Origin of the sequence: Ideonella sp. (assembly GCF_036277275.1) — a bacterium.
Lineage (GTDB): Bacteria > Pseudomonadota > Gammaproteobacteria > Burkholderiales > Burkholderiaceae_C > Ideonella.
Window position 1 is genome coordinate 1 of the sequence record NZ_DASUNH010000028.1, and the last position, 57,671, is coordinate 57,671.

The following is a 57,671-nucleotide window of genomic DNA, read 5'->3' on the forward strand; positions in this document are numbered from 1 at the left end:
TTATGCGTCACTACGAGATCATTCTGCTGATCCATCCGGATCAAAGCGAACAGGTTCCGGCCATGCTGGAACGCTACAAGGCCCTGGTCACCAATGGTGGTGGCAAGGTGCACCGCGTGGAAGACTGGGGCCGCCGTCAGCTGGCCTACATGATCCAGAAGCTCGCCAAGGCGCACTACCTGTGCATCAACATCGAGTGCTCGAAGGAAGTGCTGGCCGAGCTCGAAACCGGCTTCCGCTTCAACGACGCCGTGCTGCGCCACTTGACCGTCGCCACCGCCAAGGCCGAAACGGCCCCGTCGGTGATGATGAAGTCGGTCGAGAAGGAAGAGGCCCGCAAGGCCGCCCAGGAGTCCACCACCTGAAGCCCGTTGGCTCGCCACGGCTTGCCGAGGCTGCGCGATGAACCGATTGGTTCTCGCCGCTGAGGTGGTCGAGCGAGGCGCGATGCGTTACACCCCCGCCGGTTTGCCGGCCCTGGACTTGCAGCTCAAGCACCAGTCCACGGTCAGCGAAGACGGCCAACCCCGCCAGGTTGTCATGCAACTGAAAGCGGTGGCGATCGGGGCGATCACGCGGCCCGCCACAGCCCTGGCGCTCGGAACCCCGGCCCAATTTGCCGGTTTCCTGGCAGCCTCGCGCAACGGCAAAGGCCTCGTGTTCCACGTGACCGAGATCAGCGCCTGACGAGCCCACGTACCTGTTTGAACACCGGATAGACATTTTCAGAGGTCATCATGCCCCCACCAAAGAGCCGCTTTTCCAAGGACCGCCGTCCCAAGCGCAACCAGCAATCGCTGCTGTTCCGCCGCAAGAAGTTCTGCCGCTTCACCGTCACTGGCGTCGAGTCGATCGACTACAAGGACGTCGACCTGCTGCGTGATTTCATCGGCGAAAACGGCAAGATCACGCCGGCCCGCCTGACCGGCACGCGCGCTTTCTTCCAACGTCAGCTGACCACCGCCATCAAGCGCTCGCGCTTCCTGGCCATGCTGCCGTACAGCGACCAACACCGCGTCTAAGGAGCCACCACCATGCAAATCATCCTGCTGGACAAAGTGGCCAACCTGGGCAACCTGGGCGACATCGTCAAGGTCAAGGACGGCTTCGCTCGCAACTTCCTGATCCCGACCAAGCGCGCCCGCCGTGCCACCGAGGCCGCGATCAAGGAATTCGAAGCCCGCCGTGCCGAGCTGGAAAAGGTCGCCGCCGACAAGCTGGCGGCCGCCACCGCCGTGGGCGAGAAGCTGGCTGGCCAGACCGTCACGATCAGCCAGAAGGCTGGCGTCGATGGCCGCCTGTTCGGCTCGGTCACCAACGGTGACATCGCCGAAGCGCTGGTCAAGGCCGGCTTCCAGGTCGTCAAGTCGCAGGTCCGCCTGCCGAACGGCCCGCTGAAGGCCGTGGGCGAGTTCCCGGTCAGCGTGGCTGCGCACACCGATGTGGTGGTCGAAATCACCGTGAAGGTGGTTGGCGAAACCGACTGATCCAGGCTTCGCCTCGCGATCCAAAAGGGCCGGTTTTCGAACCGGCCCTTTGCTTTTGGGCTGCACTTGTTTTGCACTGCGTGTCCCCGCAATTTCCACAGCCTTGTACACAGGGACGGCGGCTGCTCGACCCTATGATCGACCGATGACCACGATCTTCGAATCGCACGACCCCCGCTCCGCGCCGCGAGATGAAGAGGTCGCCAAACTGCGGGTGCCGCCGCACTCGATCGAAGCCGAACAAAGCGTGCTGGGTGGCTTGCTGCTGGACAACGGCGCCTGGGACCGGGCGGCCGACGTGCTCAACGAGACTGACTTCTACCGCTACGAGCATCGGCTGATCTTCGGCGCCATCGGGGGCCTGATCAACGCCACCAAGCCGGCTGACGTGATCACCGTGTTCGAGCAGTTGCAGTCGCTTGGCAAGGCGGAAGAGTGCGGTGGTCTGGCCTACCTGAACGCGCTGGCGCAGAGCGTGCCCAGCGCCGCCAACCTGCGCCGCTACGCCGAGATCGTCCGCGAGCGCGCGATCCTGCGCAAGCTGATTGCCGCGAGCGACGAGATCGCGACCCAGGCCTTCAACCCACAAGGCCGGCAGGTTTCGCAGATCCTCGATGAAGCCGAGGGCAAGATCTTCAAGATCGGCGAAGAAGGCCAGCGTACGAAGCAGGGCTTTCAGAGCATGGACCAACTGGTCGTGCAGCTGATCGACCGTGTCACGGAACTGGCCGAGAACGGCGCCGAGGAAGTGACCGGCGTGCGTACCGGCTTCTACGACATGGACCGCATGACCGCCGGCCTGCAGGGCGGTGACTTGATCATCCTGGCAGCGCGGCCGTCGATGGGCAAGACCGCCTTTGCACTGAACATCGCCGAGAACGTGGCGGTGAACGAGGGCCTGCCAGTCGTCGTGTTCTCGATGGAAATGGGTGCGTCCCAGCTGGCCCTGCGGATGGTCGGCTCGTTGGGCCGCATCGACCAGTCGGGCCTGCGCACCGGGCGGTTGCGCGATGACGATTGGGGGCGCTTGACCGAAGCGGTCGACAAGCTTTCCAAGGCCTCGATCTTCATCGACGAGACGCCTGCGCTGAACCCGGCCGAACTGCGCGCCCGCGCGCGTCGCCAGGCGCGCCAATGCGGCAAGCTGGGCCTGATCGTCATCGATTACCTGCAGCTGATGAGCGGCACCAACAGCTCCAGCGGCGAGAACCGGGCGACAGAGATCAGCGAGATCTCCCGTGGCCTCAAGGCGCTCGCCAAGGAGTTGCACTGCCCGGTGATCGCGCTGTCGCAGCTCAACCGTTCGGTCGAAACCCGTACCGACAAGCGCCCGATGATGAGCGACTTGCGCGAATCAGGTGCCATCGAGCAGGACGCGGACGTGATCATGTTCATCTACCGCGACGATTACTACAACAAGGAATCCAAGGAGCCGGGCGTCGCCGAGATCATCATCGGCAAGCAGCGTAACGGCCCGGTGGGCACGCTGAAACTGGCATTCCTGAAGCAGAACACCAAGTTCGACAACCTCGCGCCGGACGCCTACAGCCAGAGCCAGGAGTACTGAGCGCCCCAGGGCTCGGCAAAGTCGGGGCCTACCGTTCCAAGGAACCCGGGAACTCCCCCACTGTTTTCTTGAGAGCCGGCGGTGCCGGACCGACCGGCTTGGCGCACGCTGAAATACTGTATATATTTACAGTATGCCAAGCACTTCACCGCCACGACCACCGGCACCGCCGCGGCCGGCCAGCCCTGCCGCCGGCACACCGATCCTGTTCGTTCCTGCCAGGAAGGCGCTTGGCGAACCGGTGGCCATCAAAGGGCGGGGCACGGCCTGGGCGATCGAACACCGTTTCACCCGCGACCACCATGAAAGCTTCGATGATGGTTGGGGTACGCTCGACCAGGATGCTGCCGAAGAGAAGCTGCCGATCGGCACCGAAGTCATCGAGCAACGCGTCAAGAGCATCCTGACCGGCAACGACTCGCCGGACATCAACTTCGACCTGTCGATCAACCCCTACCGCGGTTGTGAGCACGGCTGCATCTATTGCTTCGCGCGCCCGACGCACAGCTACTTCAACCTGTCGCCAGGGCTGGATTTCGAGACCAAGATCTTTGCCAAGGTGAACGCTGCCGAACGGCTGCGCGCCACGCTGCAAAGCCCCAGCTACGAGCCGATGCTGCTGAATATCGGCTCGGCCACCGACGCCTACCAGCCCGCCGAACGCAAGCTGGGCATCACGCGCTCGGTGATCGAGGTGCTGAGCGAGTTCAAGCACCCGTTCTCGGTCATCACCAAGTCGTCGGGCATCGAGCGCGACATCGACCTGATCGCGCCGATGGCGGCTGGGCGCATGGCCGCGGCCTATGTCTCACTGACCACGCTGGATGGCAACCTGGCGCGGATTCTGGAGCCACGCGCCGCCCAGCCCGAGCGACGCCTGAGGACCATCGAGCGGTTGTCCAAGGCCGGCATCCCGGTCGGTGTCAGCGCATCGCCGATGATCCCTTTCATCAACGAACCGGAGCTGGAACGCATTCTCGAAGCGGCAGCACAGGCGGGCGCGACGCGGGCCTTCAGCATCGTGATCCGCTTGCCATGGGAGGTGAACCCGTTGTTCCAGCAATGGTTGGAGGCGCATTTCCCCGATCGGGCCAAACGCGTGATGGCGCGCATCCGCGACATGCGTGGCGGCAAGGATTACGACGCGAAGTTCGGCAGCCGCATGACGGGCCAGGGCCTGTGGGCCGAGTTGATTCGTCAACGCTTCAACAAAGCGGCGGCGCGGCTGGGCCTGCTCAACGACCGGACGGAGCTGGACATGACGCGCTTCGTGCGCCAGCCCAAGGCCAAAGCGAAATCGACAGCGCAGCCGGCCGAACCGCCGGTGCAGCAGAGCCTGTTCTAGCTAGCCCGTGACGCTGGGCCCGGCGGCCAGAGCAGCGGCCTCCTCCTGCTCTTGCGGGGCCGCGGGATTGGCGGGTGTTTCCACCGCGTTGGTTGTGTTCGTGGCAGCAACAACGGGTGCTGGCGCCGCTGTGGCGCGCAGCGCCAGCCCACCGGACTGGCGGTGGGCACCGGCGTTGAAGCCCGGCGTCGTGGCCGAGGCCAGCTTGGCATACAGCGCGTCGGCCGCCGATTGCAGATCGGTCGCGTCGCCGATCTTCTCGGCGTGGCGTTGCAGCACCATGCGCGCCATGTCGATCAGCTTGGTATTCAATGTCTTGCTGCCATGCATGAGCAGGGCCTGGGCCGCGGCGCGGGGCTCTCCGTTCAGGCTGTGGTTCATCGCCGCCTCGGCCAAGGCGGTCACCTTGGCGTGCGCGGCACGCACCTGCTCGGCATAGGGCGGGTGGGTGCCGCAAGCCTTGGCGAGCAGCTCGGACAGGCTCTTCGACACGCAAAAGCGCATCGCGATCGTTTCGATCCACTCGTTGGCGGCGTCGAGCTGCAGCTCGGCCGCTGCCAACTCCGACAGCAGCGACACCATGTTCAGCGCCGCCTCGATGTCGAAGTTCGGCTGCCTGATGTCGCTCGCCATTTGCCGCAGCTCTTCGAGCACGCGCGCCAACTGGCGGCTCTGCATCAGGCACAGGGTGTCGATCAGCGTGGCAAAGCGGCGCAGGCGGGCGCTCTTCGAGTTCTTCTCTAGCACGTGGTGGACGTTGTCGGCGCAACGCTGCAGGCCCTTGCCGTCCTTGTCGCGAAAGCGCGCAAACGCCAGCAGCACCATCGACTGCAGGTCGAACATCTTGGAGGTGATGCCGATGGCGGCAGCACGCTCGAGCGCGCGCCGCGCTTCGGCGTGTTCGCCGCAGTAGAAGGCGAGCATGCCCTGGCGCTGCAGCCGCTCGATCGAGCCGGGCGTCAGCTGGGTCGCCATGCGGTAGGTTTCCAGCGCTTCGGTCAGCGAGCCTTGTTCGACATGCACCCGGCCCATTACGTCGTAGGCGTCGGCGTGGCTCGGGTCGTCGGCGATCAGTACCTCCAGCGTACGCCGGGCCTGTTGGACCTTGCCGCCTTCGAGCTGCGAGCGGGCGATGCCCAGCCGCGCCCAGGGCAGGGCCTGCGCGTCGATGACGGCCTGGAACAGTTTTTGGGCTGCGTCATGCTGGCCGATCCGCAGCAGCAGCTCGGCGCCGATGCGCGCCGCGTACAGCCAGTACGGCGCCTTTGCTTGAAAGCGGACCAGGCACAGGCGCGCGGCGTGGTCGTAGTCGCCCGATTCGATGGCGAGGAAGATGCTGCGCAGCACGCGCTTGCGTTTGCGCGCCTGCAGCAGCCGGTCGGCCAGCGACGAGGCGGCAAAGGGTTTGAGCAGGTAGCTGTCGAGCGCCGATTCGGCCGCTTCGGCGACGGCCGTGTAGCTGGCTTCGCCGGTCACCATCACGAAGACGGTGGAAAACGGCAGCAGCTGCGCGCGGCGCAGGTCGTCCAGCAGCGATTGACCGGAAGAGTTGCCGTCCTGGAAGTGCTGCTCGCACAGCACCAGGTCGAATTCGCGCGCCTCGAGCTGCTTGCGGGCATCGGCAATGCGGTTGCATTGGATGACCGTGCCCACGCCCAGGTCTCGCAGCTGCGAAGCCATGATGCTGCGCGAGGTCGGGTGACCATCGATGATCAGCGCCTTGCAGCTGCTGAAATCGTGGTCGGCGCGGGTCACCGCAGGTCTCCAGGGCGTGCGGCGGAAGCCTCAACGGTGATGCGGAACAGGCAGGTGGACATGCGGCCGACGCCAGGCAAGGGCAGCCGCGGGAGGATGCCTGCGGCCTTGTCTGTGCATATCGGCCTCAGCCGGCACTACTTGAACAGGTCCTTGACCCGATCCGTCCAGCTCTTGGCATTCGGCGAATGGCGCTCGCCGCCTTTTTTCAGCGACTCGTCCAGTTCCTTCAGCAGTTTGCGCTGATGCTCGGTCAGCTTGACCGGCGTTTCCACCGTCACATGGCAGTACAGATCGCCAGGGTAGCTGGAGCGGATGCCCTTGATGCCTTTGCCGCGCAGGCGGAAGGTCTTGCCGTGCTGGGTGCCCTCGGGCAGCTCGATCTCGACCTTGCTGGACAGCGTCGGCACCTCGACCGAGCCGCCCAGCGCTGCCGTCACCATGCCCACCGGCACCGTGCAGTGCAGGTCGTCGCCGTCGCGCTCGAAGATGTCGTGCTGCTTGATCCGGATCTCGATGTACAGGTCGCCGGGTGGGCCGCCGTTGGTACCTGGCTCGCCGTTGCCGGCCGAGCGGATGCGCATGCCTTCGTTGATGCCGGCGGGGATCTTCACCTCCAGCGTCTTCTGCTTCTTGATCTTGCCGGCGCCGTCGCACACCGTGCAGGGCTCCGGGATGATCTTGCCGGTGCCGTGACAGTGCGGGCAGGTCTGCTGGATCGAGAAGAAGCCCTGGCGCATGTGCACCGTGCCGGCGCCGTTGCAGGTGGAGCAGGTCTTGGCCTTGGTGCCGGGCTTGGCACCGCTGCCGTTGCAGGTCTCGCAGTGTTCCCAGCTGGGGATGCGGATCTGGCTGTCCTTGCCCAGCGCTGCTTCTTCGAGCGTGATCTCCATCGCGTACGACAGATCGTTGCCGCGGTAGACCTTCTGGCCCCCGCCGCCGCCACGTCGACCGCCGCCGCCGCCCTGGCCGCCGAAGATGTCGCCGAAGATGTCGCCAAAGGCCTCGGCAAAGCCGCCGAAACCCTCCGGCCCCGCGCCGCCGCGGAAGCCGCCCGCGTTCGGGTCGACGCCGGCATGGCCGTACTGGTCGTAGGCGGCGCGCTTCTGGCCGTCGCTCAGCATCTCGTAGGCCTCTTTGGCCTCCTTGAACTTTTCCTCGGCCGCCTTGGCATCGTCACCCTGGTTGCGGTCAGGGTGGTGCTTCATGGCCAGCTTGCGGTAGGCCTTCTTGATGTCGTCGTCCGAGGCGTTCTTTGCCACGCCCAGGATTTCGTAATAGTCACGCTTCGCCATGAAAGGTCTCAGGTCGTTCCAAACGCAAACCGCCGCGTTGAGCGGCAGGCTTGCAGCCTGCCGTTCGAACGCGGCGAGATAGGACGTCAGGCCTCGCGGCCTGACGGCTTATCACTTCTTGACTTCCTTGAACTCCGCGTCGACCACGTTCTCGTCGTCGGACGGCTTGGCCTGGGCTTGCGCGTGCTCGGCATGCTCGCCGCTCCCGCTCCCGCCGCCGGCTGCACCGGCCGCGGCCTGGGCCGCTTGCTGGTCGGTGTACATCTTCTCGCCCAGCTTCTGGCTGGCGGTCATCAGGGCTTCGGTCTTCGCGTCGATGGTGGCCTTGTCGTCGCTCTTCAGCGCTTCCTCGGCCTCCTTCAGTGCAGCCTCGATCTTTTCCTTCTCGCCAGCGTCGAGCTTGTCGCCATGCTCGCCCAGGCTCTTCTTGACCGAGTGGATCATCGCGTCGGCCTGGTTGCGGGCCTGCACCAGCTCCAGCTTCTTCGCGTCTTCGGCCGCGTTCAGCTCGGCGTCCTTCACCATCTTCTGGATCTCTTCTTCCGACAGACCCGAGTTCGCCTTGATGGTGATCTTGTTTTCCTTGCCGGTGCCTTTGTCCTTGGCGTTCACGTGCAGGATGCCGTTGGCGTCGATGTCGAACGTGACCTCGATTTGCGGCAGGCCGCGCGGAGCCGGCGGGATGCCTTCGAGGTTGAACTCGCCCAGGCTCTTGTTGCCCGAGGCCATCTCGCGCTCGCCCTGGTAGACCTTGATCGTCACCGCCGGCTGGTTGTCGTCGGCGGTCGAGAAGGTCTGCGCGAACTTGGTCGGGATGGTCGTGTTCTTCTTGATCATCTTGGTCATCACGCCGCCCAGGGTCTCGATGCCCAGGCTCAGCGGGGTGACGTCCAGCAGCAGCACGTCCTTGCGCTCGCCGCCCAGCACCTGGCCCTGGATGGCCGCGCCCACGGCGACGGCTTCATCGGGGTTGACGTCCTTGCGCGGCTCCTTGCCGAAGAACTCCTTGACCTTCTCCTGCACCTTGGGCATGCGGGTCATGCCGCCGACCAGGATCACGTCGTCGATTTCGCTGATCTTGACGCCTGCGTCCTTGATGGCAACGCGGCAGGGATCGATCGTGCGCTCGATGAGCTCGTCGACCAGGCTTTCCAGCTTGGCGCGGGTCAGCTTGATGTTCAGGTGCTTCGGGCCCGATGCATCGGCCGTGACGTACGGCAGGTTGATGTCGGTCTGCGTGCTGTTGGACAGCTCGATCTTGGCCTTCTCGGCCGCTTCCTTCAGGCGCTGCAGGGCCAGCACGTCCTTCGTCAGATCGACGCCTTGTTCCTTTTTGAACTCGGTGACGATGTAGTCGATGATGCGCTGGTCGAAGTCTTCGCCGCCCAGGAAGGTGTCGCCGTTGGTCGACAGCACTTCGAACTGCTTCTCGCCGTCGACATCGGCGATCTCGATGATCGAGATGTCGAAGGTGCCGCCACCGAGGTCGAACACGGCGATCTTGCGGTCGCCCTTGCCGTGCTTGTCCAGGCCGAAGGCCAGGGCCGCAGCAGTGGGCTCGTTGATGATGCGCTTGACGTCCAGGCCGGCGATGCGGCCGGCGTCCTTGGTGGCCTGGCGCTGGCTGTCGTTGAAGTAGGCCGGCACGGTGATGACCGCTTCGGTGACCTCTTCGCCGAGATAGTCCTCGGCCGTCTTCTTCATCTTGCGCAGCACTTCGGCGCTGACTTGCGGGGGCGCCAGCTTCTTGCCGCGCTCTTCCACCCAGGCGTCGCCGTTGTCTGCAGCCACGATGCTGTAGGGCATCAGGTTGATGTCCTTCTGCACTTCCTTCTCGGTGAACTTGCGGCCGATCAGGCGCTTGATCGCGTAGAAGGTGTGACGCGGGTTGGTCACCGCCTGGCGCTTGGCCGCAGCGCCGACCAGCACTTCACCGTCTTCCTGGTAGGCGACGATCGACGGCGTCGTGCGCGCGCCTTCCGAGTTCTCGATCACCCGTGTGGTGTTGCCTTCCATGACGGCGACACACGAGTTGGTCGTGCCGAGGTCAATGCCAATGATCTTTCCCATGATTTCGTGCTCCTGATGCGTTAGGGCGTTTGTTCTGAATTTGTGGATAACTGCGGCGTCTTCAAGGACCGGGGCCGGTGAAAAAGCTCAGTGGAAGGCTTACTTCGGAGCCGCCACCGTGACCAGCGCGGGGCGCAGCACGCGGTCGGCGATCAGGTAGCCCTTTTGCAGCACCGCGACGACGGTGTTGGCGTCCTGCTCGGCGGGCACCATGCTGATGGCCTGGTGCTGGTGCGGGTCGAACTTGGTGCCCGCAGGCGGGTTGATCTGCAGCACCTTGTTGCGCTCGAGCGCCTGCTGCAGTTGGCGCAAGGTGGCGTGTACGCCTTCAAGCACTTTTTCCAGCGGAGCATCGGGCATCGCGATCGCTGCTTCGAGGCTGTCCTTCACCGGCAGCAGGCTGTCGGCGAACGATTCGACCGCGTACTTGCGCGCCTTGCTGATCTCTTCGTCTGCGCGGCGCCGCACGTTCTCGGCCTCGGCCTTGGCACGCAGGTGGCCATCCTGGGCTTCGGCCAGTTGGGCCTGGGCCTGGGCCAGTTGCGTGGCCAGGTCGGCGCCGGCAGCAGAGGCCGAAGTGTCCGGAGCGTCGGACGCAGGGGTGGGGGTCTCGAGGTTCGGTTCTTGGCTGTTCATGTCGAATCGTCAGAGGTCCGTTTTTCAGGTTCTGCAGCCATTTGGGGCCGCTTTTCCGAGGTTCAAGAGGGTTTTTGGGGGCCGCGGGCACAAAATCCGGCGGCATATGCTGTGCCCAGGACGGGGCGTGTTCAGTCGTCCGCCGAGGCGCTCCAGCGGTCCCAGTCGGCCAGCTGCCGCCGGTCGCGTTTGGTGGGCCTGCCGTGCTCGATGGTCTGGGCGGGTTCCACGCCCTGGCGCCGGGCTTCGCGGGCGGCCTCACGCGCGGCCAGGCTGTCCGCCGTTTCGACATACAGTTGCTGGGCAATCGGGGCAGGGCCGCGCAGCTCGCTGACGCCCAGCACCTCGACCGTGCGGGGCGGCATGCCGGCTTCGCGCACTGTCAGTTGGTCGCCCACGCGCACGTCGCGCGAGGGCTTGGCGGGCTGGCCATTGACGTCGACGCGGTTCTTGCCGATCGCTTCGACGGCCAGCGCGCGGGTCTTGTAGAAGCGCGCCGCCCAGAGCCATTTGTCCAGGCGGACCGGCGCTGCACTGAGCTTGGGTTCCTTCACGGGGCCAATTTTGGCTCAACGCGCGGCTGCCGCGAGCGGCAAACGCACAGTGGCATCCAGGCCTTCGACGGTGCCGTGGTTGACGCGGTTCTCCAACTCGATCTGCCCACCCAGGGTGGTAACGATCTCATGGCAGATCGCCAGGCCCAGGCCCGAGCCGCTGCGCGAGCTGCCGGCGGCGAACGGCTGGAACAGGCGTTGGCGCTGCTCGGCGGCGATGCCGGCGCCGCTGTCGGACACGGTCAGGGCCGCATGGTGCCGATCGGCCAGCAGGTGGATCGCAAGCCGCCCGCCGACCGGGCCGTGCTTGATCGCGTTGTGAATCAGGTTGCGCGACAGCTCGCGCAGCGCCCATTCGTGCGCATGCACCGGCGCTGCTTGAGTCTCGATGTCGAAGTCGAGTTGGTGCTCGACGATCAGCGCCGACATGTCGAGCGCGACCGCGCGCACGATCTCGGCCCAGTCCAGCGCCTTGGCGTCGGCCTGCTGGCGGATCTGCTCGACCTTGGCCAGCGCCAGCATCTGGTTGGCCAGCAGCGTGGCACGGTCGACCGTGTCGCCGATCTCGCTCAGGGCCTGCTGTGGGGACACATCACCACGCTGGGCCGACTGCACCTGCGTTTTCAGCACTGCCAGAGGCGTGCGCAGTTGGTGCGAGGCGTCACGCACGAAGCGCTTCTGGTGGTCCAGCAAGTGGCTCAATCGCCCCATCAGGTGGTTGGTGGCCGCAACCAGCGGCTGCAGCTCGCGCGGCACGCCGTCGTCTTCCAGCGGGGCCAGGTCGCCCTCGGCGCGCGAGCGCAGGCGCAGGCTCAGCTCGCGCACCGGGCGCGTGGCGCGCTGGACGACGAACACCACCACCGCGGCGATCAGCATCAGCATCACGGCTTGGCGCCACAGCGTGTCCATCAGCAGGCTGCGGGCCAGCGTCTCGCGCAGCTCCAGCGTTTCGGCCACCTGGATCGTCGCCATGCCTTGGCCGTCCGCCCACGTCACCGGCTGCAGCAGCACCGCCACGCGCACCGGCGTGCCCTGGTAGCGATCGTCGTAGAAGTCGACCAGCGCGGCATACGGCCCTTTCTGCGGCAGCTTGCCGTGCCAGGGCGGCAGGGCTTCGAAGCCAGAGACCGTCTCGCCGTCGAAGCCCGTCACGCGGTAGTACAGGCGGCTGCGGTTGTCGGCCTCGAACGGCTCCAGCGCCGAGTACAGCAGCGTCGATTTCAGGTGCACCTTCTCGCCATCGATGTTGACCTCGAGCAGGTCGCCGATGGACTTGGCGGTGGCCAGCAGCGTACGGTCGTAGGCGGTGTCGGCCGCGCGCAGCGCCTGGCGGTAGAGCACCACGGTGTTGATGACGATGAAGCCCAGCACCGGGAGCAGGATGCCGAGCATCAGCCGGTCGCGCAGCGAGCGCCGGGCCCACCACCGCTTCACCGGTGCACCCTTGGGCCTGCGGCCCGTCCGGCCCACCGAGGAGCCAGGCGCTCGCCGGGCGGCCGTGCGGTGCTCATGCAGCCGGCGCCTTCAACAGGTAGCCCAGCCCACGCAGTGTCACCAACTGCACGCCCGTTGGTGCGAGCCGTTTGCGCAGGCGGTACGCCACCACCTCGATCGCTTCGAGCTGCACTTCGGCGTGGCCGGGAAAGACGGCTTCGAACAGGCGCTCCTTGGCCTGTGCATGTCCGGGGCGTTGCAGCAGTGCGCGCAGCAGCGTGGCCTCGCGCGGGGCCAGCTCCAGCGCCTCGCCGCGGAAGTAGATCGCGCCGCTGTCCGAATCGCAGCGCAGGCCGGCGAACTCGGGCGCTGCCAAGGCCATCGAGCTGTTGCCCGCTTGTGCCTGGCGGCGGGTGAGCGCGCGGATGCGTGCCTCCAACTCGTCCAGGTCGAAGGGCTTGGGCAGGTAGTCGTCGGCGCCGGTGTTCAAGCCGATGATCCGGTCGCCGATGGTGCCGCGCGCGGTCAGCACGATGACCGGTGTCGTCAGCCCTTCGGCGCGTGCGCGTTCGAGCACTTTCAGGCCATCCAGGCCGGGCAGGCTCAGGTCCAGCAGCACCACGTCGGGCACGGCGGCTTGCCAGCGTTCCAGCGCGCGGGCGCCGTCGCCACAGGTGGCCACGCGCATGCCGCGGCGCTCCAGCGTGCGCTGCAAGGTGGCTTGCAGCGTGGGGTCGTCTTCGATCAGCAGGACTTTCACCGCAGCGACCTTAGCACCCCGTTTGCCCCTGCACCTGCGCTTGGCTTGGTGGTCGTGGATCCGGGGTTTCCCCTAGCTGGATCGACAGCCGGATGACAGCCCCAATGGCGAGCATGCCAGTGTCCCGAAACGAACCTCCAAGGAGACCGCAATGCGCCGAGACACCTTCCTGAAGTCACTCGCTGCCCTGGCTGCCAGCTCGGGCCTGCCGCTGCACGCGTTGGCCGCGGCTGCCAACGTGAAGATGATGATCCCGGCCAACCCGGGTGGCGGCTGGGACACCACCGGCCGCGCACTGGGCAAGGCGCTGCAGGAGTCCGGCGCCGCCGCGACGGTGAGCTACGAGAACAAGGGTGGCGCTGCCGGTGCACTCGGCCTGGCGCAGTTCGTCAACGCCGGCAAGGGTGATCCCAACGCGATGATGGTGATGGGTGCCGTGATGCTCGGCGGCATCATCACCGGCAAGCCGCCGGTCAGCCTGTCGCAGGCCACGCCGATCGCGCGCCTGACCAGCGAATACAACGTCTTCGTGCTGCCGGCCGATTCGCCCTTCAAGACCATGAAGGACGTGGTCGAGCAGATGAAGAAAGACCCTGGCAGCGTCAAGTGGGGCGGCGGCTCGCGCGGCTCCACCGAGCATGTGGCTGCCGCGATGATCGCCCGCGAGGTCGGCGTCGACGCGGCCAAGATCAACTACGTGCCGTTCCGGGGCGGCGGCGAGGCGGTGGCGGCCATCCTCGGCGGCAATGTCTCGATCGGTGGCAGCGGCTACAGCGAGTTCCAGAGCTACATCGAGTCGGGCAAGATGCGCGCAATCGGTGTCACCTCGGACGCACGCCTGAAGGGCATCAACGTGCCGACGCTGAAGGAGCAGGGCATCAATGTCGTGATCGGCAACTGGCGCGGCGTGTACGGCGCGGGCGGCATCACGCCCGACCAGCGCAAGGCCTTGACCGAGATGGTGGTCAAGGCGACCAAGAGCAAGGCGTGGGCCGAGTCGCTCGAGAAGAATGGCTGGACTTCGGCGCTGATGGTCGGGCCGGAGTTCGAGAAGTTCGTCGACGACGAATTCGCGAGCCTGCGTGCGGTGATGGTCAAGGCCGGGATGATCTGACGATGGCCACGTCGCCGAGTCGCCCTGCGCAGGGCGGATCCCCTCGCGGGGCGAGTCGTGCGGGCTGCCCCTGGGGGCCTGCATGAAGGCGCCCCAGACGGCGCTGGGCGTCGGCACCCTGGGTGCGGGCATCGTGTTCGTGTGGGGGGCGCTCCAGCTCTCGTCCGACGCCGGTTACGCCGGTGTCGGGCCGAACTTCCTGCCGCTGGTGGTGGGGGCGATGTTGAGCGTCTGCGGTGCATGGCTGGTCTGGGAGGCCCTCGCCGGCGGCTTTCGCAACATGGAGGAGCCCTCCGGCGCCGAGCGCGGTGACTGGCGCGGCTTCGCCTGGGTCAGTGCCGGCATCCTCGCCAATGCCGCGCTGATCACGACGATCGGCTTCATCCTCAGCTGCACCTTGTGCTTCGTGCTCGCGGTGCGCGGCTTCAAGGCAGCCGAAGGTCAGCGCGGCTTCAGCCTGCCGGCGGTGGCGCTGGATGTCGTGGTCGGCCTGGCGATCTCGGCGCCGGTGTTCTGGATGTTCACTCAACTGCTGTCCATCGGCCTTCCCGGCCTCACCTCGACCGGATGGTTATGAAACCCCCACGTTCTCTACATTCGCGGCCTTGCGGGCCGTGCCGTGTCGCTCGCCAGGCCGGGCGGTACTGATATGGAAATTCTCAACCAACTGCTGCAGGGTTTTGCGACCGCCGGCACGCCGATCAACCTGCTGTGGGCCTTGCTCGGCTGCATCGTCGGCACGGCCGTCGGTGTGCTGCCGGGCATCGGCCCGGCCACGGCGGTGGCGATGCTGCTGCCGATCACGCTGAAGGTCGAGCCGACGGCGTCGATGATCTTCTTTGCCGGTATCTACTACGGTGCGATGTACGGCGGCTCGACGACCTCCATCTTGCTGAACACGCCGGGCGAATCGGGCTCGATGGTCACGGCGATGGAAGGCAACAAGATGGCCAAGAGCGGCCGCGCCGGCGCTGCGCTGGCCACCGCCGCCATCGGCTCGTTCGTCGCCGGCACGATCGCCACGGTGTTCGTGACCTTCTTTTCACCGATCGTTGCGAACTACGCGGTCAAGCTCGGCCCGCCCGAGTACTTCATGCTGATGCTGCTGGCCTTCACCACTGTCTCGGCGGTGCTGGGCAAGAGCACGCTGCGTGGCCTGACGGCGTTGGCCATCGGCCTGGGGCTGGGCCTGGTCGGGCTGGACCAGATCTCCGGCGTCGCCCGTTTCACCGGCGGTGTGCCGGAATTGATGGACGGGTTCGAGGTGGTGCTGGTCGCGGTCGGGCTGTTCGCCGTGGCCGAAGCACTCTACAACGTGTTGTACGAAGGCCGCGTCGTCGAGACCCAGAACAAGATGAGCCGTGTGCACATGAGCCGCGGCGAGTGGCGGCGCTCGTGGCCGGCCTGGATCCGCGCGACCTTCATCGGCATGCCGTTCGGCACCATCCCGGCCGGCGGCAGCGAGATCCCGACCTTCCTGAGCTATGCGACCGAAAAGAAGCTCTCGAAGCACAAGGAAGAGTTCGGCACCACCGGCGCCATCGAAGGCGTGGCCGGGCCGGAAGCGGCCAACAACGCCGCGATCACCGCCACGCTGATGCCACTGCTGACGCTGGGCATCCCGACCTCGAACACCACCGCGATCCTGCTCGGCGCGTTCCAGAACTACGGCATCCAGCCCGGGCCGCAGTTGTTCGACACGAATGCGTCGCTGGTCTGGGCACTGATCGCATCGCTGTACATCGGCAACGTGATGCTGCTCGTGCTGAACCTGCCGCTGGTGGGGCTGTGGGTCAAGCTGCTGAAGATCCCGAAGGCCCCGCTGTATGCCGGCATCCTGATCTTCGCGACGGTGGGCGTCTATGGCATGCGCCAGTCGGCGTTCGACCTGGTGCTGCTGTATGCCATCGGCCTGCTGGGCGTGGCGATGCGGCGCTTCGACTTTCCGACAGCGCCGGTCGTCGTCGGGATGATCCTCGGGCCGCTGGCCGAAGCACAGATGCGCAATGCGCTGTCGATCGGTGAGGGGCACTGGACGATCTTCCTGCAGCGGCCGATGTCGCTGGCATTGCTGGTCGTCGTGGTCAGCGTGTTGGTCTTGCCGCGGGCCGTGCGCTGGCTGAAGCCGCAGCAAGAGCCGGACACGGTCGTGCGCGTGTGAGTGCCGAAGGGCCGCCTCTGCGCGGCCCTTTTCGATTCAGCGGGATCAGTCGCTGGCGCCGAGTGCCAGGGCACGCTGGCGCGAGGCTTCGCGCACGTCGGGGCCGGCCGGCGGTCCGTCGAACCAGCCAGCAAGATGGCGCCGGGCCAAGTCGGCCAGGGCCGCCATGCCGGCGGGCGAATCGTTCAGGCAGGGGATGTAGTGAAAGGCCCGGCCGCCAGCGTGCAAGAAGGTTTCGCGGCCTTCTTGCGCGATCTCTTCCAGCGTCTCCAGGCAGTCGGCGGCGAAGCCGGGGCAGATGACGTCGACGCGCTGGGTGCCGCCGGCGGCCAGCTGCTTGAGCGTCGCGTCCGTGGCCGGGCCCAGCCATTTGGCACGACCAAAGCGGCTCTGGAAGCCGATGCGCCACTCGGTGGGCGCCAGGCGCAGCTCCTCGGCCAGCAGGCGCGCCGTCTTCTGGCTCTGGCAGTGGTAAGGATCACCCAGCTTCAGCGTGCGTTCGGGCATGCCGTGGAAGCTCATCAGCAGCATCTCGCCGCGGCCCTCGCGCTGCCAGTGCACTCGCACGCTGGCCGCCAATGCGGCGATGTGGGCCGCGTCGTCGTGGTACTGGTGAATGAAGCGGAACTCGGGCACCCAGCGGGTGCGTTGGCCCCAGTTGCTGACCGCGTCGAAGGTGCTCGCCGTCGTCGCGCCTGAATACTGCGGATAGGCCGGCAGCACCAGCACGCGCCGGACGCCCGCAGCCTGAAAGGCGTCGAGCGCCGAGGCGATCGACGGGTTGCCATAGCGCATCGCCGGCTTGACGATGACCGGGCAGCCACGCTCGCCCAGGTAGCCCTGCAGCAGCTTGGCCTGCCGATCCGTCCACACGGCGAGCGGCGAGCCCTCGGGGGTCCAGATGCTGGCGTACTTCTTGGCCGACTTGGCCGGCCTCGTCCGCAGGATCACGCCATGCAGGATCGGCCACCAGACAACCTTCGGAATCTCGACGACCCTCGGGTCGCCGAGGAACTCTGCCAGATAGCGCCGCGTGGCCGCCGGCGTCGGCGCGTCCGGCGTGCCCAGGTTGCACAGCAGCACCCCGATCGGGGAGGGCTGACCGTGGCTGTATGACGATGTGGACGCCGGCATGTCGATCTCGATCCTCTGCGGCGCTCCGCAGGAGCCGCCGCCCTTCAATTGGCGTGCGCGGATCCGGCTTTGCCGGTCCGCTGCGCGAGCCCCCTCGGGGGGCCTCGCCCGGACAATAACAGTCCAGTGGACTGTTATTGCCTGGCGAGGGGCCGGGTCTCTGGCCCGGCGCGGCCTGCAAGGCAGCCCCCGGAGGGGGGCGTGGGGGTCAACTTCTAGGTGGCAGCCGCATCGGCACCGTGTCGTCCAGGCTCGACATCACGCTGAACTGCAGCACCGGCACGCCGACCTCGTTGGGCGAGCCGCCCAGGCCGATATCGCCGCTGCCGTGCAGGGTGCAGGCGCCACGGCGCAGGCTGAGCACTTCGTCGTCGCCGGTGAAGCGCACGTAAGTGCCGTTGATGCTGAGGTCGGCCACCTGCAGGCCGCCGCCCGTCCAGTCGATGCGGGCATGGGTGCGCGAAACGCGGGCTTCGTCGATCTGCAGGCCGCAAGTCGAGCCGCGGCCGATCAGGATGGGCAGGTCACTGCGGCTGAGGCGGTAGACGCTGTCGCGCCACAGCAGCTGCAGACCCTCGGGCTCGGCCAGGTCGAAGCGGGTTTCCATCAGCGTCGCGGTCGTGTCGACGCCCCGCGGCGGCAGCATGTGCACTTCGACCGGCTCGGCGCGCCCACGCAGGTGAACGCGGTCGAGCGAGCGGTAGGCGGCGCGGGTGTCCAGCGGCAGCTCGTCGTACAGGTCGCCGGTGATCAGCGTTTCGTTGTCGCCGGCATGGTCGAGCAGGCGGGCGGCCACGTTGACGGCATCGCCGAAGCAGTCGCTGTTGACTTCGACGACTTCGCCCAGCGCCATCGCGATCTGCAGGCGAAGGCGGGCCACCCCGGGTGCGGCGTGCGGCGCCGCGACGGTCGACTCCAGCAGGTCGTGCATCTGCATCGCGCTGGCCAGGGCCATCGACGGCACCGAGAACACGGCCATCAGGCCGTCGCCCAGCGTCTTGATGACCTGGCCGCCCATGGCGGGCACCCGCTGGGCCAGCGCATTGATGGTTTGGGTGACAACCGCGGTGGCCTGCGCGTTGCCGAGAGATTCGTACAGCGCCGTGCTGCCGCGCAGGTCGGCAAACAGGACGGTGCGACGCTTGATGGTGGCCATGCGTCAATGAGTTTAGCCTGCCGGCAGTGGGCTGGCAGGTGCCCTGTGGGAGGGCACTGTACTCAGATGTTATCGAGCGAGGGCGGGGCCACGCTGCATGGCCCCGCACGGACCGTCAGATGTTGTCCAGATAGGTGCGCAGCTTGTAGCGCAAGCTGCGCAGCGGGCAGTCGCCCGCTCAACATCCGATCGCAAGACGATCAGATGTTGTCCAGATAAGTGCGCAGCTTGTCCGAGCGGCTGGGGTGCTTGAGCTTGCGGATGGCCTTGGCTTCGATCTGGCGGATGCGTTCGCGGGTCACGTCGAACTGCTTGCCGACTTCTTCCAGCGTGTGGTCGGTCGACATCTCGATACCGAAGCGCATGCGCAGCACCTTGGCTTCGCGCGGGGTCAGGCTGTCGAGGATGTCCTTCACGACGTCGCGCAGGCCCGCCTGCATGGCGGCTTCGATCGGCGCGGTGTTGTTGGTGTCCTCGATGAAGTCGCCCAGGTGCGAATCGTCGTCGTCGCCGATCGGCGTTTCCATGGAGATCGGTTCCTTGGCGATCTTCATGATCTTGCGGATCTTGTCCTCGGGCATCTCCATCTTCTCGGCCAGCGTCGGGGCGTCCGGCTCGAAGCCGAATTCCTGCAGGTGCTGGCGCGACAGGCGGTTCATCTTGTTGATCGTCTCGATCATGTGAACCGGGATGCGGATGGTGCGCGCCTGGTCGGCGATCGAACGGGTGATGGCCTGGCGGATCCACCACGTGGCGTAGGTCGAGAACTTGTAGCCGCGGCGGTATTCGAACTTGTCGACCGCCTTCATCAGGCCGATGTTGCCTTCCTGGATCAGGTCGAGGAACTGCAGGCCGCGGTTGGTGTACTTCTTCGCGATCGAGATCACCAGGCGCAGGTTGGCCTCGATCATCTCCTTCTTCGCATCGCGCGAGGCCTTTTCGCCCTCGTTCATGCGGCGGTTGATGCGCTTGAGGTCATCGACCGGCACCACGGCGCGCGCCTGCAGGTCGACCAGCTTCTGCTGCAGCTCCTGGATGGCAGGCAGGCTGCGCGTCATCACCGTGCTGTAGGGCTTGCCGGCCTGGGCTTCCTTTTCCGACCACTTCAAGTTCAGCGCGTTCGGCGGGAAAGTCTTGATGAAGTGGTCTTGCGGCATGCCGCACTTGTCGACCACGATCTTGCGGATCTCACGCTCGTAGCGCCGCACATCGTCGACCTGCGAACGCAGGATGTCGCACAGCTTCTCGATCGTCTTGACCGTGAAGCGGATCGTCATCAGGTCGTCGCTGATGGCGTGCTGGGCCTTGTTGTACGACTGCGACTGGTAGCCTTCCTTCTCGAAAGCCTTGCGCATCTTGTCGAAGTGGATGCGCAGCTCGCCGAACTTGGTTAGCGCCTGGCTCTTCAGCTCCTCGAGCTTCTTGGTCAGCGCTTTCGAGCCGCCATTGCCGTCGTCGTCGTCTTCCTCGTCGAATTCGTCGAAGTCTTCTTCGGCCACGTAGTCGTCGGCCTCGTCTTCGGCGACGAAGCCATCGACGACTTCGGAGATCTGCATTTCGCCCGCCGCGATGCGGTCGGCCATCGCCAGGATCTCGGCAATGGTCGTCGGCGACGCAGAGATCGCCAGCATCATGGCCTGCAGGCCACCTTCGATGCGCTTGGCGATCTCGATTTCGCCTTCGCGCGTCAGCAGCTCGACCGAGCCCATCTCGCGCATGTACATGCGCACCGGGTCGGTCGTGCGGCCGAATTCCGAGTCGACCGTCGACAGCGCGGCTTCGGCCGCTTCTTCGGCTTCTTCTTCGGTGGCAGTGGAGGTGGCGCCACCGGCGATCAGCAGCGTGGCGGCGTCCGGGGCCTGCTCATAGACCGCGATGCCCATGTCGTTGAGCATCGAGATGATGGCTTCGAGGATTTCCTCGTTGACCAACTTTTCGGGCAGGTGGTCGTTGATTTCCTGGTGCGTGAGGTAGCCACGCGTCTTGCCCATCTTGATGAGCGTCTTCAGCTCCTGGCGGCGCTTGGCGACCTCTTCTTCGGTCAGCGCCGTTTCGTCCAGGCCGAATTCACGCATCAGCGCGCGCTCCTTGGCGCGCGAGACCTTCATCCGCAGCGGCTTGGCCTTGGGCTTGTCTTCGCCTTCCTCGACTTCTGCCTCGGCCACTTCGGCTTCGACTTCACCTTCCAGGTCGGCTTCGATGTCGGCCAGGTCTTCTTCGACCTCTGCGGCCTTCTTGGCCGCGGGTTCAGCCTTGCCACCCTTCTTGGCCTTCTTGCCCTTGACGTCGTCGTCTTCCGCCGGCTTGCCCGCCTTGCCCTTGGCCGCCGCCTTCTTGGGATCTTCCACTGCAGCGCTCGCCTTGGCCGCCGCCTTCGCAGCGGGTTTGGCCGGTGCGGCCGACGTCGGCTTGGCGGTGGCGGTCTTGGCAGCGGGGGTTGCAGCGGCAGCAGGCTTCTTCGCGGTCATGCAGAGGTTCTCAATCTCAATGAGCTGATCCTTCGATGGCCCGGGGGATTTGCGCAACCTCTTGCCGGCCACGCTGCAAGAGCACGCGGCTCACCAGCGCGAAACGGCAAATCAGGCGGAACAAATCGCCCACCGGCCACCGAGGACAAAGGCGGCGGCACGGATCGGGCAGGCAAGTTGTCGTGAACGTCTTGAATTGCAGTCCTGGCGGGGGAGTTGGCCTGTGATTGCCCCGTGTCGCGGGGGGCCGGGTCCGGAGGTGCTGCTGTCACTCTTGCCGCTGAAACATGGATTGTACCCACAATGCACATCTCGTGCCGGGTACGCCAGAGGGCTAATCCTGAGAACTGGTGCCCAGACGCGCCTTGGCATCCTTCCAGCGCGATTCGAGTTGTCGATACTCGGTCAACGCCTCGCGCCGGGTGGCTGCCTCGGCGATCAGGTGCTTCATCTGGTCACCCAGTTCGCGCACCAGCACGGTGTCCATCGCACGCCGCAAATCGGCCGGTGTGGCACCCGGATCTGCGTCGCCATCGGCGAGCGCGCGGGCTTCGTTGTCGAGGCTGTCGTCTTCCTCGAGCGCTTCGCGGATCACGGCCCAGGGCCGCACGCCATGCTCGGCCAGCTCGCGTTCCAACCAGGCGATGAGCGCTCCGTGGGGTGCCGGCAACTGGTGCAGCAGATCATGCTCGTCGGCGGGCAGGTCGTTCCACCAGCCCGGCTGGCCGAACAGCATCTGCACGACGCGGTCTTCGGGCCGCTTGGGCGGCTGGCGGCGGCCTTGCGGGCGCGGCAGGCCGTCGTCGTTCTCGTCGCGGCGTTTCCAGCGGCCCTTGCGCTCGCCGCCGCCGAACGAGCGGCGCGGCTGGGATTCGCCGGCGCCTTCACCGTCGCCGTGGTCGCGTTCGCGCGAGCGGGTGCCGCCCAGCTGCCACAAGCGCGCCAGCTCCTCGGCAGGCAGGCCGCCGCGAATGGCCAGCTCGCTCAGCAGCTGCAGGCGCAGTGCGCCCTCCGGCAGCGTCTGCCACAGCGGCTTGGCTTGCGACAGCATGCGCGAGCGGCCCTCGGCCGTGGTCAGGTCGCAGTCGGCGGCGGCATGGTCCAGCAGCTGGCGCGACAGCGGCACAGCGTTGCGCACGAAGCTTTCGAACGCCTCGGCACCGTATTCGCGCACGTAGCTGTCCGGGTCGTGCTCGGGCGGCAGGAACAGGAAGCGGAAGCTTCGCGTGTCGGTCGCATGGGGCAGGGCGGCTTCCAGCGCGCGGCCGGCGGCGCGGCGGCCGGCGGCGTCGCCGTCGAAGCTGAACACCACCTGCTCGGTGAAGCGCAGCAGCTTGTGCACATGGTCGGCGGTGCACGCCGTGCCGAGCGTGGCCACGGCGTTGGGAAACCCAAGCTGGGCCAGGGCGACCACATCCATGTAGCCCTCGGTGACCAGCGCATAGCCCTTGGTGCGCAGGCCGGCGCGGCATTCGTACAGGCCGTACAACTCGCGGCCCTTGACGAAGATCGGGGTTTCCGGCGAGTTCAGGTATTTCGGCTCGCCTTTGTCCAGCACCCGGCCGCCGAAGGCGATGGTTTCGCCCTTGACGTTGCGGATCGGGAACATGATCCGGTCACGAAAGCGGTCGTAGCGCTTCTGCTCGGCCTCATCCTCGCCTTGCACGATGACCATGCCGGACTCGGCCAGCGTCGGGTCATCGTAGCGCGGGAAGACGCTGGCCAGCGTGCGCCAGCCTTCGGGCGCATAGCCGAGGCCGAAGCGCGCGGCGATCTCGCCCGTCAGACCGCGACCCTTCAGGTAGCCGACGGCCCGCTGATTGCCTTTCAGCTGACGGCGGTAGTGCTCGGCCGCCTTCTCCAACACATCGATCAAGGTGACTTGCTGCTCGCGCGCTTGCGCGGCCTGGGCTTGTTCTTGCGGGGTGGCTTCGTCTTCCGGCACCACCAGGCCGGCCTCCTGTGCGAGATCCTTCACCGCCTCGACAAAACTCAGACCGTGATGCTCGGTGAGGAAGCGAATCGCGTCGCCGTGCGCGCCGCAGCCGAAGCAGTGGTAGGTCTGGCGGGTCGGGCTGACGGTGAAGCTGGCGGTCTTCTCGCCATGGAAAGGGCACAGGCCCTTGTAGTTGATGCCGGCCTTCTTCAACTCGACGTGACGGCCGACGACGCCGACCACATCGGTGCGGGCCAGCAGTTCCTGGATGAAGCCTGACGGGATCACAAGACGGATTTCGAAAGAAGGCGGGCAGGAGGCGTGGCGGAAACGACATCGGGGCAGCCGAAGCTGCCCCGATGCGGGTGGGTGATCTTCGCACAGCGCCGGCCCTAGCCGGCACCGGCGGTGCGCTCGAATGCGCTCAGATGGCGAAGTCGTCGAGCGACTTGCCGCTGGCCAGCGCCGCTTGCAGCCACTTGGGCTTCAGGCCGCGGCCGGTCCAGGATTGGCCGCTGGCCGGGTCTCGGTACTTGGGCGCAACCTTCTTGGCACCTTCGGCCTTGGCGGCCACGGGCGTCTTGCCGGCCAGGTCAGCGGCGGTCAGGCCATATTCGGCCATCAAGGCCTTGACCTTGGCAATGGCGTCAGCCTTGGCCGAGCGCTGGGCTTCGGCAATCCTCTTTTCGAGGGTCGCCTTTTGGGCCAGCAATTCTTGAATCGATTCCATGCGAAAGCTCCTGAGATACCCGGAGGGCGGTCGCATGATATCGCAGGAACTACCGCCGCTACGTTGCCCTCAGGTAATCACTTATATCCGACCCGGTCGAGCATTTGCTGGACCTTGACCTGGTTCATTCCGATCACCGAGATGGGCACCGATTCGGTCTTGAAGGTACCCAGCTTGTCCAGTGCCGGATTTGCCAATTTCAAGCCCGGCACGGCCGGCCATTCATTGTTGCCGTTGGCAAAGTAGGACTGGGCTGCATCGCTCGCGAGGTATTCGAGGAAACGCACGGCCGCGGCGCGGTTCTTGGCATGACGCGCCACCGCACCGCCCGCGATATTGACGTGGGTGCCGGTGGTGGCCTGGTTCGGCATCACGACGGCAATCTGGTCGACCACGGCCTTGTCTTCGGCCTTGTCCGAGCGCATCAGGCGGGCCAGGTAGTAGCTGTTGGTCACTGCGATGGCGCATTCGCCGCTGGCAACCGCCTTGATCTGGTCGGTATCACCGCCCTTGGGTGGACGGGCCATGTTGGACACCAGGCCCTTCAGCCAGGCCTCGGTCTTGACCGGACCCAGGTGCTCCATCATCGCGCCGAACAGCGACAGGTTGTAGGGGTGCGAGCCAGAGCGGGTGCAGAGTTTGCCGCGGTTTTTCGGGTCGGCCAGTTCTTCGTAGGTATCCACATCGTCACGCGCGACTACCTGCTTGTTGTAGACGACGACGCGAGCCCGGGTCGAGAAGCCGAACCATTGTGAGCCCTGGCCATCGTTCTTGCCGCGCAAATGAGCCGGAATGCGGGATTCCAGCAGTTTGTCCTGGACTGGCTGGAACAGGCCGTCGACCTCGGCGCGCCACAGGCGGGCGGCATCGACCAGCAGAATCACGTCAGCCGGGCTGGCGCTGCCTTCGCTTTTCAGGCGCGCCAGGATGCCGGCGTCATCCGCGTCCACCCGGTTGATCTTGATACCGGTGGCCTTGGTGAAATTGTCGTAGAGCGCTTCGTCGGTTTGGTAGTGGCGCGCGGAATACAGATTCAGCACGTTTTCCTGCGCCTGCGTGGCCAGGGGCATGGCGGCCGCAGCGGCCATGGATGCGAAACGGGCGGCCGAGGCCGCCAAGCGGGGAACCAAGCGCATTCGAAACTCCAGACGTGTCAGTCAATCAACTGGCGCCAGTCTAGCCGATAAACGCGAATGGTTCGCAATTGCACGTTGATTCAGATCAGGTGGTGGGCGGAACGTAGCCGGTCGGCTGGTCCGCGCCGCCGCCGAAGAGGAACTGCTCCATTTGGCGTGCCAGGTACTGGCGGGCCCGCGCATCGGCCAGGTTCAGCCGGTTTTCGTTGACCAGCATGGTCTGGTGCTTCTTCCAGAGTTCGAAGGCTTCCTTGCTGATGTTGTCGTAGATGCGCTTGCCCAACTCGCCCGGGTAGGGCGCGAAGTCGAGGCCGTCGGCTTCTTTCTTCAGGTAGGTGCATTGAACGGTGCGGGCCATCGGGCGTCTCCAGCAAAAAGTGAGAATGTTGCGAACGAAGCGGCGGCCTGTCAGCCGAGCTTCTTGACCAGCACTTGCGAGCGCCGGTCCCAGTTGTATTTGCGCTTGCGCGCCTCGGGCAGCCAGTCGGGGTCGACCGGGGCGAAGCCGCGCTTGATGAACCAGTGCATCGTGCGGGTCGTCAGCACGAAGATCGAGTCGAGCCCCATCGTGCGGGCACGCTGCTCGACCCGCTTGAGGATCTTGTCGCCGTCGCCCTGGCCTTGCACCTGTGGCGAGACGGTCAGTGCCGCCATCTCGCCGGTGCGCGCTTCGGGGTAGGGGTAGAGCGCCGCACAGCCGAAGATCACGCCGTCGTGCTCGATCACGGTGTAGTTCGCGATGTCGCGTTCGATCTCGGTGCGGTCACGCTTGACCAGCGTGCCGTCGCGCTCGAACGGCTCGATCAGCTGCAGGATGCCGCCAACGTCGTCGGAGCCGGCCTCGCGCAGGCTCTCGAGCTTTTCGTCGACCACCATCGTGCCGATGCCGTCGTGGGTGAAGACCTCCATCAGCAGCGCTCCATCGGTGGCGAACGGCAGGATGTGCGAACGCTCGACGCCGCCGTCGCAGGCCTTCACGCAGTGCTGCAGATAGAACCCGACGTCGGTCGGCTGCATCGGCGCCGGCAGCGCGGCGAGCAGGCGCTCGGCATCGGCCAGCGCCAGCTCGGTGTCGACCGGCGTCTCGGGGTTGTTCGGGTCTTCGTGGATGCCGGGCACCTCGGTCATGAAGACCAGTTTGTCGGCCTGCAGCGCAATGGCTGTCTGGGTGGCCACGTCTTCCATCGACAGGTTGAAGGCCTCACCGGTGGGCGAGAAGCCGAACGGCGACAGCAGCACCATCGCGCCAATGTCGATCAACTTGCGGATCGCGGCCGAATCGACCTTGCGCACGACGCCGCTGTGCTGGAAGTCGATGCCGTCGATGATGCCCACGGGCCGCGCGGTGAGGAAGTTGCCCGAGACCACGCGCACGGTCGAGTTGGCCATCGGCGTGTTCGGCAGGCCTTGCGAGAACGCAGCCTCGATCTCGAAGCGCAGCTGGCCGGCGGCTTCTTGCGCACAGTCGAGCGCCACGCCATCGGTGATGCGCATGCCGTGCGAGAAGCGGGCGGTCTGCCCCTTCGCCGCGAGCTGCTCGTTCACCTGGGGGCGAAAGCCGTGCACCAGCACCAGCCGCACGCCCATGGCGTGTAGGATCGCCATGTCCTGCGCAAAGAAGGCCAGCTTGCCGGCGGCCACCAATTCGCCGGTGATGCCGACGACGAAGGTTTTTCCGCGGTAGGCGTGGATGTAGGGCGCCACCGATCGAAACCAGGGCACGAAGGTGTGAGGAAAGACGAGGTCCATGGGGCGAAAGATGTGTGGACCGATTGTGCCGCAGGGTTCGTCGCAGGGCCGCCCCAAGGCGAACGCTCCCCCTCGGGGGGACCGGGCCGAAGGACCGTAGGGGGCCAGGGGTGCGCGGATAATCCGGCCCCTTCATGTCATCCCCTCGCACAGAACGTCCATCGGGCGCCGCGCCTGAAGGCCCGAACGGCACCAAGCCGGAAGGTCGCGCCGACACCAAGCCGCAAGGCGCCGCTCGTCCGCAGCAGGAACGGCCCGCCGGCCCGCGGCCGGACCGTGGGTCCAACCCACAGCGCCCACCGCGCCCGCCGCGGCAGGTCATCGCCAACCCGGTCCCGCCGATCACCTATCCCGAGTCGCTGCCGGTCTCATCGCGGCGCGAGGAGATCGCGCGTGCCGTCGCCGAGCACCCGGTCGTCATCGTCTGCGGCGAGACGGGCTCGGGCAAGACCACCCAGCTGCCGAAGATCGCGCTCGAACTGGGCCGCGGCCTCGGCGCCGGCGGCACCGGCCTGATCGGCCACACCCAGCCACGCCGTATCGCCGCCAGCTCGGTGGCCAAGCGCATCGCCGATGAGTTGAAGTCGCCGCTCGGCGAGGTGGTCGGCTACAAGGTCCGCTTCCAGGACAGGCTGCAGCCCGGCGCCTCGGTCAAGCTGATGACCGATGGCATCTTGCTGGCCGAGACGCAGACCGACCCGCTGCTGAAGGCCTACGACACGCTGATCATCGACGAGGCGCACGAGCGCTCGTTGAACATCGACTTCCTGCTCGGCTACCTGAAAGAAGTGCTGGCGCGGCGGCCCGACCTGAAGATCATCGTGACCTCGGCGACGATCGATGCCGATCGGTTCGCGAACCATTTCGCCTCCGCGCGTGGTCCCGCGCCGGTGATCCAGGTCAGCGGCCGCACCTTCCCGGTCGAGCAGCGCTGGCGTCCTTTTGAAGAGAGTCGCGAGTTCGATCTGAACAACGCGATCGCCGACGGCGTCGACGAACTCTGGCGCGAAGGCTCGGGTGACATCCTCGTCTTCCTGCCCGGCGAGCGCGAGATCCGCGAGGCGGCTGACCACCTGCGCAAGCACCTGGCGCACCAGCCGTTGCACCGCAACGCCGACATCCTGCCGTTGTTCGCCCGCCTGTCGCAGGCCGAGCAGGACCGCGTCTTCGAGACCGGCGGCGGCAAGCGCATCGTGCTGGCCACCAACGTGGCCGAAACCTCGTTGACGGTGCCCGGCATCCGCTACGTGGTCGACGCGGGCCTGGCGCGCGTCAAGCGCTACAGCTACCGCAACAAGGTCGAGCAATTGCAGGTCGAGCCGGTCAGCCAGGCCGCGGCGAACCAGCGCGCGGGCCGCTGCGGCCGCGTCGCCAACGGCATCTGCATCCGCCTGTACGACGAGAAGGATTTCGCCAGCCGCCCGCGTTTCACCGACCCCGAGATCCTGCGTTCGTCGCTGGCCGGCGTGATCTTGCGGATGAAGGCGCTGCACCTGGGGCTGGTCGAAGACTTTCCGTTCCTCGAGCCGCCACCTCGCAAGGCGATTGCCGACGGCTACGCGCTGCTGGCCGAATTGGGTGCGGTCGATGAGGACAACGAGCTGACGCCGATCGGCAGGGAGCTCGCCAAGCTGCCGCTGGATCCGCGCGTTGGCCGGATGATCCTCGAAGCGCGCGAGCGCCAGTCGCTGTCCGAGGTGCTGATCATCGCCAGCGCCTTGAGCGTGCAGGACGTGCGCGACCGCCCGCTCGAACACCAGCAGGCTGCCGACGAGAAGCACAAGAAGTTCGACGACGAGAAGTCGGAATTCATGGGCTACCTGAAGCTATGGAAGTGGATCGAGGAAGGGCGCGGTGTTCACGGCCACGCCGGGGCGAAGGAACAGAGGATCGACAGCCACAAGCTCACCAACCGCCAGCAGGAGCAACGCCTGCGCGAGAGCTTCGTCAACCCGCGCCGGGTGCGCGAATGGCGCGACATCCACTCCCAGCTGCAGACCGTCGTCGCCGAGCACGGTTGGCGGCTGAACGCCACGCCTGCCACCTACGAGCAGGTGCACCTGGCCATGCTCGCCGGCCTGCTCGGCAACATCGGCTTGAAGGCCGATGACGACGATTGGTACCTCGGCGCGCGCGGCATCAAGTTCTGGCGCCACCCGGGGGCGCACCTCAGCAAGAAGCCGGGCCGCTGGCTGATCGCCGCCGAGCTGGTCGACACGACGCGGCTGTTCGGCCGTGGCCTTGCGGCGATCGAGCCGCAGTGGATCGCGCCGATCGCCGGCCATCTGCTGAAGACGCAGCTGCTGGAGCCGCACTGGGAGAAGAAGGCAGCCGAGGTGATCGCGCTCGAGCGCGCCACGCTGTATGGCATCGTTGTCTACGCCAACCGCCGCGTGAATTTCGGCAACGTGGACCCGAGGGCCGCGCGCGAGATCTTCATCCGCGAGGGGCTGGTCCAGGGCGAGTGGGAGACCCGGCTGCCGTTCCTGGCCCACAACCGCAAGATGATTGCCCAGGTCGAGGAGCTGGAGCACAAGGCCCGGCGGCAGGACGTGCTGGTCGACGACGAGCTGATCTACGCCTACTACGACCAGCAGTTGCCGGCCGACGTGGTCAGCGGCGCCAGCTTCGAGCGCTGGTACCGCGAGGAGCTGAAGAAGCAGCCCAAGCTGCTGATGCTCAGCCGCGAAGAGCTGATGCGCCACGAGGCCGCGGGCATCACGACCTCGGCCTTCCCGAAGACGATCCGCCTGGGCGGCGTGGACTGCGCTGCGGCGTATCTGCACGAGCCGGGTGACCCGAAGGACGGCGTCACCGTCACCGTGCCGATCTACGCGCTGAACCAGGTCAGCGAAGAGCGCTGCGAGTGGCTGGTGCCCGGCATGCTCGAAGGCAAGGTGCTGGCGCTGATCAAGAGCCTGCACCAGCGGCCGCGTTCACGCCTGGTGCCGTTGCCCGACTACGCGGCCGAATTCTGCGAGACGACGACCTTCGCGCAGGGCCCGCTGATGGACGCGCTGCTGAAGGCCGTGCGCGAACGCACCCAACTGGCCGTGCAGCGCAACGACTTCAAGCTCGAGCAACTGGCGCCGCACCTGTTCATGAACTTCCGCATCGTCGACGAGCATGGCAGACAGCTCGGCATGGGCCGGCAGCTGGCGACGCTGAAGGCAGAGTGGGGCGGCCAGGCGCGCTCGGCCTTCCAGGCCCTGGCGGCCTTGAAGCGGCCCGATGCACCGCCGCCGGCACCCGCCCCGTCTGCGACGCCGGCTGCGCCGTCGCGTGGCGTTGCGGCCGTGGTCAAGGCGCCGCCGCCAGCGCCCGACACGCCGCCCGCGCGCTACACCGCGTGGACCTTCGGCGAGCTGCCCGAGCTGATGGAGATCCGCCAGAAGGGCCAGACGCTGATTGGCTTTCCGGCGCTGATCGACAAGGGCGCGCACGTCGAGATCGAGGTCTTCGACGAGCCCGACGTGGCTGCGGCCCAGCACCGTGCCGGCCTGCGGCGCCTGGTCGCGCTGCAGATCAAGGAGCCGCTGAAGTACCTTGAAAAGAACATCCCGGATCTGCAGAAGATGGCCGTGGCCTACATGCCGCTGGGGACGATCGAGGAGCTGCGTGACCAGATCATCGCCATCGCGCTGGACCGCGCCTTCCTGCAGGATCCGCTGCCGCAGGACGCGATGGCCTTCACCAAGCGCATCGACGAAGGCCGCGCGCGGCTGAACCTGATCGCGCAAGAAGTGGCCCGCATGGCCGGCACGGTGCTGGTCGAATATGCGGCGGCCGTGCGCAAGCTCAAGGACAGCAAGCCACCGAAGGACGTGGCCGACGACATCAACGCGCAACTGCAGCGCCTGGTGCCCAAGCGTTTCGTCGCCCAAAGCCCGTGGGCGCAGATGCAGCACTTCCCGCGCTACCTGAAGGGCATCGTGATGCGGCTGGACAAGCTGCGCGCCGACCCCGTACGCGACGCGCAGCGCCTGGCCGAGCTGCGCCCGATGGAGCAGCGCTACCAGCGCCGCCTGGCCGACCTGAAGGGCCAGGCCGACCCGCGGATGGAAGAGTTCCGCTGGCTGCTCGAAGAGCTGCGCATCAGCCTGTTCGCGCAAGAGCTGCGCACGCCCCAGCCCGTGTCCGTGAAGCGTCTCGAAAAGGTCTGGGCTCAGCTTTCAAGCTGAGGCCGGACCTTTCGGCGAGACTGACATTTGCCCAACGGGCATGTCATGTCGAAGCCAAAAGAACGTTCCTCAAGCTGAGGCTGGACCTTTCGGCGAGACTGACATTTGCCCAACGGGCATGTCATGTCGACCATGAAAAAGGGGCCCGACGCTGCCGTCGGGCCCGCACCAGATCGACTCGGATCGACGCGCCGCAGGCCTTACTGCCGATGGGCGTTGAAGTAGTCAGCCATGCCGACCCACGCGGTGTCACCGGCCACGCTGGGCGTCGCCTGGCACGCGCTCTCGGTGGCTTCGGCCTGGTAGCGGCGGCACAGCTGGTAGCCGAAGTCCGGGTAGTGCACATCGACGTCCGACGCGTGCACCAGCTCCATCCTGAAGGGGCGGTCGTAGGCCGCGTGCACCGGCGGCGCCGACACGCTGACCGATTGCAGCGACGAGCCGGCACCGGGCACGGCCGTGCACTGGCTCAGGAACTGCGAGCGTTCGTTCTCGAGTACGAAGTCGTTCGCCATCTCGTTGCAGTTGAAGGTCGTTTGCGCCTGGTACGTCCACAGCGCACGCACCGTGGTGCCGTTGGTGAACTTGCCGGTGAGCGCCGTCAGCAAACCCAGGCCGCCGCCGCGCGACTGGCCGGTGATGAACGAGTTCGTCGGATCGGCGTTCAGGCCCACGGTGTATTGGCTCGTGAAGTAGTTGATGGCCTTCTGGATGTCGTAACGCGGGGCGGGGCTGCCGGCCACGTAGTTGACGACCGGGTGCCGGAATTCGTACGAGACGACGATGTAGCCTTGGTCGGTCAGCGGCTTGACGAAGCGGCTGTACAGCGAGCCGGCGGTCTTGTCGTAGGCGATGAAGTTGCTGGTGCCGTTCGGGTGACCGTAGTAGACGATCGGGCGCGGGCCACCAAAGCCCGTCGGCATCCAGATGTCCATCACCTGGCGGGCCATCTTGCGGGTGGTCGGCTCCAGCCACGTGGCAGAGCCGTAGGGCACGGCGCGGTAGCAGTTGCAGCTGGCGTTGTAGCCGGGGGGCGTGGCGCCTTGAATTTCGGTCAGTGCTTGTGAAGAAACCGGGGTGAAGCCAGCGGCGAATACGGCGGCAGCGGCCCACAGCGACTTGGAGATGAGTGGCATGAGTCTTCCTTGGCGTCAGCGCCGGGCCCGACGGACCACCAAGCGCTGGATCGCGCCCCACTCAGCTCAAAACACCAGAAGAAGCGAGTCAGGCGACAGCCGCCTCATCGACGTCGCGTCGATGTGGATAAGGAAGCAAAAGCTGGAACTGGCCGTGATTCGGCGGCCACCATGCACAGTGGTTACATCTGCCCAAGGGTGCTAACAAATTGAGCATCCGAGGACTCGGCAGGCCGCGCTGCACGGCAGCGGCCCATTCGCCGAGGGCCAGCGGCGAGGCTGGCCAGGGCCTCTACATCTGCTTGAACAGATGGGCGTAGCTCTCTGCCACGAGCAAGGTCTCGTTGCGCTCCTTGAGCTTGAGCTGCAGGCGCCCGCGGAAGTCGCGGCTGGCGCCGGCGATCGCGGTGGCGTTGACCAGCGTCGAACGATGGATCTGCCAGAACAGCTGCGGGTCCAGTTCTTCGACCAGTTCCTTCAGCGGCTTGCGGATCAGCGCTTCGCCTTCACGCAGCGCGACGCGGGTGTATTTGTTGTCGGCCTGGAAGTACAGCACTTCGTCGACAGTGATCAGCTTCAATGTCTGGCCGACCGATGCGTTGATCCAGCGCAAATGCTGGCGCGCCTGCGCCGCGGCCGGCAGCGCGGCCAGCCGATCCAGCACCGCGCCCAGGTCGCTCGGCGCCTCGCCCAGGCGTTCCTTGACGCGGGTGATGGCGGTGAACAGGCGCGCCGGCTGCAGCGGCTTCAGCAGGTAGTCGACCGCACCATGGTCGAACGCGGCCACTGCGTGCTCGTCGTAGGCGGTGACGAAGACCACACGGCTGCGGCCGCTGGCCTGGCGCGCCACCTCGAGGCCGGTGGCACCCGGCATCTGGATGTCGAGGAACATCACGTCGGGTCGCAGCTCGTCGAGCAGGCGCAGGGCCTGCACGCCGTCGGCCGCTTCGCCGACGATGCTCAGCTCGGGCCACAGCCTGCCGATCTGCTCGATCAATTCGGCACGCAGGGTCGACTCGTCTTCGGCCACGATGGCGGTGGGGTGCTTCATGAGGGCAAGGTCAACGTGAATCGGGTGGTGCCGTCGATGTCGTGACAGCGCAGGCCGGCGGCGTCGCCGGTCAGCACGCGCAGGCGATCGCGGTGTGCGGCCAGCTCGGCGTCGTCGCCGCACAGGCCGGTGGCGCTGACCTGCAGAAAGACCTGCAATGCGGCCGGATTGGCCAGCGTGCCGCGCTGCGCGCGCAGCACCACCCGCGGCGGTAGCTCGTTCGGTGCCAAACGCAGCGCACGCTGCAAAAGGGGCAACAACAGCATCCCCGGCAAGGGTGCGCTGCGCAGGGCCGGCGGCAGTTCATCCACCAGTTCCACCGGCTGGCGCTGCAGGCCCTGGCGCAGCGCGAGGTAGCTGCCGAGCAGCGCCGCTTCGGCGTCCAGCGTCGTCACGTTCTGGTCCCGCAGCCGCGGCAGCGCGACGCGCAGGTGGTGGATCAAGCGCTCCAATTGCTCGGCGGCGTTGTCGCTCTGGCCCAGCGCGTACTGCTGTTGCACGTCGACCAGCACATCGAACAGAAAGCGTGGTTCGACCTGGGCCTGCATCGCGGCCAGGCGCGCCGCCATCGCCTGGCGCCCTAGCGCGGCCTGCTCTTCGACCAGCGACTGCAGCAGCGCTTGCGAGCGCCAGCGCCGTCGCAGCATCTCGACCACGGCGATCGCCAGCGCGCCGGGCAGCAGCACCGACAGGAAGTCGCCCGAGAAGCGTTGCCACAGCGGCAGGGTGTACGGCTTGCACTTGGGGGCGCACAGCTCCTGCAGCGTCGGCAGGCCCAGCCATTCAGGCACGGCCCACATCAGTGGCACGGCCACCAGGCTGCCCAGCAGCGTCGCCACCACCAGCGCGTGGGGGCGACCACGCCACGCCAGCGAACTGCGATCCACCGGCAGCCAGGCCAGCAGCAGCACCGCGGTGCACAACGCGGGCGAGAGCAGCAGGCGGAAGAACAGGGCCCAGGGCCGTTGGATTTCTGTCGCCTCGGCCAGCGAAGTCAGGTCGACCGCGCCGTATAGCAGGCCCAGCGCGATGAAGCCGGCGATCTCGACCCCCCGCACCGAACGCCAGGACCGCAGCAGGTGGCCCAGCCAGGCCACGACGGGGATGCCCGTCGGCGCGGCCGCGGGGGGCACGTCCATCACCCGGCTCATGGCACCGCTACCGGTTCGCTCGCCAGGCCCGACGAAGCTGCGGCGGCAGCCGGCGTTGGCGCCACCCGCCGCAACGGCAGGCTGACGCGGGCCAGCACGCCGCGCGGCTGCGTCGCTTCGAGCGATAGCGTGCCTTCGTTGCCGTACAGCGCTGCGAGCCGGGCGCGGGTGTTGGCCAGGCCCACGCCGGAGCCGCCGGCGCCGACGAACCCCCGGCCGTCGTCCAACACGTCCACCACCAGCCGGCCATCGGTGTCGATCCGGGCGCTGATGTGCAGCTGCCCCCCCTCGGGCAGCGGCGACAGCCCGTGCTTGATCGAGTTTTCGACCAGCGTGGCAATCACCATCGGCGGCATCTCGGCATCGTGCAGCGTGGCCGGGGCGTCGATCTCGAAGCGCAGTCGCTCGCCCATGCGCATCTGCAGGATGGCCAGGTAGTGGCGCACGCGCTCGAGCTCGTCGCCCAGGCAGGCCCGCTGGCTGCGCATGCCAGGCAGGGCCGACTGCAGGTAGGCGATCAGGCTCGTCAGCATGTCGCGCCCCCTGCCAGGCGCCACGTCGTACAGCCGCTTCACGGTCGCCAGCGTGTTGAACAGGAAGTGCGGCTCGATCTGGGCCTGCAGCGCTGACAGCTCGGCCTCCATCTGCTGGGCCGCCAGCGCCTCGCGCGACAGGCGCGCCTGCGCCAGCCGCTCCTGCGCGGCACGCTCGGCCAGCGCCAGCTGCAGCAGCACATAGCCGGTGCATCCGAGCAGCCACCACAGGCCGCAGGTGTAGACGAACCACCACCACCAGAAGGGCTCGGTGAACTCGGGTGCGTAGGTCACTGCAAAGCGCAAGATCGCGCCAGCCGAGGTGCCGACCAGGATGGCCAGCGCACGCACGCCCCAGGCCGCCGGCGGCGAGGGGCGTGCGCGGGTCAGCACGGCTTCGGCCGCGCCGGCGCACAGCAGGATGGTCACGCCGCTGATCAGCGACTGCCGGGTGAAAAGCGCGAGCTTGAAGAACCAGGCGTCCCAGGCTTCGTCGCCGGTGCGCCAGGCAATCGCGCGCGACAGCGCCAGCACGAAGGCCAGGTAGAACACCGCTGCCACGTGGGGCAGGGTGACCACCCGCCGAAAGGCCGCCCAGCGTGTGGGGGCGGCATCCAGAGCGGTGGGTGGTGGCGTCATGGGCCGGATTGTCGGCCGCCCCAGGGGGATGCGGGGGCCGGCGCGACGAAGCCGCCCGCAGCCCGGACGAAGCCGGGAGGGCCGCGACCGATGCCGCGGCCCTCCCGTTCACACCAGGGTTACTTCTTGCAGAACGCGATCTCGTCCTGCACCGGCAGCGGCGACGAATCACCGGTGGTCAACAGCAGATGGGCCGTCAGCTTGACGATGTACGCACAGTCGTCCAAGGCGTTGAAGGTCCAGCCGCCGCCCGGCGGGGGCGCGCCGTTGATCGCCTGGCCGAACTGGTCAGCCGGGTCCAACGGCGCCGGCATGCCGAAGCCATATGGCCCGCCCGGCCCGTTCATGCGGACGCCAACCGCGCCCAGGTTCGGGTGCGCCGCAGTGAACAGCACGTCCAGCGCGGCGTTGAGCCCCGCGCAGCCGCCGGCACGCAACTGCAGCGAGTCGACCGAGCAGGCGCACAGCTGGTCCGGCAGATCCACCGGCGCCCACGAGCCGCCCTTGTGAACGTTGTTGTAGACCGTGTTCTCGATCGCCACGTGGAAGCAGGTGCCCGCAGCCACCTCGGTGGCGGGCTGTCCAACCACTCGTACCTTCATGCGCAGCGAGATGTGCCGGTTTTGCGCGAGCGCTGCGCCATGCGCTGTGCTGCTCTCGCCGGCGATCACATTGATCATGTTCAGTGCCGGCTGCGGCACCAGGGCAGGGGTGATCACGTTCAGCATGTTGCCGTTGGGCACGAAGTAGCCGTTGGGCGCGTTGTAGTCGCTGAACTGCGGCACCTGGATCCAGCCGTCCACGATGGCAGCATTGCCGGGCCCGGCCACCGGCGTGCCCGGGTCGGCCACCATCGGGTGCGTCTTGATCGGGTTCTCGTCGCCGGGGAAGTCTGGTGCGAAGCGTTCCACCTCACCCAGCATGGTGGCGGCGAACTGCGTCGTGGCCACGGGAATCCACGGCCCGGGCAGGGTACCGTCGGCGGCGGTTTCTCGGTACTCGAAGCGGTACTCCATCGGCTGGCCGCTCAGGGTCTTGCTCAGGATGCCGTTCAAACGCACGGTCGAATAGAACGCCCGGTTGTCGCCCACGGTCAGGCCGCTGCCCGGCACCGCGCTCTGGATGCCGCCCACGTACGGGTAGCCGCCCAGCCGGGTGAACACCGGCAAGGGCTCGGTCACCGGCGGTTGCTCGCCGGTGCACAGGTCCACGCAGAAGCAGGGGCCCGCGTTCTCGCGGTCGGAATCACGGCCGCGCGAAGGTGGCTCGGCCAGCAGCGGCACGCCGCCCAGCGTCTCGACCTTGAAGTACAGGTCGGGCCCGCCGGTCCATTCGAGGTTCAGCCACGGGAAGATCGTCGGCGTGAAGTCGCTCGCCATGTAGTCGATGCGGAAGTGGCCGGTGCCGTCGGTCACGCCGTCGCCCAGCGCATCGTCTTGCAGCCAGTCGACGTCGAAAGCGCGAACCCGCACCCCGCCGATCGGCGACTGCGTCTCGCAATGGCGCACCTGGCCGCAGATGACCCATGCGCCAAAGCGGCCGCGGATGCCGCACCAGATGCGGTACGGGATCGTGTAGTCCCACGCGGCAATGCGGTCGTCCCGGATCTCGCGCCACATCGGCTGCACGACGGTCAACGTGAACTGCATCGGCGGCGGCAGCTTCTCCTGGTTCTTGCGCCGCGGCACGGTGGCGCAGTACAGGTCGAGCTCGACAGCCTCGCCCTTGTAGTTCGGCGCCTTGCTGAAGTCCAGCGTGTAGTTGCCGTTCGCGTCGATCGTGGCTTCAGCCAGCAGGCGGCCGGCCTTGGCGTCACGGTCGGCGTCCGCCACGCCTTCGAAAGTGTCCTTGGTGCGGGCGACGGCCAGTGCCGCCACGTCGCGCCCCGGGGCCAAGGCGTAGGCCTTCAGGACCAGGCCCTGCAGCGGTTCGATGCAATCGGAACAAAGCGCGCCTTTCAGCGTGCCCTTGAGGTAGTAACCCATGATGCGGCTCCCTGTGTGGATGGACTCGGCGAATGCCGGTGCATCTCGCCCCACAACGGGCAGGCGGACACCGGGTACACAAGGTAGGCGCATGGGCGCCGCGGCCCCATCCCCAACGGGCGCGGCGAAGGAGCCTAGAAGAACCGACGTGCTAGGGGTGAAAGCGTGGCCGGTCGCGCCATGCGGCAGCCACCGGCCGGATCGGTACGGCGGCGAATGCCAGCCGTGCGGCTGGGCTGCCGGTCAGCGCAGCACTTCGAGCGCGCGCTCCATGCCGCCTTGCTCGATCGACAGCATCGCCTGCTCGCGCACCGCGGGCTTGGCGTGAAAGGCGATCGACAGGCCGGCCGCGCCCATCATCGGCAGATCGTTGGCGCCATCGCCGACCGCAATCGCCTGCTCGGGCGAAATGCCCATCAGCTCGCACACCTCGAGCATCACGCGGCGCTTCTCGGCGCCGTCGACGATGTCGCCCCAGGGGCGGTCGACCATGCGGCCGGTGAGCTGGCCGTCCACCACCTCCAGCACGTTGGCTCGGGCAAAGTCCAGCTGCAGCCGTGCGCGCACCTTGTCGCTGAAAAAGGTGAAGCCGCCCGACACCAGCAGCGTTTTCAGCCCCGCTGCGCGGCAGGCCAGCACGAAGGCCTCGACGCCGGGGTTCAGTTTCAGCCGCTGCACGTAGACGTCGTGCAACGCCTGCTCGCCCACCCCCTTGAGCAACGCCACGCGGCGGCGCAGGCTGTCCTTGAAATCGGTGATCTCGCCGCGCATCGCGGCCTCGGTGATGGCCGCCACCTCGGCCTTGCGGCCGGCTGCCGCGGCGATCTCGTCGACGCATTCGATGTCGATCAGCGTCGAATCCATGTCGAAGGCCACCAGCTTGAAATCGGCCAAGGCCAGCGGCGGCGTGATGCCGCGGGTGAAAAGTCCGGGGGCGAATTCGGTGGCGGTCATCGGCAAACGGGGCAGGGCGAGGCGGGTCAGACATGGGGGAGGGGTGTCCCCAATACTTGGGTGGCTGCGGCGGCGCAAGGTGACTAGACTGCGCGCAGGGCACCGAGCACGAGTATCGCAGCAGCCCTGGAAGGACCGCCTCATGAGCAGCGGCATCTTCATCAGCTACCGGCGCGCCGATTCGCGCCACGCAGCCGGCCGGTTGGCCGACGAGCTGGCCGCTGCATTTGGCGAAGAAAACATCTTCCGCGACATCGAAGGCATCGAGATCGGCGTCAACTTCGAGCAGGCGCTGGAGCGCGCGCTCGGCTCCTGCGTGGTGATGCTGGTGGTGATCGGCCCGCAATGGCTGGACGCGCGCGACGCGCAGGGCCAGCGCCGGCTGGAGCAAGACAACGACTGGACGCGGCAAGAGATCGCCACCGCGCTGCGCCGCGACATCCGCGTCGTGCCGGTGCTGCTGGAAGACACCCCGCTGCCGCGCGCCGACCAACTGCCGCCCGATCTGCGCGAGCTGACCAACCGCCAGCAGGTCGAGCTGTCGGACACCCGCTGGCGCGGCGACATGCAAGGCCTGGTCGACAAGCTGGGCCGCATCAAGGGGCTGCAGCGCGCGACTCCCCGGCGCACCGCCGCTGCGCCACCTGTCCTGCCCATAGCCCAGCCGGCCACCCCACGCAAGCAGCCGCATTGGGGCTGGTGGGCGATGGCCGGCGTGGCCGTGGTGGTCGCCGGCTGGTGGTCCGAGTTCGACACCGGTGAGAGCGGCGACGGCGTCGCGGTGTTCAACCCGGCCACGCTGGGCACCGCCCAGATGCCCAGCCAGATGCGTGTGCAGCAGCCGTCCGAGGCGGTGGCGGACCCGGTCGTCAACACCGTGGCCGACTCCCGGCCCGCGTCCACCACGCTGCCCCGCCTGGCCGGCCTGTGGCGCACTTCCAGCGGCGAGACCTACCACTTCCAGCAGGAGGGCACCGAGCTGCGCTTCACCGCCGAAGCCAACGGCCAGAACATCGGCAACGGCCGCGGCGAGCTGGACGGCAACCTGCTGCGCCTGCAGATGAGCATGCAGCTCAACGGCGTGGTGCTCGGCAACCTGGTGTGCAACATGCAGGGCGCGTCGGACATGCGCAGCTTCACCGGCCTGTGCGCAGGCCCGAACGGCCAGTTCCCGGCGCAGTTCTTCCGCTGAGCCTACGCAGTCTCGGAGGCCGTCGGCCGACGCTGTCACCAGCGGGCCGGGCGCGCTGTGGCAGCATGCGCGGCCATGAATGGCATCACCTCCTGGCTGCGCACGCGTGGCACCCACGACAGCGGCAAGGTCGGCATGGTCGAACTCTTCTTCGACCTGGTCTTCGTCTTCGCGGTGACGCAGCTGTCGCACACCTTGCTGGCCCGGCTCGATCCACTGGGCGCCGTGCAGGTCGGCGTGATGATGGTCGGCACCTGGTGGGTGTGGATCTATACCTCCTGGGTCACCAACTGGCTGGATCCCGAGCGCCTGCCGGTGCGGCTGGCGCTGTTCGGGCTGATGGGCGCCGGGCTCGTGATGTCGGCCGCCATCCCCAAGGCGTTCGGCGAGGCGGGGCTGGTGTTCGCGCTGGCCTATGCCGCGCAGCAGATCGGCCGCAACGTCTTCGTGCTGTGGGCAGTGCGTGGCGAGCGGCAGTCGTTGCGGCGCGGCTTCTTGCGCATCATGGTCTGGTTGTCGATGGCCTCGGCGTGCTGGATCGCCGGCGGCCTGGCCGAGCCGCAGCAGCGCCTGGCCTGGTGGGCCCTCGCGCTGGCGGTGGAAACCGCTGCGCCGCTGCTGTTCTATTGGACGCCCGGCCTCGGCCGATCGGTGCTCTCCGACTGGGACATCGACCCCAACCACATGGCCGAGCGCTGCGCGCTGTTCGTCATCATCGCGCTCGGCGAATCGCTGCTGATCACCGGTGCCACGGTGGCCAACACGCCTTGGTCGGCCGCGACCCTCGGCGGTGCGCTGGCCGCCTTCATCGGCACGCTGGCGATGTGGTGGATCTACTTCGACACCGGCGCCACCCGTGCGCACCACCACATGGCGCATTCGGCGCAGCCCGGCCGGCAGGCGCGCAACGCCTACACCTACATGCACCTGCTGATCGTCGCCGGCATCGTGGTCTGCGCGGTGGCCGACGAGCTGGTGCTGGTCCACCCCGACCATGCCGAGCTACCGGCACTGTTCGCCATCCTCGGCGGGCCGGCGATCTACCTGGCGGGCACTGCGGCCTTCAAGTGGGCGACCAGCACGCGGCGCCTGCCGCCGTTCTCGCACCTTGTCGGCCTGGTGCTGCTGGCGCTGCTGGCCGTGCCGGCGGCGCTGCATTGGGCGTCGGCGCTGATGCTGGGCGCGGCGACGACCACGGTCCTGGTGATCGTGGCGGCGTGGGAATACGTCGCGGTGCGCCGGCCCTGAGCCAGGCCGGCCGTGCCGCTGTGGTCGCGTTCTCGGCCGCCGGTAGGTGGTTCCCCCGGCATCCAGACGCCGATGGGGCGCGTAGAACCCGGGTAGCCGCAGCGCCGCGTGCAGCCAGGTCAGAAAGGAACCGCCCATGTCCGCTGTCCTCGAATCCACCACCACGCCGTTCGTCGACACCCCGTCCCCCACCACACCCTTGAGCCGTTTGCGCGGCTTCTTCACCGGCGCTCGCGAACTGGGTGACACCGCCTGCGCCGTGCACGGCAAGCTGCCCCTGTGGCTGCAGGGCCAACTGCTGTTGAACGGCCCGGCGATGTGGGACCTGCCCCAGGGCCGCTACACCCACTGGTTCGACGGCCTGGCCATGCTGCATCGCCTGCGCTTTGCCGAAGGTCGGGTGGTCTACCGCAGCCGCTTTGTGCGCAGCCAGGCCTACACCCAGGCGCAAGCGGCCGGCCGCCCGGTGCTCGGCGAGTTCGAAACGCCGGACTCCGAGCCCTGGCTGCGGCGCCTGACGCACTTCTTCCACCCGCGCAGCACCGACAACCCGGCGGTGGTGATGTCGCGCATCGGCGGGCGCTGGATTGCCTGCACCGAGAGCCAGCACCTGACCGAATTCGACCCCGACAGCCTGGCCACGCTCGGCGAGCTGAAACCCGACGATGAGCTGGACATGCCGCTGATGGCGGCCCACGGCATGACCGACGACCACGGCGACTACTGGAACGTTGGCGTCGAACTGGGGCCGAAATGCATCTACAGGCTGTTCCGCATTCGCGCGGGCACGACGCGGCGCGAAGTCATCGCGGCGATCCCGGTGAAGAAGGCCGGTTACCTGCACGCCTTCGCCCGCAGCCGCGGGCATGTGCTGCTGTGGGAAACGGCGATGCGCGTGCAGCCGCTGGGCTTCCTGTTCACGCGCCGGCCGTACATCCACAACTTCCACTGGGAGCCCAGCGGCGGCTCGGCGATCCACGCCATTTCGCTGGCTGACGGGGCCACCCGGCGCTGGGAGATTCCGCCGATCATGGCCTTCCACGCTGCGCAGGCGTATGAAGATGGCGACGATCTGGTGCTGGACCTGTGCGACTACCCGGACGCGACGATCTTCGAGGACCTGCGGCTGGACTCGCTACGCAGCAGCGTCGAGCAGCGTGCCGTGCCGCGGCTGGCGCGCTACCGCCTGCGCCCTGGCCGGGCCGATGCCGAGGCGCAGCCGATCGGCGAGGCCTTCGAGTTGCCGCAGATCGACCCGGCCAAGATCGTCGATGGGCCGGCCCGCTGGGCCTGGGGCGCGGGCCTCGATCCCGCCGATCGCTCGCACTTCCTCGACCGTACGGTGCGTATCGACCTGGCCAGCCGCGAACGCAAGGAATGGCAACGACCGAACGCGATCCAGCTCGAGCCCTTGTTCGTGCCACGATCCGGCAGTGTGGAAGAGGGCGACGGCGTGCTGCTGGTGCCGACGCTGGCCGATGACGACATGACCACCCAGATCGCGGTGCTCGACCCGCGCCGCATGGAATGCCTGGCGATGGTGGAGGCGCCGCAGGTCGTCCCCTTCGGTTTTCATGCGGCGTTTCAGCCGCGCTGAGCGGGTTGGCCGCCGGCCGGCGGGGCCCTTCAGCACCGCAGTCGTGGCCGAAGCGGTCCGAGACCCGGGCAAGATCGTCGATTCGCGCCAGAGGCACGAAAAGTGCCGAGACCTGCAAAGCCTTGTCGCGCCACGGGCAATAGGGCGCGCCGACGTCCGCCGGCCGCTCGGCATTGGGTTTTCATGGCCCATCCCGTCATCAATGATGACGATGAATGCGCGATGCCCATCGGCCTAGAGTGCTTCGCGGCGAGCTGATGGCTGGACCGAGGAGCGCTGGCAATCAGCGCCGCGTCGGCACGAAGTCGACCGAGTGACCGACCCCACCCCGATCAACGCGCGACAGGCGATGCGCTGATCGGCCTGTAGCTCCTCTGTGCTCCTTGAACGGGAGGTTGCCATGCGGAGTTGGATATGGACAGGGCGTTGCGGCACCGGGTTCGCCGCAAAGGTGGGCGCCGTGCTGTTTTGGGGGCTGATGCTGCCCCTGCAGCCGGTATCGGCCCAAAACATCCCGACAACGGCTTTGCCCAAGGGCGCCAGCGGCACGGCGGCAGCCGGCACAGGCACGACGGGCCCTGCCGCGCACGCGTGGGCGGTGACCTATAGCACCCCCCCACGCCGTCCGATTTCGAGTATCGGCAAGCGATCGCGGCCCAGGCCGCTTCGCCGCGGCCCGGGCCCATTCCGCTGCACGCGGGTGGTGTCTATCGAGGCGATGTACGAGGGCCCATCGGGCCTTCCACCCAATTCAAGTCGGAGTCGGCCGAGGCACCCACCGACTTGGCCATCTATCGCCAAAGCAGCCTGCCGGCAGGCGGGCTGATGTCGGCAGTGAATGAGCCGAGCACGGCGAACAACGGCAAGTACATCTTCGCCGTCGGCAACTGGTATGCCGCTCGCTCCATCAACAACGGCGCGGCCAGCAGCTGGACCTACCTCGACCCGTTCTCGCTGTTCGGGTCCGGGTTCTGCTGCGATCAGGTCACTGTGTACGACTCGAGCCACGACCGGGTCTTCTGGCTGCTGCAGTACTCCGACCATCTGACCCTGGCCAACTCGGATGGCCAGGACATGGTGGGCTGGTGCTACTACAACTGGAGCCCCGCGAGCTTCGGGCTGCCGTCCAACTATGTGTTCGACTACAACCACATGGCGGTGAGCACGAATTTCGTCTACGTCAGTACCAACGTGTACACGAACACCGGCGCATCGGCCGGATCGCTGGTCTTTCGAACACCGATCGACGCGCAGACGGGCTGTGCGGGGTTCGGCTACAGCTGGGTCTACCGCAGCAGCGAGTTCGCGAACGCGTTCGTCCAGGCTGCGGGCGACACGATGTACTGGGGCACGAACTGGACGACCGACCTGACGTTGGGCAGCACCTTCCGCATCCTGAGGTGGAGTGACAACTCGGGTTCGTACTCCTGGTACGACCGGTCGATCGACGCCTTCACCTTCATGTTCGTCAACAGCGGCCAGAACTGTGGCAGTGCGGACGGCGTCGTGCTCAACTGGTGTCAGCGAACCGACTCGAGGATGTCAGGTGGCGGATACCTGGGCATCCCCTCGCTGGGCAGGCCAGAGAACCCCAACGACGCGATCGTCGGCTTTGCCTTCAATGCTAAGAATGACAACGTGCACCCGTTCCCGTACATCCGCCGCGTGTACTTCCGCGCGTCGGACCTCGGCTATCTCGGTGCATCGGAGTTCTGGGGCAGTTGGGCGGCGCATTTGTACCCCGACCTGGCACCGGATGCCCGTGGCCACGTGGGTATGGTCTTCGCTTGGGGCGGCGGCACGGGGGGCTCGCATTACTACCCGGCAACCGGTGTCATGGTGGACGACGACATCTCGCCGGCCCAGCCGTGGGCCTACAGCTTCCTGACCAACGGGGCCGGCAACCCTTGCCTCAACTCGGACGGAACGCGCCGGTGGGGCGACTACCTCACCGTTCGGCCGTATGAACCGTCTCGCTACGGCTGGATCGCCGCGACGTTCCGCCTGACCGCAGACGCCGGGAGCTGTGGTGCGACCGCGCCGGTGAATGCGCGAAACGTGGTCTTCGGGCGCGAGCGAGACCGGCAGGCCTACGCCCGCTGGTCGACCAAGTAGCGCGTTTGTCGCTGAGCCCGTCCGCTTGAATGGCAGACGGGCTCGTCTCTTCACGAGGCCAATCGGCCGATCCACTCGGCCGCGACGTCGAGCAGGCCTTCCAGCACCTCGGCGTCCTTGCGGCCGGTGCGCGCCGGCACGTGGAACGAGTGGTCGGCGTCGGCCACCAGTTCCAGCGTGGCGCGTGAGCCCAGCTCCTTCGTCACGCCGGTGATCAGCTCCACCTCGGCCAGCTCATCGCGCGTGCCCTGCAGGAAGAGCATCGGGCACTCGACCTTCGCCAGGTGCGTGGCGCGCTCGATCGAAGGCTTGCCCGCCGTGTGAAGCGGAAAGCCGAAGAACACCAGTCCACGCACGCCGGGCAATGGCGATGCAGCCTGTGCCAGCGAGGTCATCCGCCCGCCGAACGACTTGCCACCCGCCACCAGTGGCAGGCCCATGCAGCGCTGCGCCGCTTCAGCCACCGCCGCGCGGACCGCGGCATGCGCCACTGCCGGCGTATCCGGCCGCTTCGAGCCGCGTTCCATGTACGGAAACTGGTAGCGCAACGTCGCGATGCCGCGCGCGGCCAGCCCGGCCGCCACCGCGGCCATGAAGGCGTGCGTCATGCCAGCGCCCGCGCCATGGGCGAACACGTAGCAGGCGCGGGCGTCGGCTGGGGCATGAAGCAGGGCAGAGACGGCAGTCTCAGGATCGACCTGAATCGTCAAGGCGACGTTGTTGTCGTTCATCAATGCGACTCTAGTTCCACTCAGCTGCGGCAGCCAGGAACATCTGCTTCCACAGCGGCAAGTCAGGAGGAGTGACCGGCTTCAATGGGGTGAAGGTGTATCTCGGCTTTTTCTTCGCGTCGAGGTCGCTCTCGAGTCTGACCCCAGTCACCGCAAAAGCCGGGTCAACGGCTGACAGCAACCATACGGCGGTGGCCAACCCGAGGAGCCGTCCAGCCTGGGTGTCCATCGGGTAGTGCAGGCCCGCTTTGACTCGGTTATTGCTGACCGTCAACGCAATCTTGCCCAAGATGGCGAGGAGATCGAAAGGCTTGGCAGATTGGGGGGCTGCCAGTACGAACAGGATCAATGCGGCCATGAAGCACTTCGCCGCGTGGCCGCCGGGATAACTGAGGTGACCAGGGACCGTCATCATCGGGACAATGCCGGGCTCCAGCCGATGTGGGCGCTCAACACCCAGGCTGTGCTTCATCCGGAACAGTTTGGGAGCCAAGGTCGAGCAGGCGCCTGCAATGGCCTCGAAGGTTCTGGGGTGCGTTTCGGGAGAGATGCCCAATGCGATGGCCAGTGGATGCAGCGGGTCAAGATGCTGTGCGTCCAATTGCTGCAGATGTAGCACCGCTCTGCTGCTTGCGACCAGCTTGAGATTTCGGTCGGTCGCCCGCTGGCGGACAATTTGTGCCTGCCGTGCGATGGTGTCCGGAGACGGGATCACCAGTTCTATCAACGATGTGCCGGCGGATGCGAGCAGCGCGGCCCTCGGTTGCACGAGTGCACCGAACGTCAGCCTGTCGCTGATTTCGTCGGCCAGCATGGACTCCCGAACGAAGCTTTCACACCGCAGCAGCCGAGGATCAAGGCCCTTTGCCGGCCATGCGAACGCGGGCGCCGCCGCCTTCTTCTTCTTTGCAGTTCTGGTCTTGCTGGGCAGTCCGGTGATGGTGGCAAGCAACGCCGCCTGGTGATTGAGCAGCAGTCCGTCTGCCGGGTCGTCGTCATCGGGCGGGACCTTGCTGTCCGTCTCCACTCGAAGACTGGCCATCGCTACTGGTGAAAGCATGTTCGAGATGGCCTTTTGACCGGTGCCGGGGCCACCCCATCGTGGGTAGAGCGATATGGCGCTTGAAACCACTTCGAAAGCGTCCGACATGTCCTCTCCTGAAGTCACCGCCCCACGCGGCAGCGCAGACTACTGCGGAAGGCCGGCGTGTCGCAATGCGTCCGCGAACATTCGTCCTTGATCTTGAGGACCGCGGAACAGTTCGGCGTAGCGCCGGGCCGACATCTTGGGCGCCAGGCGCAAGTAGCGTTGTGCGCCTTCGCGGGCTCCATCCATGTCGCCCGTCAGCACGCTGGCGATGATGTAGGCCGGGTAGGTCGGTAGGTGCATGCTGTTGCCTCGCAACGATGCTGCGGCCAGCGCTTGCGCCCGTTGGTGCATGCCGGCGCACAACGCTGCCTGGGCCGCAAACATCTCGAACATGAACCGCGTCGGGTCGAGCGGCGACAGGGCCATGGCTTTGTCTGCAGCGTCGATCGCTGCGTCGCCTTGGCCTTGGTGTGCCCGCAGGTTCGAATAGAACAGCCACGCCAGCGGCTCGCTTGGCGCAGCGGCCACCGCTCGTGAAATCAGCTGATCGGCTCGCTCCAGGTTGCCATGGCGGAATAGCTCGATCTGGCCCTCGATGGCGGTTGCCAGTGCGTGCCCCGGCTGCGCGTCTTCGGCGCGACGGACGTGGAACACCGCCTGCGCCGTTTCCTGGCTCGCGTCCGCCGTCCACCCCTGCGCCACACGCAGCATGTGCCACTTGGCCGACCAGGCGTGGATCTCCGGCGCGCGCGGGTGGCGCGTGGCAAGTTCGTCCAGCGCTTGCTTGGCACGCTCGCTCTCCGCCAGCGACATGCGGTGCATGCGGGCGATGGCCGACAACAGCAACGCATAACTCTCGACCTGGGGCAATGCACGGTCGGCCTCGCTCGCCTGGCTGGCCGCGGCAACGACGTTGGCCACCGACGCTGCGAGGTCCAGCAACTGGGGCGACGTCCGGTCGCGAGCGCTGGCGCGATGGTCCTGGCACTCGAAGCGCAGAACCGGCAGGTCGGTTCCTCGCGACAAGACCTCGGCGCACACTTCGGCGTCACCACCAGCCACTCGGCATGCCACCCTGACCACGTACGGGACACGCAGCAGCTTGAAAAGCGACCCTGCGTCTGGTCGTCGCGCTGTCACCGCAGCCACAGTCGGTCTCGCGATCACCGAAATCCCGCTGCAGCACGCCAGCAGACCGGCCAGCTCATCGGCCACGACGGTGGCCATCGCAAAGTCATGCCTCGAACCCGGCTCGGCCGAATCGCATGGCAACACTGCCACGGTGGCGAACTGCTCGGGTGGCAGCCATGGTGGCACGGCAGACGAAGCGCCACGCACCAGACGCCAGGCGCGCACAGCGCCATCGATGTGCTTGAGGTAGCAGTCGCCCATGTCCTCGACGTCGACGTCGAGCCCGGGCAGCAACTCGTCGCGCGCCTCCGACGACAAGACAACGTCTCCGGGCCTGCCAAGCGAGGCCAACCGCGCGGCAAGGTTGACGCCTGCGCCGTAGATGTCCAACTCGTCGACGACGATGTCGGCCACGTGCACGCCGATGCGCACGGCCAGTGCGAGGCTGCCAGGCGACGCGTGGTTCAGCGCGGCCAGTGCAACTTCGATCGCGAGGGCACAGCTGCACGCGTCGCTCGTTGTTTCGAAGGTCAACAACAGCCCGTCGCCCAGAGATTTGACCAGCGTGCCCCGATGGCCCGGCAAGATGTTGCATCGGGTGGTTTGCACCAATGCGCGCCAGGCGACGATGGCCTCGTCCTCGGAGCATTGCATCAGCCGAACCGATTCGACGAGATCCAGCGCCATCACGGCGCGGCGCACCCGCACCAACGTGCTGGCCGAATCAGTGTCCTGAGCGGCGTGCGCCATGCAGTCGATTCTCCCTGGCTGCAAGCCCGCTGCCGGGCGCATGGCCTGGCGGGGCGTTGGGCGATCCTAGCGCGCCAGCACGCCGGCTGCTAAGTGGTTTGCAGCACCTTGCGCGCGGCCGTCAGCGTCTGCCTGGTCGTCCAATAGTCCGTCCAAGGGTCGTCCTTGACGAAGCTGAGGTACTCGCGCGCATTGGCGATGGTCCACTGGGCGCTGCTCTTGAGGCCGTGCAGTTGATCCCAGCTGATCGGCATCGAGACGCCCAGCCCCGGCCGGGAGCGGGCTGAGAAGGCGGCAGCGGTGGTGGCCGCATGGCCGTTGCGAAGGTAATCGACGAAGATCCTGCCGACGCGGTTCTTCGCGCCCGGCACGGCGACGAACATTTGCGGGATCGTGCGCGCCATGTGCTCGACCACGGCCTTCGAGAAGGCCTTGACCTCGGCGTAGCCCAGCCGCGGGGCCAGTGGCACCACCACGTGCAGGCCCTTGCCGCCCGATGTCTTCAGCCAGCCTTTCAGGCCCAGCGCATCGAGCATCGCGTGCATCAGTTGCGCGGCTTCCTGCACGGCCTTCCAGTTCACGCCGTCGCCCGGGTCGAGGTCGAAGACCATGCGGTCGGGCTTGTCGATCGCCTGGGTCGTCGAATTCCAGGTGTGGAACTCCACCACGTTCATCTGCGCCGCGGCGACGAGCGCCTTGGCGTTGTCTACCGCCAGCAGCGCGCCATGCGCCGGCCACAACGCCGGGTCCAACGTGCGCAGGCCGGGCATCTTGCTGTCGGGGTGCTTCTGGAAGAACAGCTCGCCGGTGATGCCGTCCGGCGCGCGCACCAGCGACACCGGCCGGTTCTTCAGGTGCGGCAGCAGCCAGTCGGCCACGCTCTCGTAGTAGCGCACCACGTCGATCTTGCGCAGGCCCGTCGAAGGGTCGATGACCCGCTCGGGGTTGGTCACGGTGATGCCGGTCGTCCGCTTCTTCGCAGCCGGTGCAGCCACGGCGTCGGGCTCGCGCGAGACCTCGGTCGCGGCCTTGTCGGTGCGCAGCCCTTTGTAGATCGAGTGGCGCACGCGGCCCTCGGGCGTCCACTCGCCGAACTGCACCTCGACCACCAACTCGGGCCGCACCCAGCGTTCGCCCCCGGCCGTGCGGCGGCCCCAGCGGCCGGGCTTCACGTCCGCAGCGTCGACCTGTGGCTTGTCGATCTCGATCTTCTGCAGTCTCGTGTGCAGGTCGCTGCCGGTGCGGTGGTCCCACCCGGTGCCCACGTTGCCGGCGTAGTGCAACACGCCGCCTTCAAAGTAGCCCAGCAGCAGGCTGCCCACCTCGCCCGGTGCATTGGCGCGGTCGTTGAAGCCGATCACGACGAACTCTTGCCGCCGCGAGCCCTTGAGCTTGAGCCAGCTGTCGGTGCGCGCCGAAACGTAGGGCGCATCCACCCGCTTGGCGACGATGCCCTCCAGCCGCATCGCGCGTGCGGCCTCCAGCATCTGCGCGGCCGGCACATCGAAATCCTGGCTGAAGCGGATGCGCTCGGGCGCTTCGGGGCCGATCAGCCCGCGCAAGGCCGCTCGGCGCGCGGCCCACGGCACGGCGCGCAGGTCCATGCCGCCGAGGTAGGGCACGTCGAACAGAAAGTAGACGATCTCGTCGTTGCGGCCGGCGTCGATGGCGTTTTGCAGTGCGTTGAATTCGGGTGCACCGTGCGCGTCGAGCACCACGATCTCGCCGTCCAGCCACGCTTCAGTGATGCCCAACTGCTCGATGGCCGTGGCGAGCGTGGGCATCTTGCGCGTCCAGTCGTGGCCGTTGCGGGTGAACAGGCGCGCCTTGCCGTCTTCGATGCGCGTCAGCAGGCGATAGCCGTCCCACTTGGGCTCCAGCGCCCAGCGGCCGGGTGGCAACGAGCTGGCGGCGGTGGCCAGTTGCGGCGACAGCGCAGTCGGCAGCTTGGCCTTGCGCGCCAATGAAAGGTCCGTCGCCACCTCTGCATGGGTCGGCCCGACAGGTGTCGATTCAAGCCCGCGCGGCTCGCGCTCTTCCACCAGGCCCAGCGGCTTCGCGATCACGCTGTCGGGCAGCGCGGCGATCACGTCGTATTCGGTGGTAGGCCGGGCCCATGCGTCGCGCTTCTTGAACAGCATCCACGGGTCTTGCTTGTCACCGGGCTTGGCGATGCGAACCAGCTCCCACCGGCCGGCGAGTTTTTCGCCGTGCAGGTCGAACACCAGCTTGCCGGCGGCCATGCCGGCGTGCGGGTCGCCCACCGGCGTCCAGGTGCCACGGTCCCACACGATCACGGTGCCGGCGCCGTATTGCTTGGGCGGGATGGTGCCTTCGAAGCTGCCGTAGGGGACGGGGTGGTCTTCCACGTGCACCGCCATGCGTTTTTCTTTCGGGTCGAAGCTTGGGCCGCGTGGCACGGCCCAGCTGAGCAGCACGCCGTCCAGCTCCAACCGGAAGTCGTAGTGCAGGCGGCTGGCCCAGTGCTTCTGGATCACGTACAGCAGCTGGCCCGAGAGTGCCGCGCTGGCCACACGCTCGGCCGGCGGCTCGGGTGTGATGTGGAACTGGCGCTTGGCGCCGTAGCGGCCCAGCGGGTCGGCCGTGGGCTTGGGGGATTTGGCGGCCGCTGTGGCGCTGCGCTTGGTGGCAGGCGTCGCAGCAGGTTTGGCTGCGCGCTTGGCGGCGGTTTTCGCGGCGCCGCCTCTGGCGGTCTTGGCAGGCGGGGAGCGTCGGGCGGCCACCGAGTCCTTCGAGCTGCCTTTGGTGGCAGGCCTGGTGGCACTCGGCATCGACGTTGACCCTTTCTACGTCTCGCTGTTCGCGGCCAGCTGCAGGCGGCGGTAGGCGCTGTAGTGGCGCAGGGCGCCTTGGCGGTCGCCGACCTGTTCGTAAAGCTTGGCCGCGTTGTGGTGCGCGTCCACAAAGTCCGGCGCCAGCTTCAGGCAAGCCTCGTACCTGGCCAGCGCCTCGCGGCGGCGGTGCAGGTCTTCCAGCGCGATGGCGGCGTTGAAGTGCAGCAGCGGCTCGTCCGGCCGTTGGCGAATGGCCTTCTCGAGCACCTCGACCGCCTCTTTGCAGCGCCCCGCCTCGCACAGCATCGCGCCCAGGTTCACGGCAGCGTACACATGGTCCGGCGCAAGCGCCAGGGCCTGGCGATAGGCTTTTTCGGCGGCGCCATCGTCTGCGCCTTCGAGCTGCTCGGCCTGGCGGTACCAGTCGTTCGCGCTGGGCTCGGGGCGGGTGGTGGCGGCCTTGGCGGCGGCAGGCTCGCGCGAAGCCTCTCGCGACAACACGGTCACGCTGCCTTGCTGGCCCGTGGCCGGCGTCACCTCGAAATCCATCAACAGTTGGCCCGTCTCGGCGCCCCATTGGGCATCGCCTTCCTTCACCGCCACCTGGTTGCCCACGGCCTTGATGCGCAGCCCGCTGAGCGGCAGCTCGGCTGGCAGCCGCTCGCGCAGCGACTTGAGCGAGCTCAGCAGCCGCTTGGGCGGGATGTTGGCGGCGCGCAGGTGAAACGCGGTGCGCAGCAGCACCACGTCTTGAAAAGAGAAGCGCAGCTCGTTGCGCGGGCCGCGCGCAGGCGTCACGAAGCCCGCATTGACCAGGCCCGTGACCACGCTGCGGCTCAGGCCGAGCATCTCTTCGATGTGGCGCAGCGTGTAGGGTGTGTCGACAACGGGTTGATCGCTCACGGGCGCTCGCTCACTTGCGTGCGCGGGTGCGGGCGGGAGCGGCGGCCACTTCTTCCAACACCTTCGGTGCGCGCTTCACCGGCTTGCGCTCTTTCAGCGCACCGGCGGGGATGGCCTCTGCCTTGGCGGGCTGCTTGTCGGCCTTGCCATTGCTGGCCTTGGCCGGCGCCGCGGCGGCCTTGCCACCCTTCTGGCCGATGCTGGCGCGCAGCGCTTCCATCAGATCGATCACCTGGCCGCTGCTCGGCTCTTCGGCGCGGGCCGAGGCCACCACCTGCTTGCCGGCGATCTTGGCGTCGATCGCAGCAAGAATCCGGCCCTTCTCTTCGTCCTTGAACGCGTGCGGGTCGTACTCGTCTTGCGAGATCTGGTCGATCAACTGCAGCGCGAGCTTCAGCTCGGCAGGCGACACATCGGCAGGCTCGATGTCCAGGTCTTTCAGCGAGCGCACCTCGTCGGCATACAGCAACTGCTGCAGCACCAGGCCGTCTTCAACCGCGCGCACCTGCACCACATACTGCTTGCCCTTGCTCGTCCAGCGGGCGAGGGCGCAACGGCCGCTCTCGCGCATGGCCGCGCCCAGCAGCGCGTAAGGCTTGCCGCCCCGCTTGTCCGGCGCCAGGAAGTAGGCGCGGTCGTAGTAAATCGGGTCCACCGACGCCTCGGGCACGAAGGCCACGATTTCGATCACGTGGCTCGCCGCCTCGTCCATCGCCTTCAACTCTTCGGGCGTGAAGAGCACGAACCGGTCTTTCTCGAACTCGTAGCCCTTGACCATCTCCGCCCGCTCGACCACCTTGCCGGTGGATTCGGAGACGTACTGCTGCTTCACCCGCGAGCCGTCCTTGGCGAGCATCTTGAAGCTCACCGCACTCGACGATTCAGTCGCCGAATACAGCTTCACCGGCACGTTGACCAGGCCAAAACTGAGGGTCAACGACGCGATGGATCGTGCTGCCATGGGACCTCCGGAGCCGGGGCGGGTTGGAAGGAATCTGCAGCATAAAGCGTTCCGGTGGGGGCGAAATGGGGGAGGGTGGCGGGGTGACAACGGCGTATTTGGCCTGTCCCTAGCAGGCAGGATGGAATTTCGGCGCAGCCATGCATGGAAGAGATTGGAAATAACGGTCATCAATGAGTACGAGGGCGATCCCATCGGTCAATAGCCGCATCAACCGACGGCAATCGCGAAGAGCGTGGCCACCTACTCTTTTCGCCAGCGCTCGATGACTTGTGCAAATACAACATCGCGCCACTGTTCCCTCCATTCTTTATGAACGTTGACACTTTGCGAATGTGGTTCAGGGACTGGTAACGGCATCTTAATTACGGCCGGCAGCAGTACGGCGTCACCGACTACCACGCACTCCCCCGGAGCCAGGTTCGGCAGAATCTCGGTGATGGCGTTCGCATTGTCGGGGAAAAGCCGTCGCACGTAGGTTTGATCGGCGTCGTTCGTCAGACGCAAGGACATGAAGTTGTTGCACTGGGCGAATATTGTCTCCGACACCTCCGACGGCCGCTGACTCACCACCATTAGGCTCAAGCCATATTTCCGTCCCTCCTTGGCAATTCGCTCGATGGACTTACGGGACGCTCGATATGCGGCATGCTCGTCCCGTGGAACGTAGTTGTGCGCTTCCTCACACACCAGCATGACCGGAATGTCATTGAGCTTGCCTTGGGCATGCTGCAGCTTGGAATAGTGGAAGCAGAAATCGAAGATGAGGCGGGCGATTAGGCTGACGGTGATGCTGAGAACCTCGAAAGGGACCCCGCTCAAGTCCACGATGGTGATGTTCGCCTTATCGAGGTAGCCAATGAACTGTTTCATCAGCGCCTCAAAGTCAGCGGTGACATGGGCATGCCCATCGGTCTTTTTCGCGGTCAGAAGGAACCGGAGGCGCTTGTCGGCGAGTTTTGCCTCCAACCGAGAAATGAATCTGTTGAACTCTCCGTTAAATGGCCCGTTAGTCGCCCTGGTCGCAACAGCTGTTGAGTTGGCAACGAAATCATGGATCTTGTCAAAGTAGATCTTCCGATCAGTCACCAAAGTCCCATCGATCAGCTTGGGTCTATCCTCTCCAGCCAGTCGTCCAATAACTTCACGATTCAGATTCTCAATAAAGTAGTGGACCTCCTTGATCGAGAAATAGACCGGAGTGTCGTAAGTGACCTCTTGAATGCCTGGATTGTGTTTCTCCTTATTTAAAACTACGGCGTATTTGAACTGGCTAACCTGATTATGCGAGTTTGCTTCGTTGCTTTCGATGAACATGCTCTCCAGCTCCTCTGAGTTCATCAACCAGTAAGGAAGCTGTAAAGAATCAATATCTAGTCGGCTCAGGGTGAAAGTTTCGTCCTTTTCCAGAGTAAATGCGGCGGTATATTCATCATGAATGTCGAAAATTACCACATGCGAGTTGTTTTGTTTGCCTTTGTTCTTATTCTTATGTTGGGCAATGTCTACGACATCCTGCAGCACGCTCGCGACAGTGCATGACTTACCTGAGCCCGTCGAGCCGACGATTGCAATATGCTTGCTGAAGAATCTGTTGCCATTGATCATGAGATCGATGGCTTTATTCATTGAGAGCTTGCCAAGTGGGAAGTTGTGATCACTGTTGGCCGAGAACATCTTGTCGAGAGTTTCTGTGTCAACAATAAACGCATGCTCTGTGGGTACCGGCAAAAGAAGGCTGCCGCGGTCGAATATCTTGTCTTCAACCAGCGTTCCAATCGCTTGGCACTCAATCTGAAAGCTCCAGATTGGCTTGCCATCTGGGCCAGTGACGTTCGTGCCCTTAATATTTCGAACTGTGGCAATCGTGAAGTCATGATTGCCTTGTGCAATTTTCAAGAAGCGCCCAACTTGAAGGCCCTCCTTATTTTTCTCAAACGCCTCAAGACTATCCACCGCAACGATGATGGCTTCTGGCGCACACGAGAGTACCGCTCCAATCTTAGTAGGCACTGTTTATCCCCAGTAGATACTTAATTTCTTCAAACTTTTCGGCGCCAAGGATTTCAAGGTTTACGTCCTTAACATCTATGGTCGATACATCCCCATCGCCGATGACAAACAAGTCATCCGCTTTTGTTTTGAGTACAAGTGTTCTGTATTCGTCCCAGCGGATCAGTCTCAAAACAAATTCCTTTCTGTCCTTTTGGACCATTGGTTCGCGAAAGAAATGGACTTCGGAAAATGTCTTGACGGGTCGTCCGTGATTTGGGACTACGTCCTTTCCAATTAGTCGCTCCGCAATTCCGTCTAATGCATCTTGCGGAACGTCCAGGGCAAAGAGCGGTGTTTGCGTGTGCGCAAGTTTGAAATGGTACTTGTCGATGAATGATTTGATGAAGATGACAATCTGAGCGTCAAACTCATCAAGAAATGTTGGAAATATGACCAAATGTCGCAGGCGAGCGTTCGCGCTTAAGTTTTCCCTAAGCTGCTTGCGTCGCGTTTCCAAGACCTTCTGTCTTGTTTTGAGCGCGAGAGTCCATTGAGATACTGCAGTGGATCGGATCCTTCGCAGCGACTCGAAGAATTCCTTTTTGGTAATTTTTCTCAGACTTGCATCATGCTTAATACTAAGGCTCGCAATTATTTGAATTGCATTTGGATAGAATAGTGTCTCGACTTCTTTCTTGTTGAAGCCGAGAGCAACCAACTGCCTACCGTTTTCATCCATCAAGTCGTCATATTTTGCTGTGACGGAAATGGTAAATACTTTTAGAAAGCCATCGATATCAACGCCGACAGTCTCCGCTATCAGGTCTTTTAAGTCCTTATTCCTCGAATTTAACGCATCATTGAGCTCTTTGGTCGATATGGCAATCGTTGGATTATTTGGGAAATGAGCGAACAGGTGGTAATGTATCTTTTCGCCTGGATTTGATTTGAAATGCTTCATCATTTGAAGCAGCGGATCATAAAGAATGCTTGGTGTATATTTGCTCTGGGTTTCGTGGTATTTGCATTGAATCGCCTTGACTCCGGAAAAGCTTGACACCTCGATATCTTCTACAATCCCTTCGATTGTAATAATCGCGTCGTCTGGTGCCTTTAGTAATTCAGATAAAGTTTGATTAAACTGGTATAGGAAGCCCTGAATTGTGTAGTCTGCTGAACGACCCATTTTGATTTTCTCAAGTTGCGGGCGGAAAGGCTAAGAAGATTTGCAGAAAATTTGGTCCATTTTGCGCGGTTGAACTGAACGTGTAATCATCATCTCCATTCGGCACCCCTCGTGAGCCCCAATCCGGGGTTTTGCTCGCGGTATCTATGATGTAAACGTGAACAGCCGCTCAAACCCGACATCGAGTCCGGCTGTCCGGGAAACTACCGAGCGGGTCGAACAGGCCATCACCTCACCGTCCAGGGTTGCGTAGGAGCACCAGGGCCACCGCACTAGGGTCAAGGGCGCTAGGGTCAGGTCTTGGTGCGGCATGGCAATGTCGCGAATGCGAGCGGGGGCGGATCCCGCCCGGGTAGCTGCTAGCCACAGGCCCGGTATCGAGCCTTGCGGCGATGGCGGTAGCGGCATCGTCGATGCGTAGGCACGAAAGAAGGCGAGGAGCAATGGTGGTGGAGAGCTGCCGTGAAGGTTGGAGTCCCGAAAAGACCGCGTTGGAGAGGGCCGATGGTTTCAAGACACCAGCAGGCCACAGCGTGGTGCGCGCGGCCGCGAAAGCGGCCAAGGCGAGCGCATCGCGACCACCCGGGATCGCAGACCGCTTCGAGCCTGTACAACGCGTGTTCGCGGTAACCATGGAGATCCTGTCATCGGCGCGTGCCAGCAGTTGGCGCGCGCAGCATCTGCCAAGCCGTTCATTCGGTGAGAAGGATGCCGGTGGTGGCAGGAAGTCGGAGGTGCTCATACGAGCGTTGACCCTGGGTAATGCCAGGCGAGCGAAGGAGCACCGGGTACGAGACAGCGATCTACAGACACATGCCCCGACACCGAGCGGACTCTGCGCATGACAACAAGCCTGGATCGCTTCACGCAGTGGGTGGCGCAGGCCACCGAGGAAGGTGTGGCGCCACGGCGCTACACCGCGCTGATGGGCATGGTGGCCGACCGTGAAGGGCTGGCCGAAAGCTTCCAGCGGCAAAGCCCACGCAAGGCGGCGGGGATCGATGGCCTGCGCAAGGCCGACTATGGGCGCGAGCTTGAGCCGCGACTGGCCGATCTGTCGGCTCGGTTGCGGCGCATGGCGTGGCGACCGCAGCCGGCCAGGCGGGTGCACATTCCCAAGGCCGGTGGCGGCATGCGCCCGCTGGGACTGCCCAGCTTCGAAGATCGTCTGGTGCAAGACCGGCTCGCCCGCGTCTTGCAGGCGATCTGGGAGCCGATGTTCAGCGACTGCTCGTTCGGGTTCCGGCCTGGGCGCAGTGCGCACCAGGCGCTGGCGCGCGTGGATCACGTCATCCGCAACGGCGGCACGCAGTGGATCGTGGAGGCCGACATCAAAGGCTTCTTCGATGCGGTCAACCATGACCATCTGATGCGTTTCGTCGAACACCGGGTGGCTGACGCCAACGTGCTGCGCCTGATCCGGCGGCTGCTGCGCGCCGGGGTGATGGATGGGGACCAGTTCCAAGCCAGCGAACAAGGCACGCCGCAAGGCGGTCTGGTCTCGCCGGTGCTGGCCAACATCTACCTGCATTACGTGCTTGATCTGTGGTTTGAGCGCCGAGTCGCCCGACAGGCCGCAGGCCGTGCGCACCTGGTGCGCTATGCCGACGACTTTGTCGCGTGCTTCGAGCGCGAGGACGATGCGCGGGCGTTCCTTGCGGAACTGCAAGCGCGGCTGGCCCAGTTCGGGCTGCAGGTCGAGCCCACGAAGACGGCGCTGCTGCGCTTTGGAAGCCTGGCGAGGGCGCATGCCCGCCGCGCAGGCGTCAAGCCAGCGAGCTTCAACTTCTTGGGTCTGACGCACTATGTGCATACCACCCGCGGCGGCCGCTTCAGCGTTGGATGCACGACGCAGAGACA

General features: G+C 65.9%; 44 protein-coding genes (1 of these 44 running past the window's edge). 15 read left to right on the top strand and 29 right to left on the bottom strand.

The annotated features are described in order from the left end of the window. Window positions 1-2: 2 nt before the first annotated feature. The 6 genes from rpsF (at window position 3) to VFY73_RS06500 (ending at window position 4,399) form a co-directional block, all read left to right on the top strand. Window positions 3-365 carry a 30S ribosomal protein S6 gene (gene rpsF, locus VFY73_RS06475; RefSeq protein WP_329717107.1) on the top strand — a complete coding sequence of 121 codons (363 nt, stop codon included), beginning with the start codon at window positions 3-5 and terminating at the stop codon, window positions 363-365. A 37-nt stretch (window positions 366-402) separates the two neighbouring features. Next, a complete protein-coding gene (gene priB / locus VFY73_RS06480) occupies window positions 403-687 on the top strand; it encodes a primosomal replication protein N (protein WP_329717108.1) in 285 nt (94 codons plus the stop codon). Between the two features lie 50 nt (window positions 688-737). Beyond that, window positions 738-1,022: a 30S ribosomal protein S18 gene (gene rpsR, locus VFY73_RS06485; RefSeq protein WP_329717109.1), complete on the top strand. Its 285-nt coding sequence runs from the start codon at window positions 738-740 to the stop codon at window positions 1,020-1,022. Window positions 1,023-1,034: 12 nt separating this feature from the next. After that, window positions 1,035-1,487, top strand: coding sequence for a 50S ribosomal protein L9 (rplI, locus tag VFY73_RS06490; protein ID WP_329717110.1), 453 nt, complete (start codon window positions 1,035-1,037; stop codon window positions 1,485-1,487). A 145-nt stretch (window positions 1,488-1,632) separates the two neighbouring features. Further along, on the top strand, window positions 1,633-3,054 hold the full coding sequence (dnaB, locus tag VFY73_RS06495) for a replicative DNA helicase (protein ID WP_329717111.1): 1,422 nt from the start codon (window positions 1,633-1,635) through the stop codon (window positions 3,052-3,054). A 133-nt stretch (window positions 3,055-3,187) separates the two neighbouring features. Continuing rightward, complete coding sequence (locus VFY73_RS06500; RefSeq protein ID WP_329717112.1) at window positions 3,188-4,399, top strand: PA0069 family radical SAM protein; 1,212 nt, start codon at window positions 3,188-3,190, stop codon at window positions 4,397-4,399. Here VFY73_RS06500 and VFY73_RS06505 read toward each other — a convergent pair whose 3' ends face one another. The 7 genes from VFY73_RS06505 to VFY73_RS06535 all read right to left on the bottom strand — a co-directional run bounded on the left by VFY73_RS06505 (window position 4,400) and on the right by VFY73_RS06535 (window position 12,903). Continuing rightward, complete coding sequence (locus tag VFY73_RS06505) at window positions 4,400-6,154, bottom strand: response regulator (protein ID WP_329717113.1); 1,755 nt, start codon at window positions 6,152-6,154, stop codon at window positions 4,400-4,402. A 137-nt stretch (window positions 6,155-6,291) separates the two neighbouring features. Beyond that, entirely contained in the window at window positions 6,292-7,449 is a 1,158-nt protein-coding gene (gene dnaJ, locus VFY73_RS06510) for a molecular chaperone DnaJ (RefSeq protein ID WP_329717114.1), read from the bottom strand. Window positions 7,450-7,560: 111 nt separating this feature from the next. Next, window positions 7,561-9,519, bottom strand: a complete 1,959-nt coding sequence (gene dnaK / locus VFY73_RS06515) for a molecular chaperone DnaK (protein ID WP_329717115.1) — start codon at window positions 9,517-9,519, stop codon at window positions 7,561-7,563. A 99-nt stretch (window positions 9,520-9,618) separates the two neighbouring features. After that, complete coding sequence (gene grpE / locus VFY73_RS06520; RefSeq protein ID WP_329717116.1) at window positions 9,619-10,155, bottom strand: nucleotide exchange factor GrpE; 537 nt, start codon at window positions 10,153-10,155, stop codon at window positions 9,619-9,621. 131 nt (window positions 10,156-10,286) lie between these two features. Next, entirely contained in the window at window positions 10,287-10,709 is a 423-nt protein-coding gene (locus VFY73_RS06525) for an RNA-binding S4 domain-containing protein (protein ID WP_329717117.1), read from the bottom strand. A 15-nt stretch (window positions 10,710-10,724) separates the two neighbouring features. Continuing rightward, window positions 10,725-12,101: a sensor histidine kinase gene (locus VFY73_RS06530; RefSeq protein ID WP_329717161.1), complete on the bottom strand. Its 1,377-nt coding sequence runs from the start codon at window positions 12,099-12,101 to the stop codon at window positions 10,725-10,727. Between the two features lie 115 nt (window positions 12,102-12,216). Beyond that, window positions 12,217-12,903, bottom strand: a complete 687-nt coding sequence (locus VFY73_RS06535; RefSeq protein WP_329717118.1) for a response regulator transcription factor — start codon at window positions 12,901-12,903, stop codon at window positions 12,217-12,219. Window positions 12,904-13,054: 151 nt separating this feature from the next. On the opposite strand from VFY73_RS06535, the gene VFY73_RS06540 reads away from it, so the two are divergent. The 3 genes from VFY73_RS06540 (at window position 13,055) to VFY73_RS06550 (ending at window position 16,178) form a co-directional block, all read left to right on the top strand. After that, a complete protein-coding gene (locus tag VFY73_RS06540; protein ID WP_329717119.1) occupies window positions 13,055-14,017 on the top strand; it encodes a Bug family tripartite tricarboxylate transporter substrate binding protein in 963 nt (320 codons plus the stop codon). Between the two features lie 82 nt (window positions 14,018-14,099). Continuing rightward, on the top strand, window positions 14,100-14,594 hold the full coding sequence (locus VFY73_RS06545; RefSeq protein ID WP_329717120.1) for a tripartite tricarboxylate transporter TctB family protein: 495 nt from the start codon (window positions 14,100-14,102) through the stop codon (window positions 14,592-14,594). A gap of 72 nt (window positions 14,595-14,666) precedes the next feature. Then, entirely contained in the window at window positions 14,667-16,178 is a 1,512-nt protein-coding gene (locus VFY73_RS06550) for a tripartite tricarboxylate transporter permease (RefSeq protein WP_329717121.1), read from the top strand. Window positions 16,179-16,223: 45 nt separating this feature from the next. Here the strand turns inward: VFY73_RS06550 and hemH are convergent, their stop codons facing one another. The 8 genes from hemH to argA form a co-directional block, all read right to left on the bottom strand. Further along, window positions 16,224-17,312 carry a ferrochelatase gene (gene hemH / locus VFY73_RS06555; RefSeq protein ID WP_329717122.1) on the bottom strand — a complete coding sequence of 363 codons (1,089 nt, stop codon included), beginning with the start codon at window positions 17,310-17,312 and terminating at the stop codon, window positions 16,224-16,226. A 208-nt stretch (window positions 17,313-17,520) separates the two neighbouring features. Further along, window positions 17,521-18,468 carry an adenylate/guanylate cyclase domain-containing protein gene (locus VFY73_RS06560; protein WP_329717123.1) on the bottom strand — a complete coding sequence of 316 codons (948 nt, stop codon included), beginning with the start codon at window positions 18,466-18,468 and terminating at the stop codon, window positions 17,521-17,523. 200 nt (window positions 18,469-18,668) lie between these two features. After that, a complete protein-coding gene (rpoD, locus tag VFY73_RS06565; RefSeq protein ID WP_329717124.1) occupies window positions 18,669-20,936 on the bottom strand; it encodes an RNA polymerase sigma factor RpoD in 2,268 nt (755 codons plus the stop codon). Between the two features lie 334 nt (window positions 20,937-21,270). Further along, entirely contained in the window at window positions 21,271-23,160 is a 1,890-nt protein-coding gene (gene dnaG / locus VFY73_RS06570; RefSeq protein ID WP_329717125.1) for a DNA primase, read from the bottom strand. Between the two features lie 136 nt (window positions 23,161-23,296). After that, window positions 23,297-23,602, bottom strand: coding sequence for an H-NS histone family protein (locus VFY73_RS06575; protein WP_329717126.1), 306 nt, complete (start codon window positions 23,600-23,602; stop codon window positions 23,297-23,299). A 77-nt stretch (window positions 23,603-23,679) separates the two neighbouring features. Further along, on the bottom strand, window positions 23,680-24,690 hold the full coding sequence (locus VFY73_RS06580; protein ID WP_329717162.1) for an extracellular solute-binding protein: 1,011 nt from the start codon (window positions 24,688-24,690) through the stop codon (window positions 23,680-23,682). A 133-nt stretch (window positions 24,691-24,823) separates the two neighbouring features. Beyond that, window positions 24,824-25,096: an oxidative damage protection protein gene (locus VFY73_RS06585; RefSeq protein ID WP_329717127.1), complete on the bottom strand. Its 273-nt coding sequence runs from the start codon at window positions 25,094-25,096 to the stop codon at window positions 24,824-24,826. Window positions 25,097-25,146: 50 nt separating this feature from the next. After that, window positions 25,147-26,487, bottom strand: a complete 1,341-nt coding sequence (argA, locus tag VFY73_RS06590; protein WP_329717128.1) for an amino-acid N-acetyltransferase — start codon at window positions 26,485-26,487, stop codon at window positions 25,147-25,149. A 134-nt stretch (window positions 26,488-26,621) separates the two neighbouring features. Between argA and hrpA the strand changes: the two genes are divergently transcribed. After that, window positions 26,622-30,668, top strand: a complete 4,047-nt coding sequence (gene hrpA / locus VFY73_RS06595) for an ATP-dependent RNA helicase HrpA (RefSeq protein WP_329717129.1) — start codon at window positions 26,622-26,624, stop codon at window positions 30,666-30,668. A 200-nt stretch (window positions 30,669-30,868) separates the two neighbouring features. Here the strand turns inward: hrpA and VFY73_RS06600 are convergent, their stop codons facing one another. From VFY73_RS06600 to serB, 6 genes are all read right to left on the bottom strand, one after another. Beyond that, window positions 30,869-31,804, bottom strand: coding sequence for a hypothetical protein (locus tag VFY73_RS06600; protein WP_329717130.1), 936 nt, complete (start codon window positions 31,802-31,804; stop codon window positions 30,869-30,871). Between the two features lie 292 nt (window positions 31,805-32,096). Beyond that, window positions 32,097-32,855, bottom strand: coding sequence for a LytTR family DNA-binding domain-containing protein (locus VFY73_RS06605; protein ID WP_329717131.1), 759 nt, complete (start codon window positions 32,853-32,855; stop codon window positions 32,097-32,099). Continuing rightward, window positions 32,852-33,994, bottom strand: a complete 1,143-nt coding sequence (locus tag VFY73_RS06610; RefSeq protein ID WP_329717132.1) for a histidine kinase — start codon at window positions 33,992-33,994, stop codon at window positions 32,852-32,854. Before VFY73_RS06610 ends, VFY73_RS06605 begins: the two co-directional genes overlap by 4 nt. An 8-nt stretch (window positions 33,995-34,002) precedes the next feature. Continuing rightward, complete coding sequence (locus VFY73_RS06615) at window positions 34,003-35,178, bottom strand: sensor histidine kinase (protein WP_329717133.1); 1,176 nt, start codon at window positions 35,176-35,178, stop codon at window positions 34,003-34,005. Window positions 35,179-35,297: 119 nt separating this feature from the next. Beyond that, window positions 35,298-37,163 (bottom strand): hypothetical protein, encoded by a 1,866-nt coding sequence (locus tag VFY73_RS06620; RefSeq protein ID WP_329717134.1) that lies wholly within the window; start codon window positions 37,161-37,163, stop codon window positions 35,298-35,300. Window positions 37,164-37,406: 243 nt separating this feature from the next. Next, window positions 37,407-38,117, bottom strand: a complete 711-nt coding sequence (gene serB, locus VFY73_RS06625; protein WP_329717135.1) for a phosphoserine phosphatase SerB — start codon at window positions 38,115-38,117, stop codon at window positions 37,407-37,409. Between the two features lie 142 nt (window positions 38,118-38,259). Between serB and VFY73_RS06630 the strand changes: the two genes are divergently transcribed. The 4 genes from VFY73_RS06630 to VFY73_RS06645 all read left to right on the top strand — a co-directional run bounded on the left by VFY73_RS06630 (window position 38,260) and on the right by VFY73_RS06645 (window position 44,269). Further along, window positions 38,260-39,309, top strand: a complete 1,050-nt coding sequence (locus VFY73_RS06630; protein WP_329717136.1) for a toll/interleukin-1 receptor domain-containing protein — start codon at window positions 38,260-38,262, stop codon at window positions 39,307-39,309. Between the two features lie 75 nt (window positions 39,310-39,384). Beyond that, entirely contained in the window at window positions 39,385-40,557 is a 1,173-nt protein-coding gene (locus tag VFY73_RS06635) for a low temperature requirement protein A (RefSeq protein ID WP_329717137.1), read from the top strand. Between the two features lie 136 nt (window positions 40,558-40,693). Then, complete coding sequence (locus VFY73_RS06640) at window positions 40,694-42,154, top strand: carotenoid oxygenase family protein (RefSeq protein ID WP_329717138.1); 1,461 nt, start codon at window positions 40,694-40,696, stop codon at window positions 42,152-42,154. Window positions 42,155-42,979: 825 nt separating this feature from the next. Beyond that, on the top strand, window positions 42,980-44,269 hold the full coding sequence (locus VFY73_RS06645; RefSeq protein ID WP_329717139.1) for a hypothetical protein: 1,290 nt from the start codon (window positions 42,980-42,982) through the stop codon (window positions 44,267-44,269). A gap of 50 nt (window positions 44,270-44,319) precedes the next feature. Here the strand turns inward: VFY73_RS06645 and VFY73_RS06650 are convergent, their stop codons facing one another. From VFY73_RS06650 to VFY73_RS06685, 8 genes are all read right to left on the bottom strand, one after another. After that, window positions 44,320-45,000, bottom strand: coding sequence for an alpha/beta family hydrolase (locus VFY73_RS06650; protein ID WP_329717140.1), 681 nt, complete (start codon window positions 44,998-45,000; stop codon window positions 44,320-44,322). 10 nt (window positions 45,001-45,010) lie between these two features. After that, a complete protein-coding gene (locus VFY73_RS06655) occupies window positions 45,011-46,150 on the bottom strand; it encodes a phosphatase PAP2 family protein (RefSeq protein WP_329717141.1) in 1,140 nt (379 codons plus the stop codon). A gap of 39 nt (window positions 46,151-46,189) precedes the next feature. After that, a complete protein-coding gene (locus VFY73_RS06660; protein WP_329717142.1) occupies window positions 46,190-47,971 on the bottom strand; it encodes an adenylate/guanylate cyclase domain-containing protein in 1,782 nt (593 codons plus the stop codon). Between the two features lie 89 nt (window positions 47,972-48,060). After that, window positions 48,061-50,763: a DNA ligase D gene (gene ligD / locus VFY73_RS06665; protein ID WP_329717143.1), complete on the bottom strand. Its 2,703-nt coding sequence runs from the start codon at window positions 50,761-50,763 to the stop codon at window positions 48,061-48,063. Window positions 50,764-50,778: 15 nt separating this feature from the next. Beyond that, a complete protein-coding gene (locus tag VFY73_RS06670) occupies window positions 50,779-51,669 on the bottom strand; it encodes a tetratricopeptide repeat protein (protein ID WP_329717144.1) in 891 nt (296 codons plus the stop codon). Window positions 51,670-51,679: 10 nt separating this feature from the next. Further along, window positions 51,680-52,630 carry a Ku protein gene (locus VFY73_RS06675; RefSeq protein ID WP_329717145.1) on the bottom strand — a complete coding sequence of 317 codons (951 nt, stop codon included), beginning with the start codon at window positions 52,628-52,630 and terminating at the stop codon, window positions 51,680-51,682. Window positions 52,631-52,873: 243 nt separating this feature from the next. Beyond that, window positions 52,874-54,643, bottom strand: coding sequence for an ATP-binding protein (locus VFY73_RS06680; protein ID WP_329717146.1), 1,770 nt, complete (start codon window positions 54,641-54,643; stop codon window positions 52,874-52,876). Next, entirely contained in the window at window positions 54,633-55,811 is a 1,179-nt protein-coding gene (locus tag VFY73_RS06685) for a hypothetical protein (RefSeq protein ID WP_329717147.1), read from the bottom strand. The genes VFY73_RS06680 and VFY73_RS06685 overlap by 11 nt, the downstream gene beginning before the upstream one ends. A gap of 841 nt (window positions 55,812-56,652) precedes the next feature. On the opposite strand from VFY73_RS06685, the gene ltrA reads away from it, so the two are divergent. Continuing rightward, window positions 56,653-57,671, top strand: partial view of a group II intron reverse transcriptase/maturase gene (gene ltrA, locus VFY73_RS06690; protein ID WP_329717148.1) — the 5' portion only. It continues 304 nt past the right edge of the window; 1,019 of the gene's 1,323 nt are visible here — the first part of the coding sequence; the start codon lies at window positions 56,653-56,655; the stop codon falls past the right edge of the window.

What these genes read in the sequence shown, in the direction of transcription:
- VFY73_RS06600 (WP_329717130.1), bottom strand. Translation starts at nt 31,804, where the DNA reads ATGCCACTCATCTCCAAGTCGCTGTGGGCCGCTGCCGCCGTATTCGCC.
- VFY73_RS06615 (WP_329717133.1), bottom strand. Translation starts at nt 35,178, where the DNA reads ATGACGCCACCACCCACCGCTCTGGATGCCGCCCCCACACGCTGGGCG.
- VFY73_RS06630 (WP_329717136.1), top strand. Translation starts at nt 38,260, where the DNA reads ATGAGCAGCGGCATCTTCATCAGCTACCGGCGCGCCGATTCGCGCCAC.
- VFY73_RS06620 (WP_329717134.1), bottom strand. Translation starts at nt 37,163, where the DNA reads ATGGGTTACTACCTCAAGGGCACGCTGAAAGGCGCGCTTTGTTCCGAT.
- rpsF (WP_329717107.1), top strand. Translation starts at nt 3, where the DNA reads ATGCGTCACTACGAGATCATTCTGCTGATCCATCCGGATCAAAGCGAA.
- VFY73_RS06605 (WP_329717131.1), bottom strand. Translation starts at nt 32,855, where the DNA reads ATGAAGCACCCCACCGCCATCGTGGCCGAAGACGAGTCGACCCTGCGT.
- VFY73_RS06650 (WP_329717140.1), bottom strand. Translation starts at nt 45,000, where the DNA reads ATGAACGACAACAACGTCGCCTTGACGATTCAGGTCGATCCTGAGACT.
- VFY73_RS06580 (WP_329717162.1), bottom strand. Translation starts at nt 24,690, where the DNA reads ATGGCCGCTGCGGCCGCCATGCCCCTGGCCACGCAGGCGCAGGAAAAC.
- ligD (WP_329717143.1), bottom strand. Translation starts at nt 50,763, where the DNA reads ATGCCGAGTGCCACCAGGCCTGCCACCAAAGGCAGCTCGAAGGACTCG.
- serB (WP_329717135.1), bottom strand. Translation starts at nt 38,117, where the DNA reads ATGACCGCCACCGAATTCGCCCCCGGACTTTTCACCCGCGGCATCACG.
- VFY73_RS06675 (WP_329717145.1), bottom strand. Translation starts at nt 52,630, where the DNA reads ATGGCAGCACGATCCATCGCGTCGTTGACCCTCAGTTTTGGCCTGGTC.
- VFY73_RS06610 (WP_329717132.1), bottom strand. Translation starts at nt 33,994, where the DNA reads ATGGACGTGCCCCCCGCGGCCGCGCCGACGGGCATCCCCGTCGTGGCC.
- priB (WP_329717108.1), top strand. Translation starts at nt 403, where the DNA reads ATGAACCGATTGGTTCTCGCCGCTGAGGTGGTCGAGCGAGGCGCGATG.
- VFY73_RS06560 (WP_329717123.1), bottom strand. Translation starts at nt 18,468, where the DNA reads ATGGCCACCATCAAGCGTCGCACCGTCCTGTTTGCCGACCTGCGCGGC.
- VFY73_RS06660 (WP_329717142.1), bottom strand. Translation starts at nt 47,971, where the DNA reads ATGGCGCACGCCGCTCAGGACACTGATTCGGCCAGCACGTTGGTGCGG.
- VFY73_RS06635 (WP_329717137.1), top strand. Translation starts at nt 39,385, where the DNA reads ATGAATGGCATCACCTCCTGGCTGCGCACGCGTGGCACCCACGACAGC.
- VFY73_RS06530 (WP_329717161.1), bottom strand. Translation starts at nt 12,101, where the DNA reads ATGCTCGGCATCCTGCTCCCGGTGCTGGGCTTCATCGTCATCAACACC.
- VFY73_RS06550 (WP_329717121.1), top strand. Translation starts at nt 14,667, where the DNA reads ATGGAAATTCTCAACCAACTGCTGCAGGGTTTTGCGACCGCCGGCACG.
- dnaJ (WP_329717114.1), bottom strand. Translation starts at nt 7,449, where the DNA reads ATGGCGAAGCGTGACTATTACGAAATCCTGGGCGTGGCAAAGAACGCC.
- VFY73_RS06645 (WP_329717139.1), top strand. Translation starts at nt 42,980, where the DNA reads ATGTCGGCAGTGAATGAGCCGAGCACGGCGAACAACGGCAAGTACATC.
- hrpA (WP_329717129.1), top strand. Translation starts at nt 26,622, where the DNA reads ATGTCATCCCCTCGCACAGAACGTCCATCGGGCGCCGCGCCTGAAGGC.
- dnaB (WP_329717111.1), top strand. Translation starts at nt 1,633, where the DNA reads ATGACCACGATCTTCGAATCGCACGACCCCCGCTCCGCGCCGCGAGAT.
- VFY73_RS06540 (WP_329717119.1), top strand. Translation starts at nt 13,055, where the DNA reads ATGCGCCGAGACACCTTCCTGAAGTCACTCGCTGCCCTGGCTGCCAGC.
- rpsR (WP_329717109.1), top strand. Translation starts at nt 738, where the DNA reads ATGCCCCCACCAAAGAGCCGCTTTTCCAAGGACCGCCGTCCCAAGCGC.
- dnaK (WP_329717115.1), bottom strand. Translation starts at nt 9,519, where the DNA reads ATGGGAAAGATCATTGGCATTGACCTCGGCACGACCAACTCGTGTGTC.
- VFY73_RS06640 (WP_329717138.1), top strand. Translation starts at nt 40,694, where the DNA reads ATGTCCGCTGTCCTCGAATCCACCACCACGCCGTTCGTCGACACCCCG.
- rpoD (WP_329717124.1), bottom strand. Translation starts at nt 20,936, where the DNA reads ATGACCGCGAAGAAGCCTGCTGCCGCTGCAACCCCCGCTGCCAAGACC.
- VFY73_RS06545 (WP_329717120.1), top strand. Translation starts at nt 14,100, where the DNA reads ATGAAGGCGCCCCAGACGGCGCTGGGCGTCGGCACCCTGGGTGCGGGC.
- argA (WP_329717128.1), bottom strand. Translation starts at nt 26,487, where the DNA reads ATGGACCTCGTCTTTCCTCACACCTTCGTGCCCTGGTTTCGATCGGTG.
- VFY73_RS06685 (WP_329717147.1), bottom strand. Translation starts at nt 55,811, where the DNA reads ATGGGTCGTTCAGCAGACTACACAATTCAGGGCTTCCTATACCAGTTT.
- rplI (WP_329717110.1), top strand. Translation starts at nt 1,035, where the DNA reads ATGCAAATCATCCTGCTGGACAAAGTGGCCAACCTGGGCAACCTGGGC.
- grpE (WP_329717116.1), bottom strand. Translation starts at nt 10,155, where the DNA reads ATGAACAGCCAAGAACCGAACCTCGAGACCCCCACCCCTGCGTCCGAC.
- hemH (WP_329717122.1), bottom strand. Translation starts at nt 17,312, where the DNA reads ATGCCGGCGTCCACATCGTCATACAGCCACGGTCAGCCCTCCCCGATC.
- VFY73_RS06500 (WP_329717112.1), top strand. Translation starts at nt 3,188, where the DNA reads ATGCCAAGCACTTCACCGCCACGACCACCGGCACCGCCGCGGCCGGCC.
- VFY73_RS06655 (WP_329717141.1), bottom strand. Translation starts at nt 46,150, where the DNA reads ATGTCGGACGCTTTCGAAGTGGTTTCAAGCGCCATATCGCTCTACCCA.
- VFY73_RS06585 (WP_329717127.1), bottom strand. Translation starts at nt 25,096, where the DNA reads ATGGCCCGCACCGTTCAATGCACCTACCTGAAGAAAGAAGCCGACGGC.
- VFY73_RS06575 (WP_329717126.1), bottom strand. Translation starts at nt 23,602, where the DNA reads ATGGAATCGATTCAAGAATTGCTGGCCCAAAAGGCGACCCTCGAAAAG.